We start from the raw sequence: 57,671 nt of genomic DNA, 5'->3' as shown, positions 1-57,671 counted from the left end.
GCGCTGAACGCGCCACATTCCTGCGCGCAATTGCTGACGAAATTGAAGCACGCATCGCCGATATCGTCGTCATCGGTTCGCAGGAAACCGGCCTGCCGGAAGCACGTCTTCAGGGCGAAACGGGACGCACGACCGGTCAACTTCGGCTGTTCGCCGATCATATTGAAAAAGGTGATTATCTTGATCGCCGTTTTGATGCAGCGCTTCCTGATCGCCAGCCAGCACCGCGTCCTGAGATTCGCCTTGTTCAGCGCCCAATTGGCCCTGTAGCCGTTTTCGGTGCCTCCAACTTCCCGCTGGCATTTTCGACTGCCGGTGGCGATACCGCAGCAGCCCTTGCGGCCGGTTGCCCCGTTGTCGTGAAGGGCCACTCGGCTCATCCCGGCACAGGTGAAATTGTTGCTCAGGCTGTGGAGGCTGCAATTGCCAAGACCGGCGTTCATCCGGGTGTGTTCTCGCTCATTCAGGGCGGTCGCCGCGATGTCGGTCATGCACTGGTACAGCATCCAAACATCAAGGCTGTCGGCTTTACCGGTTCTCTCGGTGGTGGCCGCGCACTGTTCGATCTTTGCGCAGCACGTCCTGAGCCCATTCCATTCTTCGGTGAACTTGGTTCGGTCAATCCGATGTTCCTGTTGCCAGAAGCAATGAAGGCGCGTGCAGAAACGCTTGGACAGGGCTGGGCCGGTTCGCTGACTATGGGTGCAGGCCAGTTCTGCACCAATCCGGGTATTGCCGTTGTTCTCGACGGTGCTGACGCGGATCGCTTTACGGAAGCAACAGTTGAAGGCCTCAAGAAGGTTGGTCCGCAGACCATGCTGACCGATGGCATCGCACAGGCATATCACGACGGTAAGGAGCGTTTTGATACGCGTAATGCCGTTAAGCCGCTGTATGAGACCGAGTCATCTGATCGTCAGGCTTCGCCAAACCTGTTTGAAACGACTGGCGAGCGTTTCCTGTCTGACCATGCTTTGGGCGAAGAAGTATTTGGCCCTCTCGGCCTGGTCATTCGCGTTGGTTCTGTCGATGAGATGGAAAAGCTCGCCCGCGGCTTTGAAGGTCAGCTGACCACCACTATCCATATGGATTCGGGCGATCTCGACGACGCACGCCGTCTTCTTCCTGTTCTGGAGCGCAAGGCTGGCCGTGTGCTGGTCAATGGCTTCCCGACCGGTGTGGAAGTGGTCGACTCGATGGTGCATGGCGGCCCGTATCCGGCATCGACAAATTTTGGTGCGACAAGCGTTGGCACTATGTCCATTCGCCGCTTCCTGCGCCCTGTTTCTTACCAGAACTTCCCGAAGGGTCTGCTGCCGGAAGATTTTGAATAGTCTTTTCGTTGCAGATAAAAATAGAAAGCCCCTCCATTGGAGGGGCTTTTTTCTATTCGTAAAGTGCTACAGCCAATTTTCGGATAGCTTCAGCCGTCCTTGGGCCAAATCCCAGCATATATGGCCCTTCCAGCACAATCAGAGACTGATTTTTGGCAGCGGGTGTTCTCTGTAGAGCCTTCACTGAGAAAACGTCTTCGCGGGTCGGACCGCCATTACCGTCTGAGAGCATGAGCACGACATCAGGCTCCGCCTTGACCAGCCACTCTTCCGAGACTGGTTTATAACCAGAATAGACCGACAGAGGATTGATGCCACCTGCATAGCGGATGAAAGCATCGGCTGCCGTGTCGCTGCCAGCACCGCTCAGGCGAGCGAGTCCATGGAAAAATACCACCTTCTTTTGCTTATCGGCTGATATCCTGCTGGCATAGGCTGTTGCGGTATCGAAGTCGTCCACGACTTTCTGCGTCAGAGTTTCGCCTTGTTTCTCAAGGCCAAGCCTCTTTGCAATGAGCCCAATCTTTTTGATCAAACCGGCACGGCTGTTGTCGACAGGCACATAGAGGATCTCGACCGCTGACTGGTTCAGAACATCGGTGGTTTCAGGCGGCCCGATATCTTCGGACGCAATGATCAGGTCTGTATTAAGCGTGAGTATGCCTTCAGGAGACAGGCTGCGCCGATAGCCGACATTTGCCTTGCTTGCGGTTTCGGCAGGGTATTTGCTGCTGCGGTCAACCGCAACAACCTTATCGCCTGCGCCAAGCGCGAATATGATTTCGGTCACGTCAGGACCAAGCGAAACAATGCGTTGTGCATCTCTGATTTCTGTAACGGCTGATGATTGGGCGGTCAGCTGCAAGCCGATGAGAAACATCAAGGCGAGCAGGGATTTTTCGATACTGCGCAGAGGGTGGGCGGAGATAGCGATTAAGAAATGCACGGTTGCTTGATCCGATTGATGGAATGAACTGATCAAGAAACCTATTTAATATGAGTATTATTATCAAGTTAAATCGAGCGCCCCCGATGAGGGCGCTGGAAGTTCTAACTAATGGTCGCTTTTGACTTGCGAGGGGAATATTTCTTCACAAGACGGAAACTTTGCTTCGCCGTTGGGCGACTGTTGGAGTCCACCAATGCTGACAAAGCGCGAGCGTAATCGAGCACAAGCCCCGGCGTCCACGCCATGGATTCTGCGCGCTTGCGCATAAGCCCAGCGGCCCAGAGTTCCGGAAATACGATGGACTGGAGCGCCTTGAAAACTGGCCATCTGTGCTCGCGATAAACGCCTTCAAGTGCTGCATCCAGCGCATCGGCGACAGCACTTGAGCAGTTCCTGTTGGTCAGGTTGTAAGTGTCGTTTGCGCGATAATGCTTCCAGAATGTTTTGAGGCGTGCTGCATCAATATTATTGATTTCGACTTGCACGGTAGATGGGCACCATTCGCCTGACTCGACCTCGTAGCTCGGCAAAAAACGACCGGTAACATTGTTGTCGGCAGTGGCACGCAAGGTACGGCTGAATTCATCGGGGTTGCGATCGATTTCAGCTGCGGGGTAATGACTGATATAAATATCGGGTGCCATTTCCAGCGCCGCATGTCCTGTCGAGATAACACCATTGCTGTCGACCGCCGCAATATAGCGGTTGATGGCTCTCTGTCGAAGCGATGTCATTGCTGTGCCTGTTGGTGTCCAGACGTGAACGATAAGCTTTTTGCGGTTTCGGGCGCTTCGCTTGCGGTAGAGCTTTGCCGCGCGTTGGTTGAAGGGGTTTCTGCTGAGAATGCTCGTCAGCGAAGCATCTGCTTCCAGCCGTTTTATTCGGAATGCGATGCTGAGCAAGCCAACGCCGGTCAGAATGAGCACGGCGCCGACATTTGTGCCGACCGTACCTTCATACCATGTCGGCCAGGGTTGCAACGTTGCAATTGCGAGCAAGACTTCGACGATGCCCCCGGCCATGCCGATTTTCCAGCGCGGATATCGTACCACCCAGGCGCTGCCGATGCGCACAATACCATCAATGAGGAAACACAGGCCGAAAAGAACGGCGAGCGCGAAGTTGCTCGCAGGCGTTGAACTTATGATCAGGATGCTCACACCGAGAAGGGCCACGCCTTGCACGATGCGCATTCTGCGGGCCGTACCATAGCTCGCAATGGCCGCGAATAGGCACAATACGGCTTCAGGCAAGAGGAAATAACCAAAAACACGCGCCGGTAAGACAGTGTCGCCGTCAAGTGCATCGATCACAATCAGTGCACCACCGATAATCCAGAGCGCAGAGATTACCAGCAGGGTTCTCCAGTGCCGCTGAATAATTTCGCGGCCCAGCAGTAGAAACAGTATTCGTATCACCCCACCACTCCGCAAATTTCAACGCATCTGTTATTAGCCGCAAAGAGGGTGACGTTTCAATGTAAAAGGGATTTTAAATCGGTGACATTTCCATGATGGGTGGATCAATTGAATAGTCTTTAAGAGAAAAAAGCTCCGCTGGGCGGAGCTTTTTATTCATTGCAGTTTTGACGCTAACTTATTGCTCGCCCGACCCAGATCAAAATACACGCGCCGATAAAGCCCGCCACCAGATAGCCGAGCCAGCCACCGAATGAGACACCCAGAAAACCAAAGATAAAGCTGGCAATTGCCGCGCCAATGATGCCCAAAATAATGTTCATGAATATGCCTGTGTCGCTATTCATGAAGTTGGATGCAATCCAGCCAGCAAGACCGCCAATAATAATTGCAGCAATCCAGCCTACACCTGCTTCACCCATTTTAGTCTCCCTATCTAGCCTGATAAATAAGGATATGTATCAGTCCGTGATTTCGGCAAGGGCTGCAACACCGACTTCTCAACCCGCGAGACGGTGTGTAAGAACTTGTTGCATGCCTGCGCGTTCTGCCGGCGTTAAATCCAATCTTTCAAACTGATCATCAAGCAACACTGGCAGCGTATTGTCGGCTCGAGCCGCGACAAGGCCGAAGGTCTCATCGCTTTTCTCGTCATAATACAGATACGGCAACTCATTTTTGGCGAAGCTGGAGAAGATGTTTCGCTTCTTTGTGTGCGTAACCAAAGGCGTATAGCCAAACCTTACACGCCCCATACTCTTTTTGCGGGAAGAAATCTTTGCCCAGCTCAGTTGCAGCATCGAAGCCGTTTTGGCCGCAGAGATCGAGCTTGAGATCAGAACAAAACGCTTGATGAAGAGGATGCAGCCGCCAGCCATGATGCCAACGAGCACAACGCCGACGAAAAGACGGTTCCAGAATTCATCCAGCGCCAGTGAGAGAGTTGCATTATTGGGGTTCGATTTTTGCACCACAACATCGGTCTCATAATTATCGCTGGAGAGGCTGAGGAAAGAAAAGTCGACGGACTTCAGTTTGTTTTCGCCGTCATACCGGTAGGAGAGGGTGGCCTTGCAATCGGTAATCATTTTCTTGCTACGGCAGTTGCCGTCGAAAATGGTAGCATCCTCAATGATCAGTGGGTCATTCTTGATGAGGTAATCAGCGTAAAAGCCTGGTCCCCACGAAACCGTAACAACAACAGATACGAGCGCGAGGACTATCGCCAAAAACAGCAGCTTCCATCTATCCGCAAGGCCATGCTTTTTCACCTTGATCGGACGGACAGGGAGGACACCAGACAAATCTGGTAATGTGTAATTATCGCTCATAGATTTAACATCTTCGGTTATTGTGAGGAGAGGATGTGTCATCTAGCGGAATATCAGGTGGTATTTGAATAGAATTGTCACTCTTTCCAGTAACGTAAGGTTACGGCTTTTATGTTTGAGAGAGCGAACCAGTCTCATCACAGATAGTCGGTTGAATGTAGTTATCACGACCACAAGCATATGGCGTCCGTTGAGAATTTCTAGCGGAACCAATATGTGGCCGTGCGCATTTTGATAGTGACAACCACGTCATAATGCCGTTCAGGAGAATTAATAATGCATCGTATTATTCTGACTGCCGCAGTTGGTCTCGCAATGATTTCATTTGCCAATGCACAAACTGCTACAATGACAGAAGAAACGCAAACAGAAGTATTTGTTACTGCCAAGCCCACTGATGTGCTTAGTTATAACCTGGTTGGTCTTAATATCCTGAACGGTGACAATACGAACATCGGCGAAATCAAAGATCTTATTATTTCGAACGCCCAGCTGTCGGGATATATCGTGTCCGTGGGCGGCTTTTTGGGTGTCGGCGAGAAATATGTCGTCGTCAGCCCCGAAGCTGTAGACATCACCTACTTCGATGATGAGAAGAAGTGGTCTGCCGTGATGAACTCCACGAAGGAGGAAATTCAAAAGGCTCCAGAGTTCAAATATGATGGCCGCTGGGCCAAGTGATGCCACACCATTCGCCCGATCTTTGCATTGGGACGCCTGCTTTATTCGGATCCGTGTCGAAGTTTTCGGGATAAGCTCTAAATTTCACGCATCCGATTTCCGAAATTAACGAATATGAACTGACCAGCATAGGCTGCAATTGCAGCTTTGAGCAGATCGCCGGGTACGAAGGCAAGATCTCCGATGATGGCGCTGAATGGAGAGAGGCCCACATAAGTAATAAGCCAGGCGACACCGAATGCGTGGTCGATGATGACGCCTATTGTGGCAGCAAAGAAAAAGCCTGCGAAAGTTTTCCAACCGCCGTTTGTGCTTTGTGCCACCTTATTTGAAATCCAGCCTGTAGCAAAAGCTGCAGGCAGGAAACCCACGAGATATCCAGCTGTTGGGCTGAGGAACACAGCAAGGCCGCCTCTGCCTCCTGATAGAACTGGTAGGCCGATTGCGACGAGTACGATCAGCAACAACACTGAAAGTGCGCCTCCGCGTGCTCCAAGTACGACACCTGCAAGCAAAACACCCAAACTCTGTGCATGGATAGGGACAGGAATGAAGGTGAGCATAATCGGTGGTATCAGGCCGAGCACCACGATGATGGCTGTAAATAGCGCGATCATAACCAAAGATTTCGTTTGCACGTCTTGTACCTTCTAGCTGCCGTCTATTGTTGTCGAAGCGGTAGCGCGTTTGTGTGTCTGTGCTTAATTCTGTTTGTGCCGTTCATTGCGAATGCACCTTGCATCAATGGCACTCGCAATTTCGTCTGCACTTTGTAATGTGCCAATTACCATTGGTACGATCACCGTGGATAGCCGCATTTTCAGCCCCCGTGCGCGATGTGCCTCCGCTACTGATTTGTAACGGGCGTGCACCTCAGGGACGAAGCGTATTACCAGTCCGATCGCCAGCCCGATGTCACGGGCATTGCCTATACCAATCGCCTCCAATGGTCGAGCGGCTTTGGTTATCGTGTCAATAAACTGGCCAATCTTCGTAGTGGTGGTAACTACGGCAGCAAAGAGGGTCAACGATCCCAACCGCATTAGAACAATCGAAGCCGCTTGAACACCGTCCACATAGGCGGTCCAAACAACAACCACAACAATCGTCAGCAGAAGCGGCCATGACTTTAGCCATTGGACAACAGCGGTTCGGCTTGAGATTAGCGAGCCAGCGGCGACAAGTGCAGCGACAACTCCGAGATTTGCCGGAGATTTGAGAATAAACAGCACAACACTTAGCCCAAACAGGGCTATGAGTTTGATTGCAGGCGGTATTCGATGAACCGGCCCATCGCCGCGGACTTCATAAAAGTTCATGATGCAAGCGCCAGATAATGGGCAATCGTCTCGTCAGCCGGTCCGTCATCGATCAGTTTGCCTTGATCGAAGAGCAGTACGCGGTCAAAGCCTGAAAGCAGGGTTAGATCATGGCTGACCACGATAACGTTCTCGTCAAGATCGCGAATGGCGCGTTCTACGATATTCCTGTTTCGCAAATCGAGCTGATTGGTTGGCTCGTCCATAATGACAATATCGGGAGATGTAACGAGAACTGAGGCGAGCGCGGCAAGCTGCAGTTCGCCCCCGGATAGTTCGTGTGCCCTGCGCTCTGCCAGATGCGTAATTCCGACACGATCCAGTACGCTTGAGACCGCGACGGCTATTTCCTGCTTGCCGAGTCCACGCGATTGCAGGCCCAATGCAATATCGTCTTTTATCAGAGGTAGTACGATTTGGTTGGCGGGGTTCTGGAAGATATAGCCAACAGTCGCCCGAACCTTAGCCCCATTGCTCGCGGTATCGTGGCCATTTGTCACGACGCGGCCTGAGGACGGAAGAATTAGCCCGTTCACCATGCGCGAAAAGGTGGTCTTTCCAGATCCGTTTAAGCCGATGATGCCGATACGTCGTTCTGAAAGCTCAAGCGAAAGCGGTTCCAGCACCACCTTACCGGCAAACTTCGCTTCAGCTCTATCAAACAGAATGTTCAACTTTTGATCCCACATAATGCGACTTTGCTTTGCCCTTCGTGGAAGTGGCGGTCAAGGCATTCAATGCAATAAGCGCGGCTAAAGCTCGTTATCGAGTATTGTAATAAGGGCTTTTAGACATTCGGCTTTCCATTTCTGAGTTGCGCAAGCTTTGCAAAAGTTTCAACAAAACGACGGCGGTTTCGTCGATTTGAATAAAATACCCCACAAAATTTGTCATATCAAAGGCTTGAACGGTTGATCCATCAGTGGAACTCTGATCATCTTCTATGAAGGCGTGACTTAGGGAGGGGATCGCTGAATGTCTGTTGTAATGCCCGAATTGCGTGCTGATACCATTCTTTATAACGGCACGATCTGGTGTGGATACGAAGAGGGCACGGTTGAAGCCCTGGCAATCTGGCAAGGTAAAGTACTCGCCGCTGGTAACAAAGATCAAATCTGGTCCCTCAAGGGCGACAAGACAAAAGTGATAGATCTGAAGGGGCGCTTTGCTACCCCCGGATTAAACGATTCTCATCTTCATCTGATCTCCGTTGGGCTTACGCTCAAATGGCTTGATGCGACGCCGAAGGCTGCGCCCACTTTGGAAAGCCTGCTTGGTGCAATACGTGATATGGCAGCCTCCGTTCCCCCAGGGACGTGGATCAGGGCGCGTGGCTATGATCAGACTAAGCTCGATATCGGTCGTCATCCTCATAAATCAGAACTTGATGCTGTCGCTCCAAACCATCCAGTCATGCTGGTGCGTGCCTGCGGTCACGTTTCGATCTTCAATTCGAAAGCTTTTGAACTGGCTGGTATCAATGAAAGTTCGCCTGTTCCAGACGGTGGCTTGATCGAACAGCAAAATGGAGTACTGACAGGAATGGTCGCCGAAAACGCACAAGGTGCGGTTCGCAAAGCGATCCCCACGGCCACCACGGAAGAGATGATCGAAGCCATTGAAGCTGCTGGCAATCTGCTGCTTTCATACGGCATTACTAGCGTTATGGACGCGGCCGTCGGACAGGTTGCAGGCTTTGATGAAATTCGCGCTTACAATTTAGCGAAACTTCAGAAGCGATTGCCAGTACGCACCTGGCTGGTGTTGCTGGGCGATCCTGGGCCGTCGATCGTACAGAAATGCTATGAGGCAGGACTGGTATCCGGTGTCGGCGACGATATGCTGACAGTTGGTGCTGTCAAAATATTCCTAGACGGTTCGGCAGGTGGGCGCACAGCATGGATGAGCAAACCTTATCTGGGTGACGATAACAATATCGGCGTACAGATATTGCCTGATGCGGAACTGGAAGCGCTCGTCCTGGATGCCCATAAAATGGGCTATCAGCTTGCATGTCACGCGATTGGCGATGCGGCCATCGGTCAGCTCATCACAGCCTATGAAAAGGCGCTTGCAGCCTATCCTGATCCGGACCGCCGCCACCGTATCGAACATTGCGGCTTCTCTACGCCTGAACAGCATGAACGGATGAAAAAGGCGGGTATCTATCCATGCCCGCAGCAGGTTTTCATCTACGACTTTGGTGATGCCTATATTTCAGTGCTTGGGGAAGAAAAGGCACTTTCGAGCTATCCGCTCAGGACGTGGAAGGACCTTGGCTTCAAGCCAGCGACTGGCAGCGATGCGCCGGTTTGCCATCCCAACCCTTACCCCAATATCTATTCGATGCTGACGCGCGAAACAGGCAAAGGAACGGTTATGGATGCGCGCGAGCGCGTTTCCATTGAAGAAGCACTCCAGGTCTATACCGAATATGGCGCTTTCTCGCAGAAGCTCGAGAAGGTGAAGGGTAAACTTATACCGGGGCAGGCGGCTGATATTGCGGTCTTTTCGCGCAATATGCTCACGGCAAAACCAGCGGAAATTCTCAACGATACACATTGCGTGCTCACCATTCGTGAAGGCGAGGTGGTGTTCGAACGTTCGTAAGGAGAACAGGCAGCGAAGCTTTGGCCAAGCTGCCTGAAACGTTCATTCGGATAACAAAAAAAAAGTAAAAAAGGGGATAACTATGAGAAAATTTGCATTGCTTGCAGCGATGTCCGTTGCATTGATGACGGGAACCGCAGCTTACGCTGTTGACGAGCCGCGGCCAGGAGGCGTCATCAATTTTGTTGCGCCTTATGGGGACAGCTTCTCGACGCTTGATGTTCAATCGTCGCCAGCAACACAGGACGAGTTTTACGCGAAAGCCATTCATCGTACGCTTTATGATTGGGATGCCGATCAGAACAAGCCTGTTTTGGGCCTCGCAACAGATGTGAGTGTTTCGGACGATAAGCTCGTCTATACTTACAAGCTGCGTCAGGATGCATTTTTCCATGACGGTAAGCCGCTGACAGCAGATGACATTATCTGGAGCTACACCCGGATAATGGATCCTAAGAAGGCGTTCCCACCAGCGCGCTATATCGCTGAGATCAAGGGTGCGGAAGAATACACGCAGGGTAAGGCCAAGGAAATTTCTGGCCTGAAGAAGATCGACGATCATACGCTGGAAATCACCCTCAAGCAGCCAATTGATCCCGGCTATCAGTTCATGCGCAACAATACTGCGATCTATCCGGCAGGTCAGGGCGATAGCGATGAATTCCAGCGTCATCCGATTGGTCTAGGACCATACAAGTTTGCCCAATATGTTCCGGGATCCCGTCTGACGGTTGAAAAGTGGGACAAGTATTACGAAAAAGGCAAACCATACGCCGACAAGATCAATATCATGATCATGGGCGATGCCTCCGCACGCGACGTTGCATTCCGCAATAAGGAAATCGACGTGGCAGTGCTTGGGCCAGCGCAATATACTGCCTATCTTGCGGACCCAGAGCTTTCCAAGAACATGATCGAAGTTGCCGAGGTTTACACCCGCGCTGTCGGCTTTAACCCGGATTTCAAGCCGTTTCAGGATAAGCGTGTTCGTCAGGCGATCAATTACGCCATCGATAGCGATCTGATCATCAAGCGTTTGGTCAAAGACAAGGCCTATCGTGCGGTTGGTTGGCTTCCGAACTCGTCGCCTGCTTTCGACAAAGATGCGAAGCCATATCCATATGATCCTGAAAAAGCCAAGGCCTTGCTTGCAGAAGCCGGTTATCCAGACGGTTTTGAATTCGAGTTGACTGCAACACAGAATGAGAGCTGGGGTTTGACCATCGTTCAGGCAATCATTCCGATGCTGGACAAGGTTGGGATCAAGGTGAAAGCCAAGCCGGTTGAGGCTTCCGTGCTTGCTGATGTGGTCCCGGCCGGTGATTTCCAGGCCTATATGTGGTCGCTGGAAAGCGGTCCGGATGCCCTGACTGCGATGCAGTGCTTCTATTCGACGACACCGCAATCAGCATGTAACTATCAGAAATTCGCTAATGCTGAATTTGACAAGATTGTCGATGAAGCGAAACTAGCTAAAACCGAAGAAGAGAAGAATGAGCTTCTGAAGAAAGCCAACAATCTGTTGCAGGAAGAAGCACCCGTCTGGTTCTTCAACTACAATAAAGCTGTCATGGCACATCAGCCATGGCTGCATGGCTTGCAGCCAAACTCGGCAGAGCTCGCAGTTCAGTCCTATGAAAAGCTTTGGGTAGACGACACGGTTCCGTCCGGTCGTTAGAGCGGGTCTCGATCTGATTGAATCAGATCGGCGCTCAAACTGTTTGTTTTAGCGCGCACCTATTCCGAAAACCGTTTCACACTTTTCGGAATGCGCTCTAATTCCGGCTGATCTGGATCGGCCCGCTCGTTTTCGGGCGGGCCACTGATCCCCTTTGCTCCAGCGTGTTTCGCGCTGATCCGAAAGGAGGACCGTGTGCTCTATTTTATTGTCCGCCGCGTTCTGCAGATGATACCTACAATCATTGCGGTATCACTGCTGATCTTCGTCATTTTCAGCGTTGTTCCGGGAAGCATCGCGACCAGCCTTGTTGCCAATGGCAAGGGTATGAATGACCCGAAAATGGTTGAAAAAATCACGCAGGAGTTTGGGCTCGACAAGCCCGTTCATGTGCGGTTTGGCAACTATCTGGTTCAGTTGGCACAGTTCGATCTCGGAACCTCCTACCGATCAAGGCAGCCGGTGGTCTCGCTCATTCAGGAGCGTATGTGGCCGACACTTAAACTAGCCTTTGCTGCCATGGGCTTTGCTATTCTGATCGGTGTACCACTCGGGTTTCTGGCGGCGCTCAAGCCCGGAAGCATTCTTGACAGCGTAACGATGATAGGCGCGGTTTCAGGCCTCTCACTGCCGCAGTTCTGGCTTGGCCTGCTTGCCATGTACCTCTTCGCCCTGACACTCGGGTGGCTGCCAAGTTTTGGTTATGGAGATGGCGGCATACGCAACATCATACTGCCGGCTCTCACGTTGGGTGTTGCGCCACTTGCGTTGCTGGCACGGACGACACGTGCGGCGGTGCTTGAAGTCATGGGCGCAGATTTCATCCGCACAGCGCGTTCGAAAGGCATGAACAGTTTTCGCCTCGTGAAGTGGCATGTCATGCGCAATGCGCTGGTGCTGATCATTACAACCATCGGTCTGCAGTTCGGGTCGATGATGGGACAGGCCGTAGTGGTTGAGAAGCTATTCTCCTGGCCGGGGCTCGGTTCCTTGCTTATCGACAGTGTTTCGATGCGCGACATCCCTGTGGTTCAAGGAGCAATTCTCGTAATCGTGTTGTGGTTTCTCACCATCAATACGATTGTTGATATCCTCTACGCGGTTATTGATCCGCGCATTAGCCACGAGTAAGCCCATGAAACTGCGTTTCAACCTCGTATTCGGTGGCCTTGTATGCGCTATCATTGTGACGTCCGCGGTGTTTGCACCGCTACTGGCCCATTATAATCCGGTTCTCGATGCTGACCTGATGAATGCAGAACTGCCTCCAGACGCGCAGTTCTGGTTCGGCACTGATGCGCAAGGGCGGGATGTCTATTCTCGCATCCTTTATGGTGCGCAGGTCTCTTTGACTGTTGGTGTCGTATCGCAGTGCATCAACACAGTTATCGGGCTCTGCTTTGGCATTTCGGCAGGTTATTTTGGTGGCTGGTGGGATGATTTCGTCAACGGCCTCACCAATCTGATGCTGGCGATACCTTCGCTTATTTTTGCTCTGGCTATCATGGCTGTTCTCGGCCCCGGTCTGCCGAGCCTCTTGCTTGCACTCGGCTTGACGAACTGGTCATGGACATGCCGCATTGCGCGCAGCTCAACGCTTTCGCTCAAAAAGCAGGGCTATATTCAGGCCGCCAAGATGCTTGGCTACAGTGATGTTCGTATCATGATCACACAGATTGTACCGAATATGATTGGGCCAATCCTCGTTATTGGTACGCTTGGCATGGGTGACGCTATTCTGGCAGAAGCCGCACTTTCTTATCTTGGCCTCGGTATCAGTCCGCCGGAACCAAGCTGGGGTAATATGCTCACCGATGCGCGTGAGCTCATTGTCAGCGCGCCATGGGCTGCAGTTTTTCCCGGCCTCGCCATCTTCTTTACCGTGCTTGGGCTTAATCTTTTCGGTGACGGCCTGCGTGACTGGCTCGATCCGCATATGAGGACGCGTAAGGTATGAGTGAAAAAGCACTTCTTGAAGTCGAAAACCTTCGCATCGACATCGCTTCGGGTTCCGTTCGACATAACGTGGTCGAAGATGTGTCCTTCATGATTGATGCCGGTGAAACATTTGGTCTTGTTGGAGAGTCCGGATGCGGAAAGAGCATAACCGCTTTGTCGATGATTGGACTGTTGCGCAAACCGCTTTCGGTCACAGGCGGCGCGATCCGGTTCAAAGGGCAAGATCTGCAGTCCATGTCATCGCGTGACTTACGAAAGCTACGTGGCAATCGTATCGCGATGATCTTTCAGGAGCCGATGACCGCTCTCAACCCTCTATCTCCTGTTGGCCGGCAGATCGCGGAAATGTTCGTTCTGCACCAGGGCGCGACTTGGCATGAGGCAGAGCAAAAAGCAGTCGAAGCGCTCGGTAGCGTTCAGGTTCCTGCGCCTGAACAGCGTGTGAAGAACTATCCGCACCAGATGTCGGGCGGTATGCGACAGCGTGTGATGATCGCCATTGCGCTGGCTTGTAATCCTGACCTGCTGATCGCGGACGAGCCCACGACTGCGCTAGACGTAACTGTACAGGCAGAAATTCTGCGTCTGATGCAAGAACTTTGCACAGCACGGGGGACGTCTGTACTCATGATCAGTCATGATCTCGGCGTCATTGCCAAAATGTGCCGACGCGTGGGTGTCATGTATGCGGGACATCTTGTCGAAGAAAGAGTAACGGCAGGCCTCTTCCATCATCCGGCACATCCTTATGCCCATGGGCTTCTTGCCTCGCTTCCACAACTTGGCTCACGCCAGAAGGAAGGTCAGCGCCAATTGCAGGAAATCGAAGGCGTTGTGCCCTCGATTTCGGCGTTCTCCCAAGGCTGTAGGTTCGAGCCGCGCTGTAAACGCGCGACTGACATCTGCCGGGCTGAAAAACCCGGATGGACGCCATTGCAAGATGCAGGCTCAGTGAGGTGCTTTCATCATGAATAATATGTATTCGACCAAATTGACTGAGCCTTTGGTCAGCATTGATGATCTTAGTGTTCACTTCCCAATCAGTGGTGGCATATTCAGCCGGTCAACGCAGTTGCTGCGCGCCGTCAACAATCTCAATCTCACCCTTAATAAAGGCGAGTGCTTGTCAATCGTCGGGGAATCCGGTTGCGGTAAATCCACGCTGGCGCTCTCCATCGTTGGCTTGCAGAAGCCAACGAGCGGACAGATTTACTTTGAAGGAAAGCCTATCACAGGCAAGGATGAGCCTTCGCGGCTAGAGCGCGCGAAAATGGCGCAAATGGTTTTCCAGGATCCTTTTGCTTCGCTTAATCCGCGCCAGACTGTTTATACTTCGCTTGCTGCCCCTTTGCGGCTTCATGGGGTGAAATCTCGCAGCGAAGTGGATGGGCGTGTTGAGGAAATCCTACGTCTTGTTGGCCTGAAACCAGAACAGGCAAAGCGTTATCCGCATGAGTTTTCGGGTGGCCAGCGCCAGCGTATCGGCATAGCGCGGGCATTGCTGCTTAATCCAAAAGTTATTGTGCTTGACGAACCGGTATCCGCGCTCGACGTTTCCATACGCGCTCAGATCATAAATCTGCTGCTGGAACTTAAAGAGCAGTTAGGGTTGTCCTATATCATGATCAGCCATGATCTGAGCGTCGTGGAGCACATGAGTGACCGTGTGGCTGTGATGTATTTCGGACAGATTGTCGAAAGCGGCCCATGGGACCGGATATTTTCAAACCCGACGCATCCCTACACACGTCGACTGATATCGGCCATTCCCGATCCGATGACGGAATTGTCCGGTGCGCCTCTTGTTGATGAGAGACGTCCGCCTCAAGCGCCAGAAGGCTTTGGGTTTTATCCTGAAAGTTTTGGTACGCATGATGTGCATCAGTTGCCCCCGCTCACGCAATTGGTCGACATTGGTGGAGGGCAGAGTGTTCGTGTCATTCAGAAAGCATAAAAGCGCTGACCACCAGCGCTTTCGTCAATTTGGATGAGGTGCCGACTCTAACGGCATGCATCTCTCATAGCTTCAATCAGCTGTTATTACTTGCGCAATTCGGCTTCGATGTCGTCGAAAGCTTTGTCTTTGCCAATGCCGGTCAGGAAGGGGAGACCTTTGATGACGGGCTTGGTAACAGACGCCGAAATAGGCGTCGTGGAGACGATGAAATCTACATTGTCGGCGAGAGAAGGAACTTCAGTCGCTTTTGCCTGTTGAGCATTGAAGGTCAGTCCACGCTTTTTCATTTCTTCGGTAACGGCCGCATTCACTGCCGTAGATGTTGCTACACCTGTGCCGCAAGCGAAGAGAATCGTTTTCATTTTAGCCATGGTTTCCTCCAATTGGTGTTCGTGCATTCAATGTAAGGCACAAATATCGTATTTTTTCTTGTCTCGAATTCAGTTGTAAAGACCCTTTATCCTTAAGACGATTAGTCGTTATTGCAGTGCGGCTTCAACGTCCTCAAGCGTGCGCGCAGCCTTCAATCTGTCGAGTGCATCAGCATCCTGAATGGTTGCCATGATCTGCTGCAAGGTCTCAATCTGTTTGTCCTTGTCATTGATGGCAAGCAGAAACACATATCCAACCGGGACAGTTTCTTCCGGATCTTCCATATTGGCGAACTGGATGGGCGACTTCAACGTCGCGAATGCAATGCCAGCCTTGACCACATGTTCAGGATCGGTGTGAGGAACTGCAACGTTATCGTCGCGCTCAAGCGGCAATCCGGTTGGCATGGACAGTTCACGGCTGACGACAGCATCGGCGTAGCTTGGCTTTACATAGCCCAGCTTCTCGAGCTTGCCCGCCAATATCCGGATAATCTCTTCGTTGGTTTTTGCTTCGCTCTGAAGCTCGATCGCTTGTGGGTCGAGATAATCAATCAGACCAGCGGCCATTCCATTCTCCGTTTGAAAAAGACCGCACGTCGATATCGACGTGCGGCTTCGATTATATTGAAAAACTGACAGCCAATATCAGGCAGTCTTTTCTTCCGCAGGTTCATCCTCTGCGCCCGCCGCACGTTCCCATGCGAGTGTGTTGCGACGATAGAGTATGAACAGCAGCGCAATAACAGCAGCAATGACTGCCACGCCAACCGTACCACCAAGCCAGCTGATTGTTTTGATGATAATGTCAGGAACCCACAGGAACCCATCAACCACCGAAGTAATCTGCAAGGCATTTTCAGGTAGCTTGAAGCCCGACGATACAGCCGCGCTGGTGAACAATGGCGCAAGCGCATTGGCGACATAGAAGCCAATGGCCAGTGTGATGGTTCCAACGACGACCATGCGGAACACGTTTCCTTTCAGAAGCGGTGCAGTCATGGCGACGATGAACGGAATGACGGCGAGATCGGCGAACAGGATCACGCGGTTACCCGGCAGTATGACCGATAGAATGATAGCTATCGGTACAAGAATGAGCGCCGACGAGATCGCTGCCGGATGACCGATAAGGATAGCCGAATCGAGGCCGACCAGAAGTTCGCGGTCGCCTGTGCGCTTGCGTACAAATTCCTGTGCAGCATCAGAAACCGGCAACAGACCTTCCATCAGGATTTTGACCATACGCGGCAGGAGCAGCATAACCGCTGCCAGCGTCATGCCGGTGCCCAGAACCTTGGCAAGCACGGTGCCGAAGTCACCCGCGTTATAGAATGCGATAAGACCGAGCACGAGACCTATGATCAGACCCATCACAACCGGCTCACCAAAAACCCCAAAGCGACGTTCGATGGTTTCGGTATTGATGTTGATCTTGTTGATGCCGGGGATGCGATCCATGACCCAGTTCAGCACAATCGCGATTGGCAGGATCTGTGCGGAAGCCAGATGCGGTACCGAAACACCTGGAATGCCATAGAACTGCTGAACAGCGCGTGCCGACCAGTCAGCAAACAGCAGAGACAAAGCCGCAACGAGTGCTGCAACAATAATGCCGTAAGCGATGTTATCCGTTGCGGCGACAACCAGTGAGCCTACGAAAGCGAAGTGCCAGAAGTTCCACACGTCGACATTCAGCGTACGCGTCCAGCGCATCAGCAGAAGCGCGATATTGACCAGAATGCCAACTGGAATAACCCACAAGCCTACGGATGAACCAAAGGCAATGGCCGCAGCGGAAGGCCAGCCCACATCGACGATATCGCGCTTGATGCCTGTATTGGTAACGATTGCCTGAGCCACTTCACCGATAGAGGTGAACATGAGGCCAAGGACCAGATTGATACCGATGAAAGCGACGCCAATGGTTATGGCTGCACGGAAGGCTTTGCCAACCTTTGCCCCAAGTACCACTGCAATAATGAAAATTACGATAGGCAACAGAACCGTTGCCCCAAGCGTATCGACTGCCGTTTTTAGTCCGCTCAGAAATGCGTCCATTTATTTCTCCTCCCCCTCGGAACACTTCCCAAAGTGCACCGAGCTAACAGAACGTCATTATTAGCTCGCACGTATCGACGTTTCAAAATGTGAACTGGGCGAAACGGCAGAACATTTGTATTCTATAGCAAACTAAAGTTGAATAACAAGATGGCATTTCGAGGGGTGTGAATGTTGCAATAAATGAACACTGGTATTGACTTAGAAACAAATGTTCATTAATCGATAGTGCATCAGAGGAGACTGCGAAAGTTTTGCAGGGACGTTCAGGAGGAAACGATGGCAACCAACGTGGCGTTGACAGGTTTGGCGCGTGATATGCAGGCGCGGGCGGATAGTGGGCGACCAATTCGCATCGGACTGATTGGCTCTGGCGAAATGGGCACTGACATCGTCACACGCGTTGCGCATATGCCGGGCATCGAGGTTGGCGCTATTTCTGAACTGCGCGTTCCCAATGCACTCAAGGCCGTGGATATTGCTTTTCAGGAAGAAGGCCATGGCCGCGAGGTTTCGACTGCTTCCGACCTGACTGCTGCTATGGAAGCGCACAAGGTTGCTGTAACCGACAATGCCAATCTGATCCTCGAAAACGATCTTATCGATGTCGTTATCGATGCAACCGGCGTTCCGGCTGTGGGGGCTGAAATCGGCCTGCGCGCCATGGAGCATGGCAAGCATCTTGTCATGATGAATGTTGAAGCGGACGTCACCATCGGTGCTTATCTGAAAGCCGAAGCCGAACGCCTTGGCGTTACCTATTCACTGGGCGCAGGCGATGAGCCGTCATCCTGCATGGAGCTGATCGAGTTTGTGACCGCGATGGGCCACCCGATTGTGGCTGCGGGCAAGGGCAAGAACAATCCACTCAATATCGACGCGGTTCCTGACCAATATATGGAAGAAGCCACGCGCCGTAATATGAACGTGCGTATGCTGGTGGAATTTGTTGATGGTTCAAAAACCATGGTCGAAATGGCTGCTATTGCCAACGCCACAGGTCTTGTCCCCGATAAAGCCGGTATGCACGGTCCAGCTGCAACGCTCGACCAGCTCAACAAAACCCTGATCCCTGAGAAGGATGGCGGCGTGCTGTCGAAGGTCGGTGTGGTTGATTATTCCATCGGCAAGGGTGTTGCTCCGGGCGTGTTTGTCGTGGCCGACATGTCTCATCCGCGTATTTCGGAGCGCATGGAAGATCTGAAAATGGGCAAGGGTCCATATTTTACGTTCCACCGCCCTTATCACCTGACTTCCCTTGAAGTGCCGCTCACCTGCGCCCGCGTTGTGCTCTATGGCAAGCCGGACATGGTTCCGCTTTCAAAGCCCGTCGCGGAAGTGGCTGCGGTTGCAAAGAAGGACATGCAGCCGGGCGAAAAGCTCGATGCCATCGGCGAATACTGCTATCGCGCGTGGATCATGACTTCGGGCGAGGCGCGTAGCGCGCATGCGATCCCATGCGGGTTGTTGCAGGGTGGCAGCGTGACCAAGCCGATCAAAAAAGGCGAACTCATCACTTACGACAACGCGGCTGTAGCTCCCGGCTCCAAGATTGCCGAGCTGCGCGCACGTCAGGACAAGCTCGTTTACGGAGCGTGAGGACAAAACATCATGGTTCAAGCCAAAAAAGTCGAACCGCAGGATACGGGCGACCGTCACAACTTGCCTTATGCTTTCCGCACTTATTCGCCGGAACAGCTGAAAGAAGCACTGCATAAAATGTACCTTATCCGCCGCTTTGAAGAAGGCGCGGAAGAAAGCTACACGCGTGGTCTCATTCACGGAACAATGCATCTTTCCATCGGGCAGGAAGCAAGCGCGATGGGATCGTGCCTGCCTCTTAATGACGATGATATGATCACCTCGACCCATCGTGGTCATGGTCACTGCATCGCCAAGGGTGCGGACGTGAAGCGTATGTTTGCGGAGTTTTTCGGCAAGGAAACCGGCTATTGCAAAGGCCGTGGCGGTTCGATGCACATTGCCGATGTTTCCAAGGGAAATCTCGGTGCGAACGGTATTGTCGGCGGCGGCATTCCGATCGCGGTCGGTGCGGCTCTTTCCGCAAAGAAGCAGAAAAACGGTAAGGTTGTCGTGTCGTTCTTTGGCGATGGCGCGAACAATGAAGGCGCCTTTCATGAAGCACTCAACATGGCCTCGGTTTGGAAGCTGCCGGTCGTTTTCATCTGTGAAAATAACGGCTACGGCATGTCCACCTCGACCAAGCGCTCTACGGCAGTTGCCAATGTTGCTGACCGCGCCTCGGCCTATAACATGCCGGGCGTGATCGTAGACGGCAACAATCTGTCGGAAGTGGCAGAGGCCGTGAATGAAGCCACCGAACGCGCACGGCGCGGCGATGGGCCTACACTCATTGAAAACAAAACATACCGCATTCGTGGTCATTCCAAGAGCGATCGCAACCGCTATCGCACCAAGGAAGAAATAGAGCATTGGCAGAATGATCGCGATCCCATCGCGCATTTTGAGGCCGATTTGAAAGCTTATGGCTTCATCAACGACGCCGAGATCGAGGCAATCCGCGCTGAGGTGGAAAAGGAAATCGCGGACGCGATTGAATTCGCCAAGAACAGCCCGGCGCCTGATCTGACCAACCTTACCCGCGACGTTTACACGGACGATATTTGAACATGGACACGACAATCCGTGAGTTGAGCTATTCGCAAGCCATTCAGGAAGCAATGGCAATTGCCATGGAACGCGACGACCGCGTGTTCCTGATGGGTGAAGATATTGGCGTCTATGGCGGCGCATTTCAGGTGACAGGTGATCTGGTGCATCGCTTTGGCGAAGACCGGGTTATGGATACGCCCATTTCAGAACTGGGTGGTGCAGGTGTTGCGGTCGGTGCAGCTCTGACCGGTATGCGTCCGATTTTTGAATTCCAGTTCTCCGACTTTGCAGCACTTGCTATGGAGCAGATCGTCAATCAGGCGGCAAAAATCCGCTACATGCTTGGCGGTGCGGTTTCTGTGCCGCTGGTCATGCGCTTCCCGGCTGGCTCGGGAACAGGTGCTGCGGCGCAGCACAGCCAGAGCTTAGAGGCTTGGCTTGGTCATGTTCCGGGTCTCAAGGTTTTGCAGCCTTCGACGCCTTATGATGCCAAGGGCATGTTGCTTGCAGCCGTTGAAGATCCCGATCCAGTTATGATTTTCGAGCACAAGCTTCTCTATAAAACTAAAGGTCCGGTTCCTGAAGGCTTCTACACTGTGCCAATCGGCGAGGCAGAAGTGGTTCGTGAAGGCCGCGATCTCACAATCGTTGCAACAGCGATCATGGTGCACAAGGCGCTTGATGCGGCCGCTGAACTTGCCAAGGAAGGCATTGATGTTGAAGTGATCGATCTGCGCACAGTGCGCCCGATTGATCGCGAAACCATCATTAAAAGCGTCAAGAAGACGTCCAAGCTCCTCTGCGTTTATGAAGCGGTCAAGACCCTTGGCATCGGCGCTGAAATCTCTGCAATCGTCGCGGAAAGTGATGCCTTTGACTATCTTGATGCGCCAATCGTGCGTCTTGGCGGGGCAGAAACTCCAATTCCTTACAATCCTGATCTTGAACGCGCGACTGTTCCACAGGTGCCTGATATCCTGAAAAGCGCCCGTGATCTGGCTAAAGGAGTGCGCTGACTATGGCTGTGGAAGTCATTCTCCCCAAGGTCGATATGGATATGGAGACGGGGCAGATTTCGCGCTGGTATGCCAAGGATGGCGATACCGTCACGAAGGGCCAGCTTCTCTTTGAAATTGAGACTGACAAGGCGGCGATGGAAGTCGACGCTCCGGCATCAGGCATCATTGCGGATATCAGTGCCGCAGAAGGCGCCGTTGTCCCGGTTGGTCAGACAGTCGCCTGGATTTACGACGAAGGTGAAGAGCGTAATGCCAAGTCACCGCCCGTCGTTGAAGAGCCAATTGCTGCTGCGCCCGTCGAAACTATCATTGAGACGGTAGCACCAAAACCGGTTGAACCAAAATCCTCCCAGGACGATAAAAATGGTTCAGCAGATGATGTGCGGGCAACACCGCTTGCACGTCGGCTTGCGCGTGAGGCAGGTATTGATCTGGCCAGCATTCAGGGCTCAGGTCCGAAGGGCCGCGTGCAGAAAAAGGATGTTGAAGGCGATATCGGCATTCTAAAGCCTGAGGTGCCGGCCAAATCGCCCGCGATTAAAAATGCTGAACCGTCCTCTGCGGGACAGCTTAATGCAGTCTGGTTGCGTGAGGGCGAGGCGGATCGGTTGCCGATTGTTCTGATCCACGGCTTTGCTGCGGACCTCAACTCATGGCGTGGCTTGTTTGCCGGGGCATCGCTTGGCCACCCGATACTGGCACTTGATCTTCCGGGACACGGCAATTCACCACGTGTCGTTCCTGAGAGCATTGATGACATTGCCGCTGCCGTTGAAGCGACGCTCTCTGCTTTCGGTGTGGCGTCGTGCCTGTTGGTCGGTCACTCGCTTGGTGGAGCTGTCGCCACAGTCACCGCTGCGCGTGGCGTCGTCGATGTGCGTTCCCTGTTGCTAATTTCTTCGGGGGGCTTGGGACCGCCGGTCAATGGCGCCTTCATAAAGGGTCTTGTCGGCGCGAAAAGTGAAGCCAGCATCGTTCCCTGGTTGAAGCTGCTCGTTGCCGATGAGAGCCATCTGACGAAGCCGTTCATCAATGCAACAGTTGCACAAGCCGCTGATGCAGAACTGCGCGATACGCAGGAAGCGATAGGTGCCCGGTTCTTTGCAGACGGCACGCAAACCTTCGAGGTTCGTTCAAGCTTTGCCTCGCTTGCAATGCCGGTGCGGCTCATCTTCGGTGCCGAAGATCGGGTAATTCCCGTCGCTCAAGCCCATGGTTTGCCGGGGAAGGTTGGCGTCCACATTTTCGCAGGTTGTGGACATATGCCACAAATTGAAGAGCGGGCAGCGGTGTTGCAAATTCTCAAAGAATGCGCCGCCGCTGCCAATTAACACCAGCCTAAAACAAATTTAAAAAGCACATCGTTTTGCGACGATGTGCTTTTTGTTTTTAGCCTTATTAAGCCTTGTCTTTCAGCATCTGTGCCGCACTTTCTTCATCGGTGATGAGAACGGTGGGTTTCAGGAGCTCGATTGCGCCAAGCAGGGCGGCAATCTTCTCTTTGCCGCCTGATGTGAGAATACGCTGCGGCGTCTTTTGAAGACTTTCAATTTTGGCCGACATGACGCGATCATGCACGGGATCATCAACGATCTTGCCGTTTTTGTCATAGAAGTGGAAAAGCACGTCGCCAACAGCGCCATTCGCGATGAGCGAGAGCTTCTGTTCTTCGTCAATCAGGCCGACGCGATAAGACGTGCTGCTGGCCGTCTGAATGTCACCGACGCTGAGCAGAACCATGTCCAGTTCTTCGGCCATATCCAGTACGGTATTCAATCCACAACGTTCGATAAGAGCGATCCGCGTTTCCTTGCTATCAACCAACGCAGGGGCGGGGATCAGATAACCTTCACCCTGAAAAATCTGTGCAAACTGCCACGCAAATTCCGGCGGATTTGAACGACGTGGCTGCACGATGCCGCCGAGGAGCGAGATCACTTTCAAGTCATTGAGCGGGCGCGCACCGATATGTTGAAGCGTGCTGGAAAGAGTCCGCCCCCAGCCGACGCCAATCGTCATGCCGTGCTGCACCTTTTCCGACAGATAGGCACCAGTGGCAGCACTAATCGGTGGGATGGGGTCAATGTCGGATGACGAGAGCGGCGCGACAATCGCCCGTTCCAGACCAAAGGTCTTTTCAAGCTCTACTTCGAGTGCAGTCAGACTTGCCAGCTTGCCTTCGATGGTAATTTTTACTTCATTGCGAGCACGGGCATCAGCGAGAAGACGAACGATTGTGACACGACCAACACCAAGCGCTTCTGCGATGTCATTCTGGGTCATTTGTTCGACGTAATACATCCACGCGGCACGTGTTCTCAACCGGCTCGTGCGGTTTTCGGCGGCAACGCCTTCCGATCCAATGATGAGGTCAGCTGTCTCCGGATTCTTTTGCGTCTTCTTGCCAGCTTTTTTCAAAATAATCCCTCAAATTATTGGCGCAATACTGCTTTATAGAAGTGATACTCTTAAAGCGAACCTATTGCTTTTCCACGTGAAGGCAAACAATAATTCATGTGCTCTGTCCAGGCTGTTCCGGTGGCGCTTCGGTTAAGGAAAATGAACATGCTACGCATTCTTTCGGAAGAAATTGCAGTCAATCTGAAGGACCGTTTGCGCGAGGTTCGATACATGATTCGTCGCAATCGTCATGAAAGTTTGCAGGGCGAACAGGCCGCTTCGCGTCCGGGTGAAATCGTGTCACCGGAACTGCTGCTGGGACATGCCGCGAGCATGATGGACAAGGCACTGACGACGGCTGAAACAATCTCCATTTCGCTGATTTCGTCGAACCCGAATGTTCATAACAGTGCGCCGCATGTGAGAAGCCTGTCGGTCTATTTTGGCGCTGGAGCTGAGGGTGCGCGCGCGTTCCGCAAGGATATGTACTATCTCACCAAAGAAGTGCTCCGCCGCCATCAATTGCAGAATGTGCTGATTCAGGAAGCTGTGTTTGTCACGGTGCATGCAAAAGTGATGCGCAAACATGGAGCTCTCTTGAAGAGCGTGTTTGCCGCAGAAGCGGGCGACAAAAAAGTAGCAGAAACGGCCAAGGCTATTACGGCCATGTTTCTCGAGCTTCTTGCGGAAAAGCCTGTTCGTTTTATCTCACTTGATGGCCATTGTGATCCGCAGGCTTTGCGTAAATTCGAAACGATGTGTTTCGCTGCTGTTGGCCTGGCGTGCGGACTGGCGACAGCCAAAGCTGGCGATCTGGAGGGAGTTGACCCGCTCGAGAGTGCCATTCTGGCTTTGGATGCACGGCATGAGCGTCTGATGCAGGCTGCTGAAGATCGGGATCAGTCGCAGCTCGAAAATCTGTTCCAGACTTTTATCGCCCACCTGCCATAAAGAAAAACCCAGATGTTAGAGCACCGATCTGATTCAATCAGATCGGTGCTCTAACTGTTTGTTTGACGCGCATCTTATCCGAAAACCGCTTTACACTTTTCGGGATGCGCTACAATATCCGGGCTTAATGTAAAAGCATATTAGGCGACGCCCTAGTTTCCCAACATATCCGTGATCGTCTTTTTTGCACGCGGAATTGAAGCCGGGCTCATGCTGAGTTCCGTCAGCCCCATGCGCAGAAACTCTCCAATAAGTTCCGGCTTACCTGCGGCTTCTCCGCACATGCCCACCATGATGCCTGCTTCAGTGCCCGCCTTTGCGGTCATCTCAATTGCTGCCATTACAGCCGGATGGCTTACATCGTTGAGCTTTGCAACAGTCGGATTGAGCCGATCTGCGGCCATCACATATTGCGTGAGATCGTTGGTGCCGATGGAGAAGAAAGCCGCTTCTTTTGCAAGTTCGCGGGCTGCAAAAACCGCCGCCGGTGTCTCGATCATCACGCCAAGGTCGAACTCGGCGAAAGCTTTACCTTCGCTTTTAAGTTCGCTGATGCATTCTGCGATCAGTCGTTTGGTTGCGCGAATTTCTTCGACATCCGAGACCATCGGCAGCATCACCTTGAGATTGCCGTTGACAGCTGAGCGCAACAAGGCGCGCAGTTGCGGCTTGAACACATCCAAACGATCCAGACACATGCGAATGCCGCGCCAGCCAAGGAACGGGTTTTCTTCCTCGGGAAACTCGATGCCCGCAATGGGCTTGTCGCCACCGATATCGAGCGTTCGGACAATAACCGAATGTGGTGCAAATGCTTTGAGAAGTGCTGAATAGGTTTCGGTCTGCATATCTTCGGACGGCAGATGAATGTGCTTCATGAAGAGAAGCTCAGTACGGAAAAGACCAACACCCATGGCGCCGGCTTCGAGCGCGACGTCAATCTCTTCAAGCGCACCCATATTGGCCGCAACTTCGATAATGGTTCCGTCAGCGCGTCGAGGAATTATCGAGCGGTAAGCATCAAGTGCCTGCTTTTCCTGCAACGCAGCAGCAATGCGTGCTTCGATTTCGTTGCAGGTGGCCGAATCCGGGTCTGAGTGGACGATGCCGCTACTACCATCAACAGCAACGATTTTAGCGTTTTTAAGCTGCTGAACAGCACTTCCGAGGCCAAGAACAGCCGGAATGCCATGTGTGCGGGCGATGATCGCAACATGCGATGTGGCGCCGCCATGTCCGCAGACGACGCCTTTGATTTTATTGAGCGGAGCTCTTGCCAAATCCCAGGCGCCGATGTCTTCAGCGATAAGTACAGACCCGGTCGGCAAACCTTCCAGATTGATGTCTTCTTTGCCCAGAAGGGCAAGGCAAATTTGTCGGCTGACGGCATGCACATCGTCTGCGCGTGCATTGAGATAAGGGTCGTCAAGTGCCGCAAACTGCCCGGCAACTGTGGATGCTGCTCCCAGCATTGCTGAAATTGCATCCATGCCTCCGCGAATAAGAGAGATAGCTTCTTCTGTCAGGCTGTCATCAGCCGCAATATCTTTTAATGCAGCAATAATGCCGCGATCCGTATCCGCAAGGTTTCCGGTGGCGAGCGATTCATCCATGCGTTGCTGCACAGTAGCGATTGCCGATTTGAAATGGGTAACTTCTGCGTCAATTTCAGAAGCTGCAAGCTTCCGACCGAGCGGCTTGATTTCTTCGGGGAAGAATGGAAATGCCGTGCCTAAAGAAATGCCTTCGCTTGCGCTGACGCCCTTTATTTGTCCATCGGGTAGCTTCGCGATTGTTGCTGCTTGAGCGACTGGCGCAGTTTTGGGTTCGGTGTCTGGTGCCGGGATTGAAGGTGTCTCAACATTGCTTTCTTCAAGGCCAGCCCGTGGGTTTTCAAGATATCCGATCAGCGCTTCGATTGCTTCAATGGCATCAGCTCCATCGGCGCGCACTGTGACTTCGTCAAACTCTTTAACGCCAAGAAGCATCAGTTTGACGGAGCTTTTGGCACTTACGCTTTTTCCGGCCTTGGCGATTTCGATGTCGCTTTCAAAACCTTTGGCCAGTTTAACGAAGCGGGTGGCTGGGCGTGCATGCAGCCCTTCATGCACCCGGACAATGGTCGAGCGTTCCATTTATGTAAGCCTCAAAGCGACATCTGAAACATTCCGACATCTTGTTTGCCGGAAACTGTTCCAATCATCTGTTTTAACACGTAATTCTGACGGCAGATTTGACGATTTTTAGCCGCCAATAATGATAATCTGACCTTCTTTCAGGACAGAAACAAGCTCTTCACCGGCTATTTCAGTTGCGCAGATTTCGCCCGGGCGGTCTGTAGACTGTGCGCCCGTAAACGAAATAACGACGTGACCGATTTCGCGTACTTTTTGCCAGGCGCTATCGCCGACAGCAGTGATTTCTGCGTTGAGTGAACCGATGGTGATGCGGGCTCCGACGGCAGGTGCGGAGGCTTCAGGTCCTTCTTCCACGACATGCATTACGGATACTTCTGCGAGTTCGGGTGGAGACCCATCTGCAAACAGAATGAGAACGCCGCCTTCGGCGAGATCCGCAACTTCCGGGCCGATCGCGGTAATCCGCGTTTTCAGATGTATCGACATAGAGGCGGTCCTTTCTTGATATGGTCGTTCGATGCTCAGGAAAATTGATCGGGGAGCATCGTTATTGCACATGGTTGGGAGATTGCCTGCCGCCGCTTTTGCTGCGGCAGGCTGAGAGTTTTAAAGCACTGCGAGGCTGACTACCCAGGCGATCAGGACCGACAGAGGACCCATGATCTGACGGCTGATGAGAACGGCAGGAACACCAATTTCGATTGTCTTGGGTTTCGCTTCACCGAGCGCCAGACCGACCGGAACGAAGTCGCAACCGACCTGTGTGTTGTAGGCAAAGAGCGCGGGCAGGGCCATCGCTGGGGCAATTGTACCATTGGCGATCTGCGGTCCGATGATTGCCACGCCGACGACCTGCGCGATAACTGCACCCGGTCCGAGAATCGGCGACAGGAACGGCAAGCCGCAAATTGCCGAAAGCACCAGCAAGCCGACAATGTTATTGGCTAGCGGTCCAAGCGGCTGAGCGAGAATATCGCCAATGCCTGTATAGAGGATCAGGCCGATCAGCATCGTCACGAATGCCATGAACGGCAAGACGTTACGAATGACCTGATCGATCGTGCGACGTCCGGCCTGGAAGAAAATACCAACGACACGGCCCATGACACGGCCGATACTGCTGATAAATCCGACAATACCGCCTTCGCTTGGCAGTTCTACCGGAGCAGGAGTTTCTTCTTCTGCGGTTGCTGCAGCAGGAGCTGCGGCGGCCGAGCCGTCAGCCGGAACGATGTTTTCCGGCTTCACACCCGACACATAGATGTCTTCCGTAATGAATTGTGCCAGTGGCCCGGACTGCCCAACTGGTGTGATGTTTACCGTTGGAATGCGCTTGCGCGGATAGACGCCGCAACGGGCAGTACCGCCGCAATCGACAACCACGACTGCCATTTCGCTTTCAATCGGTGGTGAGCGAAAGCCGTCAACGGCTTCTGCGCCAGTGAGTTCAGCGATCTGGCGCGCAAGCGGATGAATGCCGCCGCCCGTGACGGATACAACTTTGCTGCGCTGCTCAGTCGGTTGAATAACAAGCGGGCCGCCCCAGCCGTTGGAGCCGCGGGAAATCTTAACTGCCTTATAGGTCTTTACCATGTCGTCCTCCCCAATTCCCGCTTAAAGCTCAATGCCCTGACGCCGCGCCATGATGGCGGTGATGCGTTCAGTGAGCATGCCTTTAAGGAGGATCACGACGAGACCAACGATGGCGTACCAGATGGCGACGTTGATGTGATAACCCGTTGGAACTGCGCCCTTCTTCTCAAGTTCGAGAAGTGCAACGAGCACGCCGCCCCAGACGAAATATTCGCCCGGATTGATATGCGGGAAGAGACCCAGCGGCGGATGGACATAGGAAACAGCCGCGTCATAGAAAGCGGGCTTGTATTTCTCGTCGAGGAACGAACCAAATGTATAAGCCATCGGGTTGGTCAGGAAGAAGACCGCAAGAACCGGCAGAACCGTATAACGGGTGAGCGCGATGCGTCCGGCGCTGCGTGCGAGGCCATGGACGCGCTTTTCGCCGACCAATTCGGTTACGGCATAGAACGCAGTCATCAGCACGACGAGTGTCGGGATAATGCCCGTCACAAACCCTGCAAAAACTTCGCCGCCCTTCTGGAAAACGCCAATGAAGTGCTTGCCGATCGAGGCAAGCCAGCCAAGCTGTTCTTCCTGCTGGACGTTCTGAAGGCGCTCCTTGAACTGATCAACGGTAATTCCGCTGCTGCCGGCATCGGCAGGCGCGGTAGTTGTTGCTTGTGCAAGCTGCAGAAGATCATTTCCCGCGTGCTCTGCCGCATGCTTGCCATGCAGGGCCGCATCGGAAATCATGCTGCCAGCCATATGTATAGATTGCATTGTTACGTCGGCATGTTGTGCCAACATCGTCACTATCGACATTGCTCCTCCTCGATTGCTTGTTTCAGGCAAGCAACTCCTATGCTCCCACTGCCTTCAGACCTTCGAGTTCGAGCCCATCGGACTGATCTCTTATGCGGCCGATCTGTTCGATCGCCTGCGTGGCAGCAGCCACCACTTCAGGCGTGCCTTCTACGATCGTGGGATTGTTCTGCAATTCGCTGAGGCGCATTCCCTCGAAGCCTTCGCGGCGGCTGAATTTTGCAAAAACCGTCCGACCGCTCATTTGCAGGAAGCGGCGCACCACCAAATTGCGATCTACGACGAGCAACACAATGACGCCTCTGCCGAAGCGGCCTCGCACATGGCCCGCGCCGACAAAGCCATCAGAATATTTCGAGGTGATACCTTTCATCACATCGGAATAGTGGCGCATCTGAAACCAAACGCCCAGAGACTGAAAGCCCCAAAGCAAGGCGAGCGCCAGCAAAGCCCATTGCCAGATAGCCATTTTGTTCTCCTCCCACGAAGGGTGAGCCGGATATTACTCAAGCTCACCTTTCGTCAATTAGAGAACATTTGTCTTCTTGAATGTCAATATGTATAATTTTTTCGATAAGTGAGAGCGAATGACACCTGACTTTTCAATCGGTTTCGCATAATGTCATTTACAAACGGGAGGCCGCTCGCAACATGGATTTGCTACTCAGAGAACAAATGGCATCGATGCCAGATTTGCGTCATCGGTTGCGCCAGCTGCGTTGGTTCAGGGCGACGTTCCGCAAGCACGCCAGTCTGTTGCATGAGCTTTATGGCGTCGAATATGAGATCGACGAAAAGAAGCTCACCGAAGCTTTCCTGAACTGGGTGGAGCTCGTTGATCAGAACAAGCGTTTTGCCAAAGTGGACCGCAAAGACTTCATCACCTTCGCCGCAGGTCTTGTGTTGCGAGAGCTGATCCGTTTGTCGCCTGCGAAGGTCGTTTCACCACCAAAGCACGCGTCTGACGATGCTGCGCGTCTTTACGAAATCGTCAGCTTCTGGCCAGAAGGTTTTCTTTACACAAACTACTGTATCTGCGCGATTGCTGCTGTGCAGGAGCAGGAATTCGGCACGGTTCCAGATATCGACCAATGCGCCGATGAATTGCGAACGTGGTGGTCTTACAAGGAAAACGTCTCGGAAATGCCGGGCTATGCGATAGCATTTCTTGATAAGTTTCTTGGTAGCGAGCCAAACTGGGTCATGCCCGACCTCGCTTCGGCGCGCGCTGCCGTTAAACGTGCGCTTGGCGAAAATAATCCCGTGACGAAGATTCAAAACACGTAGCAGCCCCGCCATTTCCTGCAAATTTTTCCGTCGCCCGTACTCCGCGGCTTGAATGTTGGCGTTTACCTTTTTGAACCAGTCTGCCTGTTTTTAGAGCGCGTTTCGATCTGAATGGATCAGATCGGCGCTCTAAATATTTGTTTTAACGCGCATCTTTGTCCGAAAACCGTTTCACACTTTTCGGGATGCGCTCTAATGCCTGTGGTGTGGTGGCCGTGCGCGCATAAATGCCTCCTAATTATTGAGTTGAAGCATCCATTGTGAGGCTTCCGACGGAGGGTTTCTCCTGAAGAATAAATGCGTCATTCAAAAATCTTACATTTTCCGATATTGGATCGACAAATGTAAGATTTTTGATTATCAATGAAATTAGGCCTTTGGGAAAGCTGTCGCCAGACCGGAATGAATGTCCAAAAAAGCCGGGAATTCTGGCTTCTGGCAGACTTCGAACAAAATGTGTTGACAAGCGACAACATAGACTGACAAATGTCAATGTGAGGTGGCATAGTTTAATTGAGCTGAATGTCTGATGGATTGCCAGTTCATTTAAGGGGTGGGAGCCCCTGATATTGGGAGAAGATGACGTGTCATCGTATGGCGTGGATAGGCAGACTCTTTTTCTGCTTTTGATCAATGGTGCAGTGCTGGCTGCTGGTGCGGCTTTCGCCGGTGCCAATTTCATGGATAGCTATAATCTGCAGTCCATGGCCGCTCAGGTGCCTGAGCTTGGTCTGCTTGCGCTTGGGGTCATGCTTGCCATGATTTCGGGAAATGGTGGCATTGATCTTTCCGGTATTGCGCTTGCCAACCTTGCAGGAATTGTTGCCTTTCTATTGACCCGCAACCTCATTCCGGTTGCTGATGCGCCGCTTCTGTTCTCATGGACATTTGCTGGATTAGCGCTCGCAGTTGGGCTGGTTGGCGGGTTGGTTAACGGGATCATGATCGCCTATGCGCGATTGACGCCGTTGATCGCAACGCTTGGCACGCAGTTGGTTTTTACTGGTATTGCCGTGTTTCTGACCAATGGTTCGGCAATTAGCCTTGGTTATATCGAGCCGCTGGATAATTTCGGCAATATGCCAATTCTGAGCATTCCGATGTGTTTTGCGCTGTTTCTCGCAATTGCTGCTTTCTTGGCTTTTCTTCTGAAGTACACACCCTTCGGTGTGAAGCTAATGCTGACGGGCAGCAACTCGAAAGCCGCTCGTTACGGCGGTATCAATGAAAAGCGTATGCTGCTTATCACCTATACGATTTGCGGTGTGCTTGCATCGGTCGCAGGGATCATCATCGCGGCACGCAATTCTTCCGTGAAGTGGGACTACGGTGGCTCTTATGTGCTGATCGCCATCCTTATCGCAGTGCTTGGCGGTGTTAAGCCGGAAGGCGGATATGGCAAAGTGTTGTGCGTGCTGCTGGCAGCGACAGCGCTTCAGATTCTCTCAAGCCTGTTCAACTTCATGAATATTTCCAACTTCTTCCGCGATCTGGCCTGGGGTGTGTTGCTTCTGGTGCTGCTGGCATCAGCGCGGGTGCACATTGGCTACTGGTTACGGCTGAGGCGATGACCAATTCCCTGACGGCCCAGCGGGGAGGAAACTTGCAGGCCTTCAGGAATGAAACCCAACAATAAGCATCATTATAATTGGAGGAGAAACATGCGTATAATTTCCAAACTGGCTGCCTGCACAGTGCTCGCGGGTGTTGCGATGGGTGGCATTGCCATTGCTCAGGACAAACCAACCATCACGACGGTTGTAAAAGTTACCGGTGAAAACTGGTTCACCCGCATGAATGAAGGTGTCGATGCTTTTGGCAAAGACAATCCAGATGTCAGCGCAAGTCAGGTCGGACCAGCTAAGGCAGATGCAGCGCAGCAGGCCCGTATTCTTGAGGACCTCGTTGCAAAGAATGTGTCCGCGATTGCAGTTGTGCCGATGGATCCATCAGCGCTTGAAGGCGTTCTTCGTCGCGCGGCTCAGCGTGGTATCAAGGTCATCGCTCATGAAGGCGACAGCCTGACCAATGTCGATGTTGATATCGAAGCCTTCGACAACAAGGCCTTCGGTACGCGCATCAACGAAGCGCTTGCAAACTGTATGGGCAAGTCCGGTAAATGGACGTCATTCGTAGGTTCGCTTGGCAGCCTCACGCATAACCAGTGGGTTGATGCCGGTGCAGCCAACGCAAAGCAGTATCCGGATATGGAACTGGTTGCAGAGAAGAATGAATCCTTCAACGACGCCAATAAGGCTTACGAAAAGGCTAAGGAAATCCTGCGTAAATACCCGGATATCAAGGGCTTTCAGGGTTCGTCCGCTATCGACGTGATTGGTATTGGCCGTGCCGTTGAAGAAGCTGGCCTTCAGGACAAGACCTGCGTTTATGGTCTTGGTCTGCCAAAGGATACGGGTCCATATCTCGAAAGCGGCGCTGTTGATCAGATATTCTTCTGGGACCCGAAAGACGCCGGCTATGTCATGAACAAGGTCGCAGATCTGGTTCTCAAGGGCGAGGAAATCAAGGATGGTATGGACCTTGGCGTTCCCGGCTATGAAAAGATGACTGTGATCAAGGGGCCGGGCAAGGGCGTCATCATGCAGGGTCAGGCCTGGGTGGACGTAGACAAGTCCAACTACAAGAACTTCCCGTTCTAAGCGGCGCTCCGCTTGTCTGATAATATTTCGGGACTGCTTCGCACCACAGCAGCCCCGAAACTGCGGTATCGCACCCAACCAGTTTACGCGCCTTGAACTAAAATCCGGCGCAAAAGTGTCTGAGAGTTTCAGGAATTTTCCATGCACGCTACAGATTCAACACCTGCATCAACGCCACCCTTTCTTGAAATTCGAAACGTCAAGAAATCCTTTGGTGGTGTTAAGGCGCTTAAAGAAGTCAGCCTTGTTATCGAAGCAGGCCAAATCTATCACCTGATGGGTGAGAACGGCTGTGGCAAAAGCACACTGATCAAAATCCTTTCCGGCGCACAGCCTGCCGATGAAGGGCAGATTTTCATCGATGGTAAACCAACAGGCGCCCGTGCTGGCGACATTGGTGCTATCGGCTCTTTGCGTGCAGGTATTGAAACAGTCTATCAAGACCTGTCGTTGCTTCCCAATCTATCTGTTGCCGAGAACGTCGCCTTTACCGAGCAGCTTGTTGAAGCATCAGGTAAACTGGCGCGCAAACTCGATGTAGCGGCATTGAATGAAACGGCGAGACGCGCTTTGGCGGAAGTGCATCTTCCAACAGATGCAGCCTTTCTCAAACGCAGAACGGATACCTTGCCGCTTGCCACGCGACAGCTCATTGCAATTGCTCGTGCTGTTGCTTCGGAAGCGCGTCTGGTCATCATGGATGAGCCGACGACCTCGTTGACGCGGCAGGAGGTTGTCAACCTCTTGCGGGTCGTTGAGGGACTGCTGAGCAAGGGTGTCGCTGTTCTTTTCGTGACCCACAAGCTTGATGAGTGCAAGTCGCTTGGCGGATGTGCGATCATCATGCGCGATGGTTTGAAAGTTGCAGAGCTTGATGTTGCCACGCATACCAAGGCCGAGTTCAGTCATTGGATGACTGGTCGCGAGATTAGCGAAACGCGGTATCGTACTGACCCAAAACTTGGTGACGTGATGCTCAATGTTGACCAACTCAGCGACGGGCAGAATTTTGAATCCGTTTCGCTTTCTCTGAAGAAAGGCGAAATTCTTGGCGTGACCGGTCTGCTTGACTCAGGTCGTAATGAATTGGCGCTGGCGCTTGCCGGTGTTGTGCCTGCAAAGTCTGGAAAAATCAGGCTGAACGGCGAAGAAATCGCGCCGCAATCGGCAGCCGATGCAATCCGCTTTGGCATTGGTTATGTTCCGGAAGATCGTCTCACCGAAGGACTGTTTCTGGAAAAACCTATTCAGGACAATATAACGCTGCCTGTCCTTGATCGTTTGCGCAATGCGCTCGGCATGATCAGTGGTAGGCGAGCGAAGAAAATTGCAGAAGACAGCGTTGCCGATCTGCAGATTGTTGCGCCGGATGTATCGATCCCGGTTCAATCGCTATCGGGTGGAAATCAGCAGCGCGTTCTGATTGGACGCTGGCTGACGATTAATCCGCAGCTTCTAATCCTGCATGGTCCGACAGTCGGCGTCGATGTCGGCTCGAAGGATACAATCTTCCGTATTATCCAGCGTCTCGCTGACGATGGAATGGGGGTTATCATTATCAGTGACGATCTGCCGGAGCTCTTGCAGAACTGCGACCGTATCCTTGTTATGCGGCAGGGCCGTATCGTTGATGCACACAATGCCGATGGACTGACTGAAGACGCGATCTATGCATCCATGGCCAGCACTGCAAAGGAGATCGCGCAATGACCGACATCGTATCGGTAGAAAAGACCAGTGCGAAAGAGCGCGGCATCACGCTCCGCCTTTGGGATCTGATGGGTGCAAGGCCTGAACTGTTCACGCTTCTGCTGACAGTTATTACCTGCTTTGTGGTTATCGCCGCTAATCCCGACTTCCTGCAGATGAGCAATCTGGTGGACATCCTTCGCGCATCTGTTGTGCGTGGTTTGTTTGCTATGGGTGTGCTGGTCGTTCTGGCTTCAGGCGGTATCGACGTCTCGTTTACGGCTATTGCCGCTTTTGTCATGTATGCGCTGACAATGCTGGTGACAAACCTGTTCCCTGAAATGCCAATGGCACTCATTCTGGTGCTGGCCGCGCTCGGCGGAGCTTGCTTCGGTGCACTAAACGGCTTTCTCGTGCAGAAGCTGCAAGCGCCTTCGCTGATCGTGACGATTGGTACGCAATATGTGATCCGAAGCTTTCTTCTCACCTTCGTTGGCACAGCGCTTTTCATGAATATTCCGGCTGCAATGGATGCATTCGGTAAGGCGTCGTTATTTACACATCGCGCATCGAACGGCGTTGTTTCGGTTCTACCTGCAACTGTGCTGGTGCTGGTCGTTGCAGCTTTTGTGACATGGTTCATCCTTGAGCGCACATTGATGGGGCGCGCGATTTTTGCGGTTGGCGGCAATCCGTCTATCGCAGAGCGTCTTGGCATCAACCTTTTCCGTGTCCGTATTTTTGTCTTTGCCTATGCAGGCTTGTTGGCTGGTATTGCGGGCGTGGTTCACGTTTCCAGTAATCGACTGGCCAATCCTTTCGACCTTGCGGGAATGGAGCTGGAAATTATTGCAGCGGTGGTGCTCGGCGGAGCACGTATCACCGGTGGTTCTGGCTCGGTTATTGGGACGCTTCTGGGGGTTCTATTGATAACACTCGTCAGTAACGTGCTGATCTTTGTGGGCATTCCAAGCACGCTGCAGCTGGCAATTGTTGGAGCGTTTATCCTTCTCGCTGGTACGATCTTCGCACTGCGCGATAGAACCTGAAGCAAGCCGACGAGCTGAACCATCAAGTATCTGATTTGAATAGCACTGGGAGGTCTGTGTTGTTTTCGCAGACTGCCCCCACTTGAAATCTGGGAGGATCTCATGTCTCACGATGTGTCCGTTATCGGGCTCTATATTCTCGATGTTCTCGGGCGTCCTGTCGATGCAATTCCGGCGGGCGGCAATGTCGAGTTTATCGATGAAATCCGGCTGACAGTGGCAGGAACTGCCGGCGGAACGGTGGTTGATCTGGCGAAACTTGGTCTCAACTGCCTTGCGGTCGGCGCTGTGGGTGACGATGAGAAAGCCGATTTTGTGCTCGCGACTTTGCAGCGCTTTGGTGTTGACGTCGCCGAGATGCAGCGGTTGAAAGGCATACCAACGTCTTCATCGATCCTCAATATTCGCCGCAACGGCGATCGTCCGGCGCTGCATGCACGTGGCGCGTCAGATCATTTTGAGATTGCTGACAGCGCACTGGATGCAGTTCTGGCACCGCCAATTATTCATCTTGGCGGCACAGGTCTGCTGGCAAAGCTTGACGGTGAGCCGAGCCGCAAACTGCTTGCGGAAGCAAAGGCGCGCGGACGCACGACGACATTTGATCTTTTGGGTGCAAATGATGGCACACTGGATCTCATCTCTCCGCTCTTTCCACATATCGATTATTTCATGCCATCGATTGAAGAAGCGAAGCAGATTTCCGGCGCTGATAACGTTGAAGGTGCTGGGCAGTTTTTCATCGAACGTGGCGTCAAGCACTGCGTCTTCACCCTTGGTGGCGATGGCGTATGCTTCATGGATGAGTCTGGAACGGTTCTGCGTCAGCCAGCATTCCAGATCGAAGTCGTTGACACGACTGGTTGCGGCGATGCGTTCGATGCAGGTTTTATCACAGCATTGCACCACAAAATGGATGTGAAAACAGCGCTGAATTTCGCCCAAGCCTCTGCAGCACTGGTCGCAACAGGGCTCGGCTCAGATGCTGGTATCCGTTCGTTCGAGGATACCCTTAACTTTATGAATACGGCGCCAATCAAGCAGTGATTGAAAATGCGGCGGACCGTCCAAAACGATCCGCCGCTTTTGTTCTATTGCGCGAGCAGAAGTTCTGCCGCTTCAAAATCGGTGACGAGGTGGGTGGCATAACCGCCGGTTAAAACGGCGCGGATCGCTTCCACCTTGCGCGCGCCGCCTGCAACACAGAGCCTGCGTGGAACACGGTGCAACTCATCAAGTTCGATACCGATGACGCGTTGGTCGAGCTCGCGAACGACCTGTTTTCCATCATTGTCGAGGAAACGACAGATCAGTACTGCAACGGCTCCATCTTTGGCATAGGCATCGATCTCTTCGTCACTGGTAACATCGGCGACGCGCATCGTACTTTCAGATGATAACCCGCCGACCCCGAACACGATCATGTTTGACTGGGCAATCAATTCAAATTGCCGCTTAAGTGCAGGCTCCCCCATCAAGGCATCGCGTAATCCGGCGCTGCTCAGAATGGCCGGAGCCAGCATATTCACGCTGGTTGCACCAATATTGCGGGCCATGATCGATGTGCAGAGTTCTGCCGCGAATTCACGCTTGCCCATGGATGAGCCTGTGACCTGAACAACGCTCAAACCTTCGACGGGACGAGGAAGCGAGATAGCATCCGCGATTGCAAGGACGGTTCGCCCCCAGGATACGCAGATCGTATCACCGGGCTTTACCATGCGTTCGATGAGGCGTGCGCCACCGGTCCCCAGCGCTTGTAGCCGCGCTTCGGGTGAAGCGGTTTTCTCGCTGGGGATGACGAGAACTTCATCCAGGGCGTATTTAGCGGCTAGCTTATGAGCGATCTCTGTACGCGTAAGAATTTCTGAGTTCATCAGAATCTTCACCACGCCCCGCTGTCTCGCTTCCTGCAGATAATTGACGATCGTTGCGCGAGAAACGCCCATCTTCTTTGCAATATCGTTTTGGGTTAGCTGGTCTTCATAATAAAGCCAGGCCGCCCATACGATCACGTCATCAAACTCAGCCGGGATGGCATGCGTAGACGGTGTCAGATCGTCCGATGTCATACTGATTTCCTGATGTTAGCCGTTCATCTGACTCGCACAGAAACGAGTTTTAATCAACAAGCCAATCAAGGAAGTTGACTAATGTCAGTATATAGTGTCAATTGTTCTAAGAGTGAGGAAGCATCTTCATAAAATATTGTTTTGCCATGGAAAATCATGTTTTCCGTGAGCGCTTGTCTATGTCTGTGGCCTGGAGGTTGCAGATCGCCAACTGAGGAGCAGGCAGATGAAGTCGAATTGGTCGGATGCGGATTTCAACGCAATTGTCGGAGCCTATGAGAAGGCGGGTATCAATCGCGATGTCGCTATCCGTACATACACCACTCGTTTGCTGGGATCCGAACCAAAGCTTGTTCTCCATGGCGGTGGCAATACCTCAGTCAAGACTGTGCTGAATGACCATGATGGCACGCCGGTTGAAGTCCTTTGCGTGAAGGGCAGCGGCTGGGATATGGGCAAGATCGAGCCTGCAGGCTTGCCTGCGCTTCATCTTGAGCGTCTCAAGGCAATGGTCAACTACGACACGTTGAGTGACGACGATATGGTGATGTTGCAGCGCCGCCTGCTTCTTGATCCGTCATCGCCAAACCCTTCTGTTGAAGCGATCCTTCATGCAATTCTTCCCTTCAAGCATGTCGATCACACTCATGCCAATGCGATTGTGGCGCTGACCAATCAGCCGAATGGTGAGGCAATCATTCGCAAATTGTTTCCCGAAATGATCATTGTTCCCTATGTCATGCCGGGCTTCGATCTGTCTAAAGCTTGCCTGAAAGCATTTTCCGAACGCCCGGATGCGCCGGGTATGATCCTGCTGAAACACGGCATTTTCACATGGTCTGAAGATCCGCGTGTGGCTTATGAGAATATGATTGAAGCAATTGATCGGGCCGAGAAGCGCATTGCGCAAGGCAATCCGTACCCGTTCGGTCGTGCAGGCACTAAAGAACACAAGGAAAAGCTTGCTTCAATCGCCGACATTGCTCCGATTTTGCGTGGGGCAATCGCACTTCCGGGCAAGGAAGAAGGGCGTCCGCGCCGCTTCATCATGGAGCATCGCTCGAACGATGATATCCTCGATTTCTGCGGTGCTCCCAATGTTGCCGATCTGGTACGTCGCGGCAATGCAACGCCTGAGCACGTCATCCATATCAAGCGTTATGGCGTATCTCTACCGGCGCCTTATGCACATGATCTTGAGAGCTGGACGCAAGTTGTCAGAGACAGTGTCGCGTCTTATGTCGCTGCTTATAAAGACTATTTTGAACGCAACAATGCGCGTGTTGGTGGTGGCAAAACCATGCTCGACCCGATGCCGCGGGTTTTCTACATCGATGGTATTGGTTTGTTTGCGGCAGGACCGACGCAAAAAGCGGCTCGCATCGGTGCAGATGTAGCTGAAGCGACCATCGAAGTGATCCGTGGCGCCGAAGGAATTGACCAGTTCGAGGCTCTTAGCGAAGAAGACCTCTTCGACATCGAATACTGGTCGCTCGAGCAGGTCAAACTCGCCAAACAGACGGAAAAGCCACTCACTCGACAGGTTGCGGTTATCACCGGCGGGGCAGGTGGTCTCGGTCTGGCCATTTCTGAACGTCTCAGAGAGCAGGGTGCTGAAATCGCTTTGATCGACATTGACGCGGAGCGTGTGAAAACGGAAGCGAAGCGTTTGGGCGGTAAAGCAGTCGCTTGTGATCTGACTGATGCTCAATCAGCTGAGAAGGCCATTGCAGATATTGTTGCAACCTACGGCGGCGTGGATATCCTTGTTTCCAATGCTGGTGCAGCTTTTCAAGGAGCTCTCACATCGGTTGATGATGCTTTGTTCAGGAAGGCCTTCGATCTCAACTTCTGGAGCCATCATTACATCGCCCGCGCTGCCGTGAATGTTATGAAGCGTCAGGGAACAGGTGGTTCCATTGTGTTCAATGTGAGCAAGCAGGCGGTCAATCCGGGTCCTGATTTCGGTCCTTATGGGACTTCAAAAGCTGCGCTCATGGCTCTGATGCGTCAGTACTCTCTCGAACATGCTGCCGATGGAATTACGGTGAATGCTGTCAATCCAGATCGCATACGCACGGGTTTGATGACTGATGAAATGGTTGAAGAACGGGCACAGGCTCGTGGCGTGACGCCGGAAGTCTATATGCGCGGTAATCTTCTCAAGCGCGAAGTGCTGGCGGAAGACGTTGCGGAAGCATTTCTACATCTCATTTCAGCGCGCACTTCGACTGGCGCGGTTGTTACGGTTGATGGCGGCAATGTCGCCGCGATGATGCGTTAATATCTGACCATTTGAGCCCAAGGACAGTGCTTGTAAGCGCTGTCCTTAGGTCTAAATTTTCTTCTCGTTTATTCCTCGATATCGACTTTCTCGAAACGATGCGAACCGAGCGGTTCCATCACATAATTTTTGACTTTCTTGGACATCGGCAGCACGACAGTTGAATGTGCAAGCGGAACCCAGGGTGCCTGATCGTTGATGATGGCTTGCGCTTCCTGATAAAGCTTGGTGCGCTCATCCTTGTTCGAGCTCACGCGCGCCTTCTGCAGAATGTCTTCAAGCGGCTGATAGCACCAATTGGCATTGTTGCTTCCTCCAACGCCCGAGCAGCTGAAGAAATAGCTGAGCAGGTTATCGGGGTCACCATTATCACTGGTTCCTCCCAGAACAATGGCGCCATCGCGCTGCTTGTCGCGCGCTTTCTTGAGATATTCGCCCCATTCATAGGATACGATCTCTACTCCGATACCGACTTTGGCGAGGTCGGCCTGCATCAACTCGGCGGCACGTCTTGCGTTTGGCATATAGGGGCGGCTGACAGGCATCGCCCAAATCTTCATTTTCAGGTCTTTGACGCCAGCTTCATCCAAAAGCTTTTTTGCAGCATCCGGATCATAGCTATATCCCTTGATGTCGCCATTGTAGCCCCACATAGTCGATGGCAGCACGCTTTGCGCGACCTGACCCATGCCCTGATAAACGGCATCGACAATGGCTTTGCGATCAATTGCCATGTTTAATGCACGGCGGACTTCCAGCTTGTCGAACGGTGCGTCCAGGGTGTTCATCGCCAGATAAGCGACGTTCAGTCCGGGCTGTTCCATGACGGTCAAATTTGGATCATTCTTCAATCCAGCAACGTCGGCGGGAGCGGGATAGGCCGCAACGTGGCATTCACCGGCCTGCAACTTCTGCATGCGGGTGGCCGCGTCGGTGGCGATCACAAAGATCAGAGTATCTATTTTGGGTACACCATCCCAATAATTGGCATTTGCAGCAAAGCGAATTGCGGCGTTCATCTGGTAGTCGACAAAGCGGAAAGGTCCTGTACCGACCGGCTTATGGTCGAGATCTTCGCGCTGACCAGCTTTCTCCAGCTGCTCGGCATATTCAGCCGACATGATCGAACCGAAATTCAGAGCGAGTTTTGCAAGCAGAGAAGCGTCGGGCTGATTGAGCACAAATTTGACGGTGTGGTCATCAACTTTGACGACTTCCTTGATAATCGTCGGCATGTCCATCGCGTTGAACATTTCCCAACCAGCACCGACAAAATAGTTGTTCCACGGATGCTGTTTGTCGAGCTGGCGATTATAGGTGAAAAGGACGTCGTCGGCATTGAAATCGCGGGTTGGAGTAAAACTGTCTGTGGTGTGAAATTTCACTCCCTGGCGCAGTTTCAACGTATATTCGAGATTGTCATCGGATATGACCCAGCTCTCAGCCAGACCTGGAACCACATTCGTTGTGCCGCTTTCGAACTCGGTCAGGCGATCATAAATCGTCTCGGCAGAAGCATCCCATGTGCTGTTGGTGGTGTAGAGTGCGGCGTCAAAACCTTCCGGTGAGCCCTCCGAACAATAGACAAGTGTCTTGGCCATCGCTGGCGCGAGCGCTATTCCCGAAAGCGCTGCCGCTGCCGCCAATGAAAGTAAAGTCTTCTGCATTTTTTTCATTTTTGTTCCCTTCAGTTATTTGGCTGTTGTCACCGATTATTCTGTTCTGCCCGCAGTCGTTCCGAGACCACGGTTTGGTGCCCAAACAGGGTCTGGCTTGCTCCAAAGAACGTCATTGTGGATCAGCTTCACGAGTTCGTGCGCATGAAGGTCGAGGAATTTTTCGCCCTTTTCGGCGGTCGCGCTGCGTGGATCGCCCCAGGTTCCGGTGACGGGTGCGCGTTCGGCAAAGGAGTAGAAGCGTGAAACATCTGAAGGTACATCAACAGGATGTTGCTGGTTACCAAAAGCCTGACCGAACATGTCGGACTTTACGGCATCGCCAGCAATAGCCAGCATGACAGAAGCTTCGCCTTCGCAGGCATGATGTGGACCGCTGTCAACTTCAAAGATTTTTCCGGCGTCCTCGCTTGCCAACATCCAGGGTGTGGTAACGACGATTGGCATTCCAAATTCGACTGCCAGCTCGCGGGCTGCAACCGCAAGCGGATCGATATTGCCGCCATGGCCATTGACAATGAAAAGACGCGAGAAACCGATTGCCTTCAACGACCGTACGATGCAGCGGATGACGCGGCTGAGTGTTTCATAATCAAGGGTAATGGTTCCGCCAAAAGGCAGATGGTGCTCACTCATACCGAGCCACTGTCCGGGAAGGACGGCGATTGGAATTTCATCGGCGACGAGACGTGCCGCACGGATCGATGCAGCCGAAGCGCTGGCAGTGTCGGTAATGACTGGCAGGTGTGGCCCGTGTTGTTCCAGCGATCCGATAGGCAAAACGGCAAGCGCGCCGGGTTTGCCAGCGATCTCGCGCAGGGCAGGCGCAGTCATGCGCGCCCATTCAACTTCCTTTGTCATGTCAGTCCTCTCTTAGCTATTTCAAGTGGAGTGCGTTGGGTGGGGCATGGCTTCAGCGTCATGTTTGCCGACCTCGGGCATCGTTCGATAATGTGCGTGGTTGTCCATCGGATTGGCGCAACGTGACCCAATCGAACTGAGCGACAACTGCGCAGGAATGATTTGGGAAGATGCGAACACGACTTCCGATAGCAGGCGGCGTATCAGAACACCGAACGAAACCATGTTCTTCTGAAAGACGCTCAACTTCCCATGTTTGTGGAGCTGCGTTGTTCACATTGACGGCAATCCCGAACCCACTGCCACCGGAGCCGTGCGCACCAAGGTCGGATGAAAGAGATTTTGAGCCCGCATCGACGATGAAGTGGTGGTCGTTATGGGCAACAACGGTCGCGATTATTGAAAGTGACATATCATCCGCAGGCGCAATGCCCAGTCGAAGTGCGGTGCGGTCGAGAAACGCGTAGTTGCCGGGACGGATTTCCGTAATACCAGCGGGGATCGGCGCGCCGAGACAGGTCGGCGTTGCTCCCACAGATATTCGAGGCACTTCGATGCCCGACTTCTTCAGCCGTTCTGAAAGTTCCAGCAATGCCTGTGCTTCTGCATTGGCAATGTTGGCCAACTCCTCGGCGGACTTGCTGCCATAAGAGTGCCCAGCGTGAGACAAAAGCCCTGCGAATGTGAGATGCGGGTGCTTCGCAATGCGCTGGGCTAACGGTGCCGCTGAGGGATCTTGCGGTTTAATGCCGACGCGCCCCAGTCCGACATCTACTTTCAAAAAGACACCGAGTTTGATGCCGTGCGCTTCTGCTGCAGCGCCAATTGCTTCAACGCCGGTCTCATGTGCTGCGATGAATAAAAGTTCGGTCTGGCGAGACTTCGCCGCTCGCACAAGCCGGTCAATGGATTCTGGCCTAATGATTGGATAGGCAAGTGTCACAGACTGTATGCCGTTTTCAATGAAGACCAGCGCTTCTTCCGGTTTGGAAGCTGTGATACCGATTGCGCCGAGTTCGAGCTGCCGCTGTGCAATTGTGAGATTTTTGTGCGTCTTAATGTGGGGACGTAAAGCAACACCGGCCTGATCGGCTCGTTGCTGCATTCCCTTGAGGTTTCGCGTCAAGCGGTCTTCGTCGATCTCGACATAGGGGGTCGGAAGGTCGGCGGGAGCAGGTCGATCAAATGCGTCGATTGCCGCAAATTCAGTCAATGTTGCCTCCAACAATGGGGCTGACTGCAAGCATCGCATCAGCCAGCTGGTTCAGCTGTACCCGAAGGTAGCCAGTGCAGGTTTGCACAGCTCTGAAAGGCAATCAATTTATTTTCTTATACGAAACATAATTTTCGCAAAGTATTTTGTGAAATGACAGCAGGCAATGCCTACACGCTCATTCGTCCTTGAATCTGATGGTCTGCTGGTCGACGAGAGTGGAAACCAATTCGGTTTCAGGCGTGGAACAAACACACAGGATTTGTGCAGGCTCCTTACTCACGCTGAGATAAGCATGCCCGGTCATAGCGTCAAAATAAGCGGAGTCGCCTTTCCTGAGACGCAGTGGCGCATAAATCTCGGAATGAAGCTCCAGTTCCCCTTCCACAACGTAGAAAAACTCTTCGCCTTTGTGACGGATAAGAGGGCCAAACTCTTCAAGAGTGCGAGCGTGCGCTACCGCCAGAATAGGGACCATCGCCTTTTTATAGATTTCCGTGCAGAGATAGAGATAGTCATAATTCTGGGTGACGATCGACTTGCCTTCGCCAGATTTCGTGTATGTGCGTCGGCCCATAACACTGGACGTGGCATCAGGACTTGCGATCGTACCGAAAAGTTCGGCTATGTCGATATTCAACCCCTGTGCAAGTTCGATAAGCCGATCATAGGTGAGCTGCATTTGATTGTTTTCGACCTTTGAGAGGGTCGAGACCGCAAGCCCGGTCATCGCACTTACCTCGGCAAGCGTCCAGTGATTGCGGTTGCGAATGTCTCGCAGAATGTCGCCGAGACTGGATTTCGCATCACTCATTATTGACGTCTCCAATTAGCCTTCGGCCAGATTGTTTGGGTGGTTTATAAGACAGAATAACCATTTCACTAGCACGTGCGCGTAATCAATGTGATGTTGAAATGCAATCTGATCCGTGAGTTTCCATCCTGCCCGTTCTGTTAATTTATTATCGGGCCAGCGGATCGGCAACTCTTGGCCAGTAAGGCTTTTTCAGTTTGGTAAATGGCAGATCTTCGAAACGAGGCTGCAAAGCACCTGGCGCGCCGACATAGAGGATTTGGCTTGCGATGGGTTCAAAGCCAGCCCGGAAATGGTTGCTGGATTTGACAACGACAATCTTCTTTTGTGACGGATCGAGACCCAATGCTGTCATGCATTCTGGATGGAATGTTTGGGTACGCACAGTGTTAAGAACGATGTCGATGTTTCCTGTGCTGACCCATACAGCATCACCGATACTCAGCGGCGTTGGTCCAAAACGCTGCGTGATGTCTGACGCAATTCGCCTGATTTTCACGGTAAGATCCAGCGGATCGCCCGACACTTTTCCGATCTTGCCTCCGATCCTCAGATCCAGCGTTGCGCCTTCGCCAGCCTCGCGGCACATACGCACGGCAATCGGATCCCAGTATAGACAGGAAGCAACATCTTCGATGCCTCGCTCAAGAATGCGGCGCAGGACGAAGGTTGAATCGCCCGGCGCTCCCCCACCAGCATTGTCGGAGACATCAGCCAGCACAACAGGGCCATCTTTTGCCGCGAGAGCACGATCCAGCGCATCATCAATTTTGAGATAATCACCACGCATCTGCTCGCGCGCATCATATATCTCTGTGCCGAAGTTTTCAGCAATGCGTGCGGCTTTCAGCGGATCGTTATTGGTGACAACAAGCATCTTAGCACCAACATCTGCAACGTCGCCCCACGGAAAGCCGTGTCCGAACGAGATCGCCAGCACGCCATCTTGTCCTTCCATTTCCTTCATACGATCAACAATCCCACGCAACGGATCTTTGTGCGGATGGAAAATACTGACAAGACGGCAGTCATACGCGCCCATTGTTGGTCGGATTTCACCTGCAAGCGTGCGTTCCAGCAGCGCAAAGAGCTGTGCCGCAACCGTCTCGATATCCGTGTGCGGATATTCCTTATAGGTCATGATCATAGATGCATCAGCGATCATGCGTTCGGTGATATGACAGTGAAGATCGAGCTCGACTGCAATCGGAATTTCAGCTCCGACGCGCTTGCGTATGTGTGAGATCAGATCGCCTTCGACGTCGTCATAGCCGTCAGCAACACAGGCACCATGAAGCGCCAGCATGACGGCATCGACCGGCATGGCTGCTTCCAGATCGTCGAGAATAGTCTTGCGGAAATGTTCGTAAACCGAACGGGTCGTTCTCCCACCCGGTTCTGCTACTGCGCAGAGGCTTTCAACGACATTCCAGCCCTTTTTTTGCGCGGCGTTGCGCCAGACGAAAAGCTGTGACGAGCAACAGTTCAGAGGTTTCCGGGTCGCGTCACCATAGGCGATGAGGTTCTCTGAGAACGCCTCAAGGCCGGTCTGCATCGGTGAAAATGTGTTGGTCTCGGTGTCCAGCCCGGCGATGAAAAGTTTCATTCTGATCTCTTGAATGCAAGAATGGGATTTTCGAATAATAAAAATATGTTTATTGTCAGAAAGTCAAATTGATTGCCTTGGTTGTATAGTCGTACGCTATTCGACGAATAGGAGTTCCCGCCTGATTTTTTCAAATCCTTATGATGGAATTGAGCCATGACTGACACAATCGTTCTTGGCGCCGGTATGGTCGGTGTTTCCACCGCTCTCGCGTTGCAGGAGAGGGGACATCATGTGGTTCTTGTGGATCGTAAGGCACCGGGACAGGAAACCAGCTATGGCAATGCTGGCATTATCCAGACTGAAGCTGTGGAGCCTTATGCTTTTCCACGTTCGCTGCGCGAAATCCTGTCTGTTGCTTTAAAACGCGGCAATGATGTCGATTGGCGAATGTGTGATATGCCATATCTGGTTGGCCCGCTGTGGCGGTATTTCGCTCATTCGGCACCTCAACCGTATGCTAGAGCGGTTGCGACTTATTCGAAACTCATAATGCGAGCGAGCGCAGATCATGCACGGTTCATAGAGCCTGCAGGCGCAGATGAGCTGATTGTTCGGAAAGGTTGGCGTGCTGTCTATCGCACTGCGGAGAAGTTTGAGCTTGCGGCAGCAGCCGCCGAACGATTGAAGCAAATATACAACGTGCCGAACACGGTGCTTAGGACGAATGAAATCGCATCGCTTGAACCAACGCTGCGCCGCCCGCTGGCTGGTGCTGTTCACTGGACGTCTCCGTGGACGTGCCGCGATCCGGGCGAGCTGGTGAAGCGATATGCTTCGCTCTTTGTCGCGCGTGGCGGAACGCTGGTAATTGGAGATGCGCTGTCGTTGCAGCAGCATGGTGTGAGTTGGCGCGTAATGTTGCAGGACGGTCCGATAGTTTCTCAGAACGCAGTCATCGCTCTGGGGCCATGGTCGCCCGCATTTCTCAAAATCCTAGGCTACCGAATACCGATGGTCTTCAAGCGTGGCTATCATCGACACTTTATATCTCCTGATGGGCCACTAATGTCGACATTGGATGTTGAAAACGCAACCTTTATAGCTCCGATGAACAAGGGGCTGCGTATTCTGACTGGCGCGCATATGACGCCACTGGGGACCGTACCTTCGTCTCGCCAGATACTTTGCGCTGAAGCGGCTGCGGGCGAGCTATTTGAACTGAAGGAACCCGTCGAAACAACTCCGTGGTCGGGAACGCGCCCTTGTATGCCGGATATGCTGCCGGTCGTGGGACCGGGTCGGCATAAAGGTCTGTGGTTCCACTTTGGACATGGTCATCAGGGATTCACGCTGGGACCGACAACGGCGTCTCTTCTGGCCGGGCAGTTTGATGACAACAATATCGAACCGCCTATGAAGGCTTTGCTGCCATCGACACGCAACTGGTACTGACTTTCGGCGGCTGGGGCGTATGTTGAAACGGGTGAAACGGTTTTCGGATACGCGTTAATGCAAATGTCAGAGCGGAAAGCTTTCATAAGAAAAAGAAACAGACCTTTTGGTCCAAATCTCAACGCACAAAATCCATAACTGGCTTATAAAGATCGAAGAGTTGGCTCGCAAAGCCCTTCATTTGACTGGAGATTCTTATGATCAAGCTTATCACGCTCACTTCATTGGCTGTTACATTGCTCTCTTCGACGGTTCTGGCTTCTGGCTCTGGTTCCATAGATGCAATTACATTGTCATCGGGTGGGGTGTCGGAAATATCCAGAAAGCCCGCGATTTCCGATGATGGAATTGTTGAGATCGAAGTTCCTCTCAATCAGGTCGATGATGTACTCAAAAGTCTTGTTCTCAAGGGTGGAAAGGGTGCGATAAAAAGTATTTCTCTCGCTGGCCCGAATCCGCTTGAGGAAACTTTCCGGCAGCTCCCATTTTCGCCGTCGGACCTGTCCTCAATGTCGGCTTTCCTGTCTTCGATTCCGGGAACGCCGGTAACGGTTTCGAGTGCTGGGAAAACCGTGAAAGGTAAAATTCTGGGCGTTGAGACTTTGGCCAAATCCGATGATGCCAAGTCTCACGTGCTGACCGTGCTTGATCTGGATGGGCAGATCCAGACCATCAAACTTGGTGAAGACACATCGCTAAGTGTCGATGATGCCGACATGAAGCTAAAGCTCGCGAATGCCACAGCGGCTTTGGGGCGCGGGAGCAACGATAGCGCGCGTGTAATTCGCATAACAGTTGGTGGTCTTTCAGCGACGGATTCCCGTTTGGCTTATGTCGTTGCAGCCCCCATCTGGAAGACGGCTTACCGGATTTTAACGGAGCCAAATGGCAAAGCCCGACTTCAGGCCTGGGCTGTTGTTGAAAACGCCAGCGGCGAAGATTGGAAAGACGTCAAGCTGACGCTTACTTCGGCTGATCCTGTTACATTGAGGCAGCGTCTGCACCAGATCTATTGGAAGGATAGGGCTGAGGTCATTGTAGATACGGCGACCAATAATGTCGTCGAGGCGGATACCGGAAATCTGGCAAACAGAGCAAGAGCTCGTCCGGCCGCGAGTGAAAAGGCTGCGGTATTCGAGAGTGATGAACAAATGGCAGGAGCGATGCGTGTCCCAGCGCCCGCCATTAGTGGTTATGGAGGTAGCTCCGCAACTGAAAACACGAACAGTGCTGTTGCCTCAGCCTCTGAAAATGACACCAGTGCAAGTTTTGAGCTTCCCGGAACATTCAGTCTGACAAATGGCGATAGCTTGTCTGTTCCTATTGTCGATGCGCAGATTGAAGCGGAGATGGTTTCAATTTATCGGGGCGGTAGCAGTAATATTCATCCGGTTGCGGCGATTATGCTGAAAAACTCAACGGGCAACAGCATGCCGGGCGGTATCCTGACTGTTTACGACAGCGGTGCTGGTTACGTTGGCGATGCTCAACTATTGAGCCTCCCAAAGGATGACACGAGAATTGCTGCTTTCGCGACAGACCGGAAAGTGACGATAACGCAAGAGCAGGAACCAACGCGACAGATCACCGATATCAAAGTCGTTGATGGTGTTATTCGCATTGCGCAGAAAGTGCGTGAAACCACGACCTATCGTATATCGGGTGCACTTGATGCTGACAGGACAGTTATTATTGAACATCCTGTTCGGGGCGGTTGGTCATTTTCCTCCCAGGCTGATGATGGCAAAACAGTTTCCCACCACCGGCTGAAAGCCTTGGTTAAAGCTGGGGAAGAACAATCGGTCGTCGCTGTCGATGAACAGATTCAGAGCGAAAGCTATGGACTTATCGATGTCGATCCAGCTGCGCTTTTAAGTTGGTCATCCTCCGCATCAGATAAGGGTGTTGCGGAAAAGTTCGGCCAGCTTGCGAAGGCCAGACAGCAGCAGATTGACAAACAGCTCGAACTGCAAAGGTCTGAGGAGATGCTTCAAGATCTCCAGGGCGAGCAGGAACGCATTCGCGAAAATATCGCTGCTGTGCCCGAGAACAGCGACTTGAAGGCCAAATATCTGACGATGCTTGAGGAAAGTGAGGACACTATATCGGAAGTGTCGAAAGCCCGACAAGCAAGTAAAGTAGAAATTGATCGTTTTACCAATGAAGTCCGGGAGCAGATACGGAACTTCTAAAACACGAAGCGTGTCCCTACTACCTAAATCACCTACCGTTTCATGGACATCAGTTTACTCGGTTGTCCATGAAGGCGAGGAATGGTTCATGCCTGATTGAGATGTGGACTTAGAACAGTACCATTAGTGTGGTTCCAGTTAAGATTGAATCGTTAGAATCGCACTATTTACTTGTTTTAAGCATTGTCCAACCTGAAGCTGGGTCGCACTTTTGGTTCTAATGTATATTATGACTGTAGATTACAAAGGACACAATTGTGGTCAAGGCACCAATAGCTGCGAGCAGATAAGCACGTCGCGCAAAATGACGATTCTTGTTGGTCAAGCCGAGTGCTGTCATGGTTAGAGTCCACAAAACCAAAAACGCCAGAAGCAACAATGTGTAGACTGGTTTAGAAAGATCGTATCCGCCTCCACCGATTGAGGGAACCACCGGTGGTGTTGGATTTAGCAACCAGTTAAATCCACCTGTTGCTAACGCGAAGACAGCAACCCAAAAGAAAAATACGCGATCTCTCAACTTTGACTCCACGGATGACACATAGGTTCGTAATGATTTGCTACTGAATTCTCATCCGGCAACGATAAGGCCACGTCGGCCTTTGATATGCCAATTGGTGCGCGAATAGCAATCATCGGTTAAACTGCAGTGAAAGAAGCGCGCCATTTCCGGACGCGGCATTGTTCTATACTAACGCATCAATCTGGGTGGAGGATTTGCCAATGTCATCGTTAACTACCAGTTCGCGGTGCTGTTCAGATAATACGGCTCGATCGGTGGTCACACGCGCATTACAAATTCTACTACTGGCCGCCGGCATACTGGCCAGTTTTTCGCAAGTGGCCTGGTCGCAGGAGGCAGATGTCATGTCAGCTAAAGAATCCAATCCACGTGTGCTCGGGTGGATGGAGGGGTTTCCTCCCACGGAGGATAAAATTATTCGTTTTTCCGATCCTGATTACTTCAGTTTTCCGAAATTGCGCTGGACCGTCTGCCACTTTCGTCAGTTAATGCCGACAGTAAATGTGAGCCGTGGCATAGGTTCTCCTGCTCCTCTGACGCAACAAGCTGATCCGGCGATAGATGCCATCACTTTCAGCCCGTTGGGCAGTGATAAAACGATGACCTGGGCGCAGTCATTTGATGCGAATTACACCGATGGGATCGTTGTTCTGCATAAAGGAATGGTTGTGTATGAGCGTTATTCAGGCTGTCTGGATGTTTCAGGCCAGCATGGAGCCATGTCCGTAACCAAATCGATCACCGGTTTGTTGGGTGAAATGCTGGTGGCAGATGGTACACTTAACGAAGCAGCCCAAGTCGGCAGCCTTGTGCCGGAGCTTGCAAAAAGTGCATTCGGAGATGCGACTGTCCGGCAGGTTCTGGATATGACCACGGGTCTGGATTACAGCGAGGATTACAGTGATCCAAATGCGGATGTCTGGATATATTCTGCTGCAGGCAATCCTTTGCCGAAGCCTGATAATTATACCGGACCGCGCACCTATTTTGACTATTTGAAAACCGTCCGTAGGCAGGGCGAGCACGGAGAAGCGTTTGGCTATCGGACGATTAATTCTGACGCGCTTGGCTGGATTATCGCGCGTGTCACCGGGAAATCTGTAGCAACCCTATTGTCAGAACGCATCTGGAGCAAATTGGCCACTGAGCAGGACGCATATTATACGGTCGATTCTATCGGTACGCCTTTTGCGGGCGGTGGTTTCAATGCCGGGCTGCGCGATATGGCGCGTCTGGGACAGCTTTTGCTCAATGATGGTGTGATCAACGGTGAGCGGCTTGTGCCTGCGACTGCCGTCGCCAGTATCAAGGGTGGAGGCGACAAGAAGGCATTTGAAAAAGCTGGATACAAGCTCCTGTCGGGTTGGAGCTATCGTGGCATGTGGTGGGTTTCCCATAATGCGGATGGGGCTTTCATGGCGCGTGGGGTGCACGGACAGGCACTTTATATCGACCCCAAAGCCGAAATGGTGATTGCACGTTTTGCCTCGCACCCAAAGGCAGGCAACGCGTATAATGATCCAACATCGCTACCAGCTTATCAAGCGGTAGCAGACTATCTGATGCAAAAACCGGAGCCTTGATAGAGGCCCCGGCTGATAAACGTGACTAATAATGCCCCATGGCTTCCTGTTTGATAACAGCGCACATTCCTTTTGAGAGCATGGCGGTCAGCATATCGTTGAGTTCGAAGCCGAAAACCCCATTCGTCAATGCAGCAGGAAGAACGTCAGGACAGACGAGTGCAACTGCATGAATTATATCGCTTGGTGTGGCTGCGTCTTTTAACGCGGCCTGAAGCTCCGTTGCTTTGGGGTCATTCAGCGGCAGGGGCTGGCCGTTGGGATCCTTTCGCACGAGAAAGGCAAGCCAAGCGGCCAAAGCAAACACAAAGGGACGTATCGATCCACCAGCCGCTATCGTTTCCAATGCTGGGGCCGTTATGCGTTGGGGAAGCTTTTGGGTGCCGTCCATTGCGATCTGCGCCGTAGAGTGAGCAATTGCCGGATTGGAAAATCGCTCGGCCAAGGCCGCTGCGTAGCCGTTGAGATCAATGGCTAGTCCTTTAATCGTTGCTGCGGCCGCAGCAAGATGGCGCTGAACGAGCGCAGCGTGGTCACGATTTGCCATAACATCACGTACAAATGTTTTACCTGACAACTGCCCACTATAAGCCAGCATGGAATGGGCACCGTTCAGCATCCGGAGTTTCATGCGTTCGTACGGAGTAACGTCATCAACGAATAGGGCACCAGCGCATTCCCACTCTGGTCGGCCGGCGCAGAACCGGTCCTCAATTACCCATTGAGTGAATGGCTCGGTTTCGACCGCGGCCTGATCTTCCCGTCCTGTCAGTTCTGCAGCCAGTTTGGCAGTATCGTCATTTGATGCCGGAGTGATGCGATCGACCATGGACGACGGGAAACTGACATGACTTTCTATCCAGTTGGAAAGCTGCTTTCCGCGAGTTTCACGCGCGAAAGTCAGTACCGCGTTGCGCAGCTTCTGGCCATTGTGCGATAGGTTATCACAACTCAGCACTGTGAATGGCGGCAGGCTCAATTTCATTCTGCGGGCGAGCGCAGCGACAATCAAGCCGATCACCCCAGTCGGAGTTTCCGGATTTGCAAGATCGGCTGCGACTGCGGTATGACCGTGATCGAGTTGCCCGTCACTGGTGATGCCATATCCTTTTTCCGTCACGGTCAGACTGACGATGCGGCAGTCGGGTGATGCCATGGCGTTCAGTGCTTCGCTGCTGACGTCTGGTCCGGCCAATACCCGTTCAAGGGCACCGATCACGCGTGCCTCCGTGGAAGCGCCGCGCGTGATCATCGTATAATGACCATTCTGCGGATTCAGACTATCAGCAACTGCGGTTCCGCGTAGCGACACGCCGACTACCCGCCAGTCGCCACCCTTTTTTGCAAGAACAGTATCGGTATAAGCCAGCAGATGGGCGCGGGCAAAATTGCCAAGCCCTAAATGGACGATGCCAACCCCATGATTTTCAGGCTTATAGCCGGGCCAGGTGGCGGCTGTTCCATCACTCGCCATTGCTGAAAGTCTTGTCATTCAACGACCCTGACATCTGGATGCGATAGCGCAGTCATGATCCCACGCAACTCGGCCAAACCTTTCAATCGTCCAATGGACGGATAACCCGGCTGTGCTCTTCTGTTCAGATCGTCGAGAATATCCTGACCATGATCTGGCCGCATTGGAATTTGCCAGTCTGTCCGGCCCGCAGCCTTGCGCCGGTTTTCTTCTGCCAGAATGGCTGCGATCATGGCGACCATATCGGTATGGCCTTCCAGGTGAGCCGCTTCATGGAACGACCCGCCAAGATGCGGTTCTTCGAGTGTGACATTGCGCAGATGCAGGAAATGCACCCGTTCGCCCAGACGTTTCATCATGCCCGGTAGATCATTGTCGGCGCGTGTCCCCAGTGATCCCGTGCAAAGTGTAATGCCATTTGCCGGAATATTCACTGCGTCCATCACTGCTTTATAGTCGGCTTCGGTCGACATGATGCGTGGCAAGCCGAGTAGTGGAAACGGCGGATCATCCGGATGGCAACACAAACGTACACCGAGTTCTTCCGCCAGCGGGCTTACCTCTGCCAGAAAATCAATCAGGTGTCCCCTAAGACGCTCAGGTGAAATATTGTCGTAATGTGCAAGATGGAGCTTCACATCGTCCATAGACATGCGTTCGGCAGCGCCGGGCAAGCCAAAAACGACATTGCCCGAGAGTTCCAGACGCCGGGTGTCAGACATCTCCGTAAAACGCTTGCGTGCCGCTTCGAGAACGTCTGAGCTGTAATCGTCTGATGCGCCATCGCGCTGCAGAAGAAACAAATCGAAGGCTGCAAAATCGATGGCGTCGTAGCGCATACAAGTGGCGCCGTTTGGCAATCGATAAGCCAGATCAGTGCGCGTCCAGTCAAGGATTGGCATGAAGTTATAGCAGATCACCTCAATACCCGCATCGCGCAGGTTTCGCATCGAGGTCTTCCAGTTCGCGATATGTGTTTTCCACTCACCTGTCTGGCGTTTGATGTCTTCGGAAACCGGCAGGCTCTCGACGACCTCCCATCTCAGACCGGAGGCATCCCCGTTCTTCATTCGAGCGATGTCTGCTTTTCGCTTTTCGATTTCCACGGGCGACCAGACTGCGCCAGTCGCAACATGGTGCAGGGCTGTTACGACACCTTCTACTCCTGCCTGCAGCATATCATCGATGGATACCAGGTCCTTGGGGCCGAACCAGCGCCAGGTCTGTCTCATATTGTCGTCTCTCTGTTTTCAGTGCCGTGCAGATGCATTGGCAAAAGTAATTTGAACCTTGACCGATTGCGATCGATCTGTTGCCGCGTGAAATGCGGAAAGTGCGTCAGTTACAGGCAGTGTGGCTGTGATAATCGGACGTGGGTCGATTGCGTGCGTTCCGATCAGGCGTACAGCTTCAGCGAATTCGGTGTCGAAACGCTGCGAGCCGACGAACTGGATTTCCTTACCAACCATCACATTCAACGGCATGGTGGTTGGTCCTGCTACCCCCACCTGCACCATCGTTCCGAGCGGCCGCAGACATGAAATCGCATCATTGATTGCGGGTGCCGCGGCCGAGCATTCGAAGACCAGATCAACCTTGCCCTTGCCTTCTCTCCATCGGTCGAGCCCGTTGGGATTGGCTGCAATGTTGACTGTGTGATCGGCCCCCATTTTTGCAGCAATTGCCAGTGTCGCGTCCTGAATATCCGTCACGATGATTTCAGAAGCGTCTCGCATTCGCGCAACCGCCACACAAAGCGCCCCGATAGGGCCTGCTCCGGTTACCAGAACGACTTTGCCTGAAAGGCTCCCGGCGATTGCTTCACCGCGATTGGCTGCATGCAGACAGACCGCCAGCGGTTCAGAACAGGCCGTAGCACCTGGGTCAATATCATCAGGCACAGCAAAGCATTGATCCGCAGCAATCACCATTTTGTCGCGAAACATGCCTTGCTGATGCGGAAGGTACATTGCTGAACCTTTAAAACGCATCGCAATGCAGTGGCGCGGCAAGTCTTGCTGGCAAAAACTGCAAGTGCCACAAGGCTGAGACGGGTTCATGGCAACAAGCTGGCCAACAGCGAGGTTTGTTACACCTTCGCCAAGTGCTTCGATACGCCCGGATGCCTCATGTCCGAGAATGATTGGTTCACGAACACGAATTGTACCAATGCCACCTTCCAGCCAGTAATGCAGATCCGACCCGCAAATGCCGCCAGCCTGAACGGCAACCATTACTTCGCCGGGACCGGGTGTTTCGAGAGGTCTGTTTTCTATCCTCAGGTCATCTTGGGCATGAAGACAAACGACACGTGTTTCCGACAATTCTGTCATTGCAACCTCAAGGCATCAATGTGTTGGGCAACCACGTCGCCAAAGGCGGGAAATAGCTGACCATCAGAAGAACGATAATATTGGTGATAATGTAGGGAATGATTGCCCTGATTACCGGTGATAGAGGTAGTCGAGCTATATTTGACGCGACGAACAGGCAGACGCCGACTGGAGGCGTCGTCAGACCGATCATCAGGTTCAGAACTGCAAAACAGGCGAAGTGAATGGGGTCGATGCCGACTGCGATAGCCAGAGCCTGCAAAGGCACGAACAGAATGATCAGTGCAGCAATCGTTTCCATGAACATGCCGACAAACAGAAGCAGAATGTTGATCAGCAGGATGACAAGAAACTTGTTGTCCGTAATAGATAGAACTGCATTGGCGAGAGTCTGCGGAATCCGCTCCGCGACCAAAATCCAGCCAAAGACATTGGCAGTGCCAACCAGCACCAAGATGCCGGCCGAACTGATTGCGCTGTCGATGATGATCTTTGGAATACGGCTTACTGGCAATTCCCGATAGATGAACAGACCGACGAGGGCCGCATAAAGACATGCTACTACGGCAGTTTCTGTTGGTGTGGTGATCCCGATCAGCAGCCCACCAACGATTAGTGCAGTCATCGCAATTGCCCAGATCGCACCTGTGAACGACGTGAGCAACTCTTTGACGCCCTTCCAGTCTTCACGAGGGAAGTTCTTTTTCTTGGCGATGAAATAGGTGGTCACCATCATCGCAAAGCCCATCAGCAGACCGGGCATTGCGCCGGCGAGAAACAGTTTTCCCACTGAAAGCCCGGATAGCGATCCGACAATGATCATGGGAACGCTTGGCGGGATCATCGGGCCGACAGTTGACGAGGCAGCGGTGACTGCAGCCGAGAAATCTGCGGGATATCCGACTTTTTTCATGCCGGGGATCATCATGCCGCCAACCGACGCCACATCGGCGACCGCTGTTCCGGAAATGCCGCCAAAGAGCATTGAGGCTGCGATGTTGGCTTGTGCCAGCCCGCCGCGCATCCAGCCGACGAGAGCATTGGCAAAGCGAATGATCCGCTCGGTAATGCCACCGGAATTCATCAGGTTTCCAGCCAGAATGAAGCCGGGAATGCAGAGCAGCACGAAACTGTCCATCCCAGCATACATTTTCTGAGGAATGACAACCAGCGGGATGTCTGCGAACAGAAGATAAGCCATTGAGGACAGGCCCAATGTCACGGCTACGGGCAAGCCGATGGCAAGGCCCAGCACAAACGTGCCAAGAAGAAGGGTCAGACCCATCAGTTTTCCTCCGAATTGGGGATGGGGCGCCCGTCATGGCGGCCTGTCAGCATCTCGACGATGCGCATCAGCGCCCAAATGGTCAGCGCAACGAAAAGAATGAGCTGCGATGCGTGAATAAAATCCATGCGCCAGCCGAGAGAAGGGGCCGTTTGACGGCTGCCGATGGTGGTATAATCCCATGCGGCGGGCAAAAGAACGATTGCGAAAACCACTGTCAGGATTGCACTGATCAGTCGCAACAGCCAAGGCATACGACCGGGTAGGCTTTCACATAAGAGATCGACATTGACCATATCGCCACTGCGCAAGGCGAGACCTGCGCCGAGTGCTCCGATGTAGAGCAGACAGAATCTGGTTAGCTCTTCTGTCCAGACCGGGGCCGTGCTTAAGAATGTGCGTGCGTAAACCTGCAACAGAACAGAGCCCATAAGCACAAGAAATGTTGCGAGTATCAGAAGGCGG

Annotated in this window: 51 protein-coding genes (2 of these 51 cut by a window edge); 23 read left to right on the top strand and 28 right to left on the bottom strand. The window is 52.7% G+C overall.

From position 1 onward, the window contains the following. Positions 1–1,334, top strand: the 3' portion of a protein-coding gene (locus tag ACSME1_RS19030) for an aldehyde dehydrogenase (NADP(+)) (RefSeq protein WP_435655221.1). 181 nt of this gene lie to the left of the window's left edge; 1,334 of the gene's 1,515 nt are visible here — the last part of the coding sequence; its start codon lies off the left edge, out of view; it ends in the stop codon at positions 1,332–1,334. Between the two features lie 52 nt (positions 1,335–1,386). Here ACSME1_RS19030 and ACSME1_RS19025 read toward each other — a convergent pair whose 3' ends face one another. The 4 genes from ACSME1_RS19025 to ACSME1_RS19010 all read right to left on the bottom strand — a co-directional run bounded on the left by ACSME1_RS19025 (position 1,387) and on the right by ACSME1_RS19010 (position 5,032). After that, positions 1,387–2,280 carry a heme/hemin ABC transporter substrate-binding protein gene (locus tag ACSME1_RS19025; RefSeq protein ID WP_435655220.1) on the bottom strand — a complete coding sequence of 298 codons (894 nt, stop codon included), beginning with the start codon at positions 2,278–2,280 and terminating at the stop codon, positions 1,387–1,389. 104 nt (positions 2,281–2,384) lie between these two features. Further along, entirely contained in the window at positions 2,385–3,701 is a 1,317-nt protein-coding gene (locus tag ACSME1_RS19020; RefSeq protein WP_435655219.1) for an HdeD family acid-resistance protein, read from the bottom strand. 173 nt (positions 3,702–3,874) lie between these two features. After that, positions 3,875–4,123, bottom strand: coding sequence for a GlsB/YeaQ/YmgE family stress response membrane protein (locus ACSME1_RS19015; RefSeq protein ID WP_024896494.1), 249 nt, complete (start codon positions 4,121–4,123; stop codon positions 3,875–3,877). Positions 4,124–4,201: 78 nt separating this feature from the next. Further along, positions 4,202–5,032, bottom strand: coding sequence for a hypothetical protein (locus ACSME1_RS19010; protein WP_435655218.1), 831 nt, complete (start codon positions 5,030–5,032; stop codon positions 4,202–4,204). A 276-nt stretch (positions 5,033–5,308) separates the two neighbouring features. Here ACSME1_RS19010 and ACSME1_RS19005 point away from each other — a divergent pair, with 276 nt between their 5' ends. After that, the gene (locus ACSME1_RS19005; protein WP_132228034.1) at positions 5,309–5,713 is read left to right on the top strand and encodes a PRC-barrel domain-containing protein; all 405 of its coding nucleotides are present in this window, start codon (positions 5,309–5,311) and stop codon (positions 5,711–5,713) included. 77 nt (positions 5,714–5,790) lie between these two features. Here the strand turns inward: ACSME1_RS19005 and ACSME1_RS19000 are convergent, their stop codons facing one another. The 3 genes from ACSME1_RS19000 to ACSME1_RS18990 form a co-directional block, all read right to left on the bottom strand. Beyond that, positions 5,791–6,351, bottom strand: a complete 561-nt coding sequence (locus tag ACSME1_RS19000) for a biotin transporter BioY (protein ID WP_435655217.1) — start codon at positions 6,349–6,351, stop codon at positions 5,791–5,793. Positions 6,352–6,414: 63 nt separating this feature from the next. Further along, entirely contained in the window at positions 6,415–7,032 is a 618-nt protein-coding gene (locus ACSME1_RS18995) for an energy-coupling factor transporter transmembrane component T family protein (RefSeq protein ID WP_435655216.1), read from the bottom strand. Beyond that, positions 7,029–7,706, bottom strand: a complete 678-nt coding sequence (locus ACSME1_RS18990; protein WP_435655215.1) for an energy-coupling factor ABC transporter ATP-binding protein — start codon at positions 7,704–7,706, stop codon at positions 7,029–7,031. The genes ACSME1_RS18995 and ACSME1_RS18990 overlap by 4 nt, the downstream gene beginning before the upstream one ends. A gap of 313 nt (positions 7,707–8,019) precedes the next feature. On the opposite strand from ACSME1_RS18990, the gene ACSME1_RS18985 reads away from it, so the two are divergent. From ACSME1_RS18985 to ACSME1_RS18960, 6 genes are all read left to right on the top strand, one after another. Beyond that, positions 8,020–9,642 (top strand): amidohydrolase, encoded by a 1,623-nt coding sequence (locus ACSME1_RS18985; protein ID WP_435655467.1) that lies wholly within the window; start codon positions 8,020–8,022, stop codon positions 9,640–9,642. Between the two features lie 82 nt (positions 9,643–9,724). Then, positions 9,725–11,320: an ABC transporter substrate-binding protein gene (locus ACSME1_RS18980; RefSeq protein WP_435655214.1), complete on the top strand. Its 1,596-nt coding sequence runs from the start codon at positions 9,725–9,727 to the stop codon at positions 11,318–11,320. 195 nt (positions 11,321–11,515) lie between these two features. Continuing rightward, on the top strand, positions 11,516–12,451 hold the full coding sequence (locus ACSME1_RS18975) for an ABC transporter permease (RefSeq protein ID WP_435655213.1): 936 nt from the start codon (positions 11,516–11,518) through the stop codon (positions 12,449–12,451). 4 nt (positions 12,452–12,455) lie between these two features. Then, complete coding sequence (locus tag ACSME1_RS18970; protein WP_435655212.1) at positions 12,456–13,277, top strand: ABC transporter permease; 822 nt, start codon at positions 12,456–12,458, stop codon at positions 13,275–13,277. Further along, the gene (locus ACSME1_RS18965; protein WP_435655211.1) at positions 13,274–14,254 is read left to right on the top strand and encodes an ABC transporter ATP-binding protein; all 981 of its coding nucleotides are present in this window, start codon (positions 13,274–13,276) and stop codon (positions 14,252–14,254) included. The genes ACSME1_RS18970 and ACSME1_RS18965 overlap by 4 nt, the downstream gene beginning before the upstream one ends. Further along, positions 14,247–15,233 carry an ABC transporter ATP-binding protein gene (locus ACSME1_RS18960; protein WP_435655210.1) on the top strand — a complete coding sequence of 329 codons (987 nt, stop codon included), beginning with the start codon at positions 14,247–14,249 and terminating at the stop codon, positions 15,231–15,233. The genes ACSME1_RS18965 and ACSME1_RS18960 overlap by 8 nt, the downstream gene beginning before the upstream one ends. Positions 15,234–15,319: 86 nt before the next feature. On the opposite strand, the gene ACSME1_RS18955 is transcribed toward ACSME1_RS18960, so the two are convergent. The 3 genes from ACSME1_RS18955 to ACSME1_RS18945 form a co-directional block, all read right to left on the bottom strand. Beyond that, positions 15,320–15,607: a PTS sugar transporter subunit IIB gene (locus ACSME1_RS18955; RefSeq protein WP_024896488.1), complete on the bottom strand. Its 288-nt coding sequence runs from the start codon at positions 15,605–15,607 to the stop codon at positions 15,320–15,322. 108 nt (positions 15,608–15,715) lie between these two features. Beyond that, positions 15,716–16,177 carry a PTS sugar transporter subunit IIA gene (locus ACSME1_RS18950; RefSeq protein ID WP_435655209.1) on the bottom strand — a complete coding sequence of 154 codons (462 nt, stop codon included), beginning with the start codon at positions 16,175–16,177 and terminating at the stop codon, positions 15,716–15,718. Positions 16,178–16,255: 78 nt separating this feature from the next. Continuing rightward, positions 16,256–17,668: a PTS galactitol transporter subunit IIC gene (locus tag ACSME1_RS18945; RefSeq protein ID WP_024896486.1), complete on the bottom strand. Its 1,413-nt coding sequence runs from the start codon at positions 17,666–17,668 to the stop codon at positions 16,256–16,258. A 279-nt stretch (positions 17,669–17,947) separates the two neighbouring features. On the opposite strand from ACSME1_RS18945, the gene ACSME1_RS18940 reads away from it, so the two are divergent. From ACSME1_RS18940 to ACSME1_RS18925, 4 genes are read left to right on the top strand one after another with little or no spacing between them, the layout of a single operon-like run. Continuing rightward, positions 17,948–19,267 carry an NAD(P)H-dependent oxidoreductase gene (locus tag ACSME1_RS18940; RefSeq protein ID WP_024896485.1) on the top strand — a complete coding sequence of 440 codons (1,320 nt, stop codon included), beginning with the start codon at positions 17,948–17,950 and terminating at the stop codon, positions 19,265–19,267. Positions 19,268–19,279: 12 nt separating this feature from the next. Further along, on the top strand, positions 19,280–20,317 hold the full coding sequence (locus tag ACSME1_RS18935; protein WP_435655208.1) for a thiamine pyrophosphate-dependent dehydrogenase E1 component subunit alpha: 1,038 nt from the start codon (positions 19,280–19,282) through the stop codon (positions 20,315–20,317). Positions 20,318–20,319: 2 nt separating this feature from the next. Further along, positions 20,320–21,318 (top strand): alpha-ketoacid dehydrogenase subunit beta, encoded by a 999-nt coding sequence (locus ACSME1_RS18930; RefSeq protein ID WP_435655207.1) that lies wholly within the window; start codon positions 20,320–20,322, stop codon positions 21,316–21,318. Positions 21,319–21,320: 2 nt separating this feature from the next. Next, positions 21,321–22,652, top strand: a complete 1,332-nt coding sequence (locus ACSME1_RS18925) for an acetoin dehydrogenase dihydrolipoyllysine-residue acetyltransferase subunit (protein ID WP_435655206.1) — start codon at positions 21,321–21,323, stop codon at positions 22,650–22,652. Between the two features lie 67 nt (positions 22,653–22,719). Here ACSME1_RS18925 and ACSME1_RS18920 read toward each other — a convergent pair whose 3' ends face one another. Continuing rightward, on the bottom strand, positions 22,720–23,739 hold the full coding sequence (locus ACSME1_RS18920) for a sugar-binding transcriptional regulator (protein ID WP_024896481.1): 1,020 nt from the start codon (positions 23,737–23,739) through the stop codon (positions 22,720–22,722). Between the two features lie 147 nt (positions 23,740–23,886). Between ACSME1_RS18920 and ACSME1_RS18915 the strand changes: the two genes are divergently transcribed. Next, positions 23,887–24,672, top strand: a complete 786-nt coding sequence (locus ACSME1_RS18915) for a hypothetical protein (RefSeq protein ID WP_435655205.1) — start codon at positions 23,887–23,889, stop codon at positions 24,670–24,672. A gap of 152 nt (positions 24,673–24,824) precedes the next feature. Here the strand turns inward: ACSME1_RS18915 and ptsP are convergent, their stop codons facing one another. From ptsP to ACSME1_RS18890, 5 genes are all read right to left on the bottom strand, one after another. Further along, the gene (gene ptsP / locus ACSME1_RS18910) at positions 24,825–26,807 is read right to left on the bottom strand and encodes a phosphoenolpyruvate--protein phosphotransferase (protein ID WP_435655204.1); all 1,983 of its coding nucleotides are present in this window, start codon (positions 26,805–26,807) and stop codon (positions 24,825–24,827) included. A 108-nt stretch (positions 26,808–26,915) separates the two neighbouring features. Further along, complete coding sequence (locus tag ACSME1_RS18905) at positions 26,916–27,296, bottom strand: PTS glucitol/sorbitol transporter subunit IIA (protein ID WP_435655203.1); 381 nt, start codon at positions 27,294–27,296, stop codon at positions 26,916–26,918. A 120-nt stretch (positions 27,297–27,416) separates the two neighbouring features. After that, the gene (gene srlE, locus ACSME1_RS18900) at positions 27,417–28,403 is read right to left on the bottom strand and encodes a PTS glucitol/sorbitol transporter subunit IIB (RefSeq protein WP_105706129.1); all 987 of its coding nucleotides are present in this window, start codon (positions 28,401–28,403) and stop codon (positions 27,417–27,419) included. A 21-nt stretch (positions 28,404–28,424) separates the two neighbouring features. Then, positions 28,425–29,210, bottom strand: a complete 786-nt coding sequence (gene srlA / locus ACSME1_RS18895; RefSeq protein WP_424577581.1) for a PTS glucitol/sorbitol transporter subunit IIC — start codon at positions 29,208–29,210, stop codon at positions 28,425–28,427. Positions 29,211–29,247: 37 nt separating this feature from the next. After that, positions 29,248–29,679, bottom strand: coding sequence for a transcriptional regulator GutM (locus ACSME1_RS18890; RefSeq protein ID WP_024896475.1), 432 nt, complete (start codon positions 29,677–29,679; stop codon positions 29,248–29,250). A 182-nt stretch (positions 29,680–29,861) separates the two neighbouring features. Here ACSME1_RS18890 and ACSME1_RS18885 point away from each other — a divergent pair, with 182 nt between their 5' ends. The 6 genes from ACSME1_RS18885 (at position 29,862) to ACSME1_RS18860 (ending at position 36,942) form a co-directional block, all read left to right on the top strand. After that, positions 29,862–30,497: a hypothetical protein gene (locus ACSME1_RS18885; protein WP_100556791.1), complete on the top strand. Its 636-nt coding sequence runs from the start codon at positions 29,862–29,864 to the stop codon at positions 30,495–30,497. Between the two features lie 584 nt (positions 30,498–31,081). Then, complete coding sequence (locus ACSME1_RS18880) at positions 31,082–32,068, top strand: ABC transporter permease (protein ID WP_435655466.1); 987 nt, start codon at positions 31,082–31,084, stop codon at positions 32,066–32,068. Positions 32,069–32,158: 90 nt separating this feature from the next. After that, the gene (locus ACSME1_RS18875) at positions 32,159–33,157 is read left to right on the top strand and encodes an autoinducer 2 ABC transporter substrate-binding protein (protein ID WP_100556793.1); all 999 of its coding nucleotides are present in this window, start codon (positions 32,159–32,161) and stop codon (positions 33,155–33,157) included. Between the two features lie 141 nt (positions 33,158–33,298). Next, positions 33,299–34,867: a sugar ABC transporter ATP-binding protein gene (locus ACSME1_RS18870; RefSeq protein ID WP_435655202.1), complete on the top strand. Its 1,569-nt coding sequence runs from the start codon at positions 33,299–33,301 to the stop codon at positions 34,865–34,867. After that, the gene (locus tag ACSME1_RS18865; RefSeq protein ID WP_024896470.1) at positions 34,864–35,895 is read left to right on the top strand and encodes an ABC transporter permease; all 1,032 of its coding nucleotides are present in this window, start codon (positions 34,864–34,866) and stop codon (positions 35,893–35,895) included. Before ACSME1_RS18870 ends, ACSME1_RS18865 begins: the two co-directional genes overlap by 4 nt. 102 nt (positions 35,896–35,997) lie before the next feature. After that, complete coding sequence (locus ACSME1_RS18860) at positions 35,998–36,942, top strand: carbohydrate kinase family protein (protein ID WP_100556795.1); 945 nt, start codon at positions 35,998–36,000, stop codon at positions 36,940–36,942. A gap of 44 nt (positions 36,943–36,986) precedes the next feature. Here ACSME1_RS18860 and ACSME1_RS18855 read toward each other — a convergent pair whose 3' ends face one another. Beyond that, positions 36,987–37,967 carry a sugar-binding transcriptional regulator gene (locus tag ACSME1_RS18855; protein ID WP_424577585.1) on the bottom strand — a complete coding sequence of 327 codons (981 nt, stop codon included), beginning with the start codon at positions 37,965–37,967 and terminating at the stop codon, positions 36,987–36,989. Between the two features lie 226 nt (positions 37,968–38,193). Here ACSME1_RS18855 and ACSME1_RS18850 point away from each other — a divergent pair, with 226 nt between their 5' ends. Further along, on the top strand, positions 38,194–40,251 hold the full coding sequence (locus ACSME1_RS18850) for a bifunctional aldolase/short-chain dehydrogenase (protein WP_435655201.1): 2,058 nt from the start codon (positions 38,194–38,196) through the stop codon (positions 40,249–40,251). A gap of 68 nt (positions 40,252–40,319) precedes the next feature. Here ACSME1_RS18850 and ACSME1_RS18845 read toward each other — a convergent pair whose 3' ends face one another. The 5 genes from ACSME1_RS18845 to ACSME1_RS18825 form a co-directional block, all read right to left on the bottom strand. Next, positions 40,320–41,927 carry an ABC transporter substrate-binding protein gene (locus ACSME1_RS18845; RefSeq protein ID WP_435655200.1) on the bottom strand — a complete coding sequence of 536 codons (1,608 nt, stop codon included), beginning with the start codon at positions 41,925–41,927 and terminating at the stop codon, positions 40,320–40,322. Positions 41,928–41,963: 36 nt separating this feature from the next. Next, complete coding sequence (locus tag ACSME1_RS18840) at positions 41,964–42,788, bottom strand: creatininase family protein (RefSeq protein ID WP_435655199.1); 825 nt, start codon at positions 42,786–42,788, stop codon at positions 41,964–41,966. Positions 42,789–42,846: 58 nt separating this feature from the next. After that, positions 42,847–44,001 carry an alanine racemase gene (locus tag ACSME1_RS18835; protein ID WP_435655198.1) on the bottom strand — a complete coding sequence of 385 codons (1,155 nt, stop codon included), beginning with the start codon at positions 43,999–44,001 and terminating at the stop codon, positions 42,847–42,849. 178 nt (positions 44,002–44,179) lie between these two features. Next, a complete protein-coding gene (locus ACSME1_RS18830; RefSeq protein ID WP_024896463.1) occupies positions 44,180–44,815 on the bottom strand; it encodes a helix-turn-helix domain-containing protein in 636 nt (211 codons plus the stop codon). A 148-nt stretch (positions 44,816–44,963) separates the two neighbouring features. Next, a complete protein-coding gene (locus ACSME1_RS18825; RefSeq protein WP_424577590.1) occupies positions 44,964–46,421 on the bottom strand; it encodes a M81 family metallopeptidase in 1,458 nt (485 codons plus the stop codon). 156 nt (positions 46,422–46,577) lie between these two features. Between ACSME1_RS18825 and ACSME1_RS18820 the strand changes: the two genes are divergently transcribed. Together ACSME1_RS18820 and ACSME1_RS18815 are read left to right on the top strand one after the other, a co-directional pair. Further along, positions 46,578–47,816, top strand: coding sequence for an NAD(P)/FAD-dependent oxidoreductase (locus ACSME1_RS18820; RefSeq protein ID WP_435655197.1), 1,239 nt, complete (start codon positions 46,578–46,580; stop codon positions 47,814–47,816). 197 nt (positions 47,817–48,013) lie between these two features. Then, a complete protein-coding gene (locus tag ACSME1_RS18815; RefSeq protein ID WP_435655196.1) occupies positions 48,014–50,008 on the top strand; it encodes a DUF4139 domain-containing protein in 1,995 nt (664 codons plus the stop codon). Between the two features lie 217 nt (positions 50,009–50,225). On the opposite strand, the gene ACSME1_RS18810 is transcribed toward ACSME1_RS18815, so the two are convergent. Then, positions 50,226–50,528, bottom strand: coding sequence for a hypothetical protein (locus ACSME1_RS18810; RefSeq protein WP_424577593.1), 303 nt, complete (start codon positions 50,526–50,528; stop codon positions 50,226–50,228). A 347-nt stretch (positions 50,529–50,875) separates the two neighbouring features. On the opposite strand from ACSME1_RS18810, the gene ACSME1_RS18805 reads away from it, so the two are divergent. Next, complete coding sequence (locus ACSME1_RS18805) at positions 50,876–52,114, top strand: serine hydrolase domain-containing protein (protein WP_424577706.1); 1,239 nt, start codon at positions 50,876–50,878, stop codon at positions 52,112–52,114. Between the two features lie 25 nt (positions 52,115–52,139). On the opposite strand, the gene ACSME1_RS18800 is transcribed toward ACSME1_RS18805, so the two are convergent. The 5 genes in view from ACSME1_RS18800 to ACSME1_RS18780 are tightly spaced (at most 18 nt apart) and all read right to left on the bottom strand, a layout consistent with a single transcriptional unit that may run on beyond the window. Next, positions 52,140–53,606 (bottom strand): mannitol dehydrogenase family protein, encoded by a 1,467-nt coding sequence (locus ACSME1_RS18800; RefSeq protein ID WP_435655195.1) that lies wholly within the window; start codon positions 53,604–53,606, stop codon positions 52,140–52,142. Further along, on the bottom strand, positions 53,603–54,820 hold the full coding sequence (uxuA, locus tag ACSME1_RS18795; protein WP_435655194.1) for a mannonate dehydratase: 1,218 nt from the start codon (positions 54,818–54,820) through the stop codon (positions 53,603–53,605). The genes ACSME1_RS18800 and uxuA overlap by 4 nt, the downstream gene beginning before the upstream one ends. A gap of 18 nt (positions 54,821–54,838) precedes the next feature. Continuing rightward, positions 54,839–55,921 carry an L-idonate 5-dehydrogenase gene (locus ACSME1_RS18790; protein ID WP_435655193.1) on the bottom strand — a complete coding sequence of 361 codons (1,083 nt, stop codon included), beginning with the start codon at positions 55,919–55,921 and terminating at the stop codon, positions 54,839–54,841. A 7-nt stretch (positions 55,922–55,928) separates the two neighbouring features. Next, positions 55,929–57,206 (bottom strand): TRAP transporter large permease, encoded by a 1,278-nt coding sequence (locus ACSME1_RS18785; protein ID WP_100556807.1) that lies wholly within the window; start codon positions 57,204–57,206, stop codon positions 55,929–55,931. Then, positions 57,206–57,671: the 3' portion of a TRAP transporter small permease gene (locus ACSME1_RS18780; RefSeq protein ID WP_105534586.1), read on the bottom strand. The gene runs 35 nt beyond the window's last position; the window shows 466 of its 501 coding nt (coding positions 36–501); its start codon lies off the right edge, out of view; it ends in the stop codon at positions 57,206–57,208. The genes ACSME1_RS18785 and ACSME1_RS18780 overlap by 1 nt, the downstream gene beginning before the upstream one ends.

The sequence above is a fragment of the Brucella pituitosa genome (assembly GCF_965577835.1).
Taxonomy (GTDB): Bacteria; Pseudomonadota; Alphaproteobacteria; order Rhizobiales; family Rhizobiaceae; genus Brucella; species Brucella pituitosa.
The sequence above is the reverse complement of the archived record's forward strand: the minus strand, read 5'-3'. Positions and strand labels throughout refer to the sequence as shown.

Coding starts and splice junctions, on each gene's coding strand:
- ACSME1_RS19015 (WP_024896494.1), bottom strand. CDS start 4,123: ATGGGTGAAGCAGGTGTAGGCTGGATTGCTGCAATTATTATTGGCGGT.
- ACSME1_RS19010 (WP_435655218.1), bottom strand. CDS start 5,032: ATGAGCGATAATTACACATTACCAGATTTGTCTGGTGTCCTCCCTGTC.
- ACSME1_RS19005 (WP_132228034.1), top strand. CDS start 5,309: ATGCATCGTATTATTCTGACTGCCGCAGTTGGTCTCGCAATGATTTCA.
- ACSME1_RS18995 (WP_435655216.1), bottom strand. CDS start 7,032: ATGAACTTTTATGAAGTCCGCGGCGATGGGCCGGTTCATCGAATACCG.
- ACSME1_RS18985 (WP_435655467.1), top strand. CDS start 8,020: ATGCCCGAATTGCGTGCTGATACCATTCTTTATAACGGCACGATCTGG.
- ACSME1_RS18980 (WP_435655214.1), top strand. CDS start 9,725: ATGAGAAAATTTGCATTGCTTGCAGCGATGTCCGTTGCATTGATGACG.
- ACSME1_RS18970 (WP_435655212.1), top strand. CDS start 12,456: ATGAAACTGCGTTTCAACCTCGTATTCGGTGGCCTTGTATGCGCTATC.
- ACSME1_RS18965 (WP_435655211.1), top strand. CDS start 13,274: ATGAGTGAAAAAGCACTTCTTGAAGTCGAAAACCTTCGCATCGACATC.
- ACSME1_RS18960 (WP_435655210.1), top strand. CDS start 14,247: ATGAATAATATGTATTCGACCAAATTGACTGAGCCTTTGGTCAGCATT.
- ACSME1_RS18955 (WP_024896488.1), bottom strand. CDS start 15,607: ATGGCTAAAATGAAAACGATTCTCTTCGCTTGCGGCACAGGTGTAGCA.
- ACSME1_RS18950 (WP_435655209.1), bottom strand. CDS start 16,177: ATGGCCGCTGGTCTGATTGATTATCTCGACCCACAAGCGATCGAGCTT.
- ACSME1_RS18945 (WP_024896486.1), bottom strand. CDS start 17,668: ATGGACGCATTTCTGAGCGGACTAAAAACGGCAGTCGATACGCTTGGG.
- ACSME1_RS18940 (WP_024896485.1), top strand. CDS start 17,948: ATGGCAACCAACGTGGCGTTGACAGGTTTGGCGCGTGATATGCAGGCG.
- ACSME1_RS18935 (WP_435655208.1), top strand. CDS start 19,280: ATGGTTCAAGCCAAAAAAGTCGAACCGCAGGATACGGGCGACCGTCAC.
- ACSME1_RS18930 (WP_435655207.1), top strand. CDS start 20,320: ATGGACACGACAATCCGTGAGTTGAGCTATTCGCAAGCCATTCAGGAA.
- ACSME1_RS18925 (WP_435655206.1), top strand. CDS start 21,321: ATGGCTGTGGAAGTCATTCTCCCCAAGGTCGATATGGATATGGAGACG.
- ACSME1_RS18915 (WP_435655205.1), top strand. CDS start 23,887: ATGCTACGCATTCTTTCGGAAGAAATTGCAGTCAATCTGAAGGACCGT.
- ptsP (WP_435655204.1), bottom strand. CDS start 26,807: ATGGAACGCTCGACCATTGTCCGGGTGCATGAAGGGCTGCATGCACGC.
- ACSME1_RS18905 (WP_435655203.1), bottom strand. CDS start 27,296: ATGTCGATACATCTGAAAACGCGGATTACCGCGATCGGCCCGGAAGTT.
- srlE (WP_105706129.1), bottom strand. CDS start 28,403: ATGGTAAAGACCTATAAGGCAGTTAAGATTTCCCGCGGCTCCAACGGC.
- srlA (WP_424577581.1), bottom strand. CDS start 29,210: ATGTCGATAGTGACGATGTTGGCACAACATGCCGACGTAACAATGCAA.
- ACSME1_RS18890 (WP_024896475.1), bottom strand. CDS start 29,679: ATGGCTATCTGGCAATGGGCTTTGCTGGCGCTCGCCTTGCTTTGGGGC.
- ACSME1_RS18885 (WP_100556791.1), top strand. CDS start 29,862: ATGGATTTGCTACTCAGAGAACAAATGGCATCGATGCCAGATTTGCGT.
- ACSME1_RS18875 (WP_100556793.1), top strand. CDS start 32,159: ATGCGTATAATTTCCAAACTGGCTGCCTGCACAGTGCTCGCGGGTGTT.
- ACSME1_RS18870 (WP_435655202.1), top strand. CDS start 33,299: ATGCACGCTACAGATTCAACACCTGCATCAACGCCACCCTTTCTTGAA.
- ACSME1_RS18865 (WP_024896470.1), top strand. CDS start 34,864: ATGACCGACATCGTATCGGTAGAAAAGACCAGTGCGAAAGAGCGCGGC.
- ACSME1_RS18860 (WP_100556795.1), top strand. CDS start 35,998: ATGTCTCACGATGTGTCCGTTATCGGGCTCTATATTCTCGATGTTCTC.
- ACSME1_RS18855 (WP_424577585.1), bottom strand. CDS start 37,967: ATGACATCGGACGATCTGACACCGTCTACGCATGCCATCCCGGCTGAG.
- ACSME1_RS18850 (WP_435655201.1), top strand. CDS start 38,194: ATGAAGTCGAATTGGTCGGATGCGGATTTCAACGCAATTGTCGGAGCC.
- ACSME1_RS18845 (WP_435655200.1), bottom strand. CDS start 41,927: ATGAAAAAAATGCAGAAGACTTTACTTTCATTGGCGGCAGCGGCAGCG.
- ACSME1_RS18840 (WP_435655199.1), bottom strand. CDS start 42,788: ATGACAAAGGAAGTTGAATGGGCGCGCATGACTGCGCCTGCCCTGCGC.
- ACSME1_RS18830 (WP_024896463.1), bottom strand. CDS start 44,815: ATGAGTGATGCGAAATCCAGTCTCGGCGACATTCTGCGAGACATTCGC.
- ACSME1_RS18825 (WP_424577590.1), bottom strand. CDS start 46,421: ATGAAACTTTTCATCGCCGGGCTGGACACCGAGACCAACACATTTTCA.
- ACSME1_RS18820 (WP_435655197.1), top strand. CDS start 46,578: ATGACTGACACAATCGTTCTTGGCGCCGGTATGGTCGGTGTTTCCACC.
- ACSME1_RS18815 (WP_435655196.1), top strand. CDS start 48,014: ATGATCAAGCTTATCACGCTCACTTCATTGGCTGTTACATTGCTCTCT.
- ACSME1_RS18805 (WP_424577706.1), top strand. CDS start 50,876: ATGTCAGCTAAAGAATCCAATCCACGTGTGCTCGGGTGGATGGAGGGG.
- ACSME1_RS18800 (WP_435655195.1), bottom strand. CDS start 53,606: ATGACAAGACTTTCAGCAATGGCGAGTGATGGAACAGCCGCCACCTGG.
- uxuA (WP_435655194.1), bottom strand. CDS start 54,820: ATGAGACAGACCTGGCGCTGGTTCGGCCCCAAGGACCTGGTATCCATC.
- ACSME1_RS18790 (WP_435655193.1), bottom strand. CDS start 55,921: ATGACAGAATTGTCGGAAACACGTGTCGTTTGTCTTCATGCCCAAGAT.
- ACSME1_RS18785 (WP_100556807.1), bottom strand. CDS start 57,206: ATGGGTCTGACCCTTCTTCTTGGCACGTTTGTGCTGGGCCTTGCCATC.